This window comes from Marinomonas profundimaris (assembly GCF_000508165.1).
GTDB classification, from domain to species: Bacteria; Pseudomonadota; Gammaproteobacteria; order Pseudomonadales; family Marinomonadaceae; genus Marinomonas; species Marinomonas profundimaris.
Map to the genome: position 1 here is coordinate 57,672 of NZ_AYOZ01000002.1, position 57,334 is coordinate 115,005.

Here is a 57,334-nt window from a genome sequence, read left to right on the forward strand (position 1 = left end):
GAGCGTCCGCCAGAGCTTGATGTTCAAGTGCGCGTTACGGCGCCACCGGCGTTTCCTCTTCCGGAAATATCGCCCGTCAAACCCGTAGACAGCTTGTCGAATGTTTCAAAAAACACCGAAGAAACCTCTGTGGGCGACATTAGTCTCATTCCCGTACCTCAGTCTGCCAATGATATTGATCAAACGCCAAATACAGAAGTAAAAGCGTCCTCACCAGAAGTCACAGCACCGGCTAAAAAAATCACACCAGAAAAAATTGCGGATCGTTGGGTGCTACAAATTGCGACGTTTAAAAGTAAAGACAACGCGACTCGATTAGTCCAAAAGCTCAAAGATGCCGATTATGATGCGTACAGCTTGACGACAAATTCACTGTATAAAGTCTATGTCGGTCCAGTGTTTAAAAGAGAAACCTCTGAAAAAAAACGTGAAGAAATTAAGAAAAAATTTAGCTTAAACGGAATCGTTGTTAAATATTCAGTGAATTAGTGTGAGGTTTGTTGCCTCAGTATTTGGAAAATGACAGGCATCTGTTAAACTCCGCAGCGATTTTTAAGAGGTATTCATGGAACAAGTAGATTCAATGTCGACGGTGGATTGGTTGATTATCGCCGTGGTGGTTCTTTCCACCCTCTTGAGTTTGAAAAGAGGTTTTGTCAAAGAAGTGTTATCTCTTCTAACTTGGGTTGTTGCCTTTGTTGTGTCGGTGAAATTCTCAGATCAAATGCAAGCGCTGTTACTTGATCAAGTTCAAAATGATCAAATTCGCTATATTGTTTCTTTTGTTTCTCTGTTTATCGCAACCTTGGTGGTTGGGGCGCTCGTCAGCTATTTGCTGGGCACCTTGATCCAAGTGACCGGTTTATCGAGTACTGACAGGGTGTTAGGCACACTTTTTGGTTTTGCTCGAGGCGGCTTAATTGTGGTCGCTTTTGTCTCTTTATTGAGTTTAAGCCCTGCAATTGAGAAAACAGAATTTTGGAAAACCTCCCAATTGATTCCTCAACTGGGTCAACTGAATGACTGGACGCGTGACATGTTAGGCAAGAGTTCGGATCTTATGGATTCGACTCTCATTGATCGCGCCCTTGGTAATTAGTCACTAAACATAGTGGCGAAATAGACAAAGTACTTTGCGGCATTGGTCGCAATTCCCCAACACGAGGATCTAGAACATGTGTGGTATCGTTGGTGTCGTTGGCACGTCCGTGGTTAATCAGGCTATTTTTGATGCATTAACCGTTCTTCAGCATCGTGGGCAAGATGCTGCTGGTATGGTAACTAGCCATAATGGACGATTGTGCTTACGTAAAGACAATGGTCCGGTGAGTGAAGTGTTTCGCACTCGTCATATGAAAAAACTCCAAGGCAATATAGGAATCGGGCATGTTCGCTACCCTACGGCTGGCACTTCCAGTTCCGCAGAAGCGCAACCTTTCTATGTTAACTCTCCATATGGTATTTCTCTTGCGCACAATGGCAATCTAACCAATACCGCAAAACTAAAGCGGGAAGTATTTGAATCTGATTTGCGTCATATTAACACGACGTCTGATTCTGAAGTGTTAGTCAATGTTTTGGCCCATGAACTTCATCAAGAAGCGAAATTGGTACCAACACCAGAAGATATTTTTAACGCCCTTGAGCGTGTTTATAAACGTATCGAAGGTGGGTATGCCGTCGTTACTTTGATTACTGGTTATGGCATTTTGGCGTTCCGTGACCCTGATGGCATTCGTCCATTAATTTATGGTTCTAAAGAAACAGATACTGGTCTTGAATACATGGTTGCTTCTGAGAGTGTGGCGCTTGACGCGGCAGGCTTTAAAGTAGAACGTGATATTCAACCTGGTGAAGCGATCTTTTTTGATGTAAATCATAAAGTGCATGTACGTCAATGTACGCCTAAAAAAGTAGCTCGTCCTTGCTTGTTTGAGTACGTTTATTTTGCTCGCCCAGATACCGTTATTGACAGTATCTCGGTATACAAAGCACGTATGAACATGGGTGATCGTTTGGCGGCAAAGATCCAGCGTGAATGGAAAGATCATGATATCGACGTGGTTATCCCAATTCCTGATACAAGCCGTACTTCCGCGCTGCAAATTGCTCAGTCATTGAATATTCCATTCCGAGAAGGTTTGGTAAAAAACCGTTATATCGGTCGTACGTTTATCATGCCTGGCCAAGAAATTCGTAAGAAATCGGTTCGTCAGAAGTTAAACCCAGTACCATTTGAATTCAAAGACAAAACGGTTCTGTTGGTTGATGATTCGATTGTGCGTGGTACAACAAGTAAAGAAATTATTGAAATGGCACGTGATGCAGGTGCTAAGAAAGTTTATATCGCTTCTGCCGCGCCTGAAGTTCGTCACCCAAATGTGTATGGTATTGATATGCCAGCGGCGAAAGAGTTGATTGCACATGGTCGAAATGTCGATGAAATATGCGAACTAATAGGTGCTGACAAATTGATATTTCAAGATCTTGATGACTTGATTGAAGCCTGTATTGACGAAAAACACTCAGACGTCCGCGAGTTTGATACGTCTGTTTTCGATGGTACCTACATTACAGGAAACATCGACACTGCGTATTTAGACAGCATCGAAGGTGCTCGTAATGATATGAATAAATCTGCTGTTGAAGACATGCAGAGTAGCGATATGATGCATCCTATGTAATATTTGCAGAGTCTCGTGACGGATTACACTAAGCCAGGTCACGCCTGGCTTAGTTGTTTTTGGGAAATATTTTAAAGAATGGCTTTGGAGTAAAGTAATGTCTGATTATAAAGACGCCACGAATGCGATTCGTGCGGGTATTCGTCAAACGCAAGAGCAAGAAAACAGCGAAGCCATTTTTATGACCTCTAGTTTTGCCTACGAAAGCGCAGAAGAAGCGGCAGGAAAATTCTCAGGGGAAGATGAAGGGAATGTCTATTCACGCTTTACGAACCCAACCGTCGAGCTATTTGAAAAGCGCTTAGCTGCGCTGGAAAAAGGCGAAGCCGCTATTGCAACTAGCTCCGGTATGGCGGCATTGATGACGTTGGCTTATAGCTTGCTGAGTGCAGGCGATCGCGTTGTTTGTTCGCGCAATATTTTTGGGTCAACGGTTAAATTTTTTAACACGTATACGACAAAGTTTGGTGTTGAAGTAATCTACGTTGATGCGACGGACTACGCAGCATGGGAAGAAGCGATTAACGACAATACGCGTTTTTGTTATTTTGAAACGCCTTCTAACCCATTGTATGAAGTGGTTGATGTGGCTCGCGTGGCGGCCTTGGCGCATGCAAAAGGTGCATTGTTGTGCGTTGACACCGTATTGGCGACGCCTGCGCTGCAGAACCCGCTGACGCAAGGGGCAGACATTGTCATGCAATCGGCGACCAAATTCATCGATGGGCAAGGTCGTTGCTTGGGCGGCGCTTTGATTGCCAGCCAAGAGATCGTAAATGTCTTCACCGCGTTTATGCGCAGTGCAGGGCCTTGTATGAGTCCATTTAATGCATGGGTGTTATTGAACGGTTTAGAGACCTTGTCTTTACGTATGACCGCACATTCCGCTAATGCCATGAAATTGGCGGAATACTTAGAAGCGCATCCAAAAGTACTTAAGGTGAATTACGGTGGTTTACCAAGTCATAAATACCATGAGCTTGCCAAACAACAGCAAAAGGACTTTGGCGGACTCTTGTCATTTGAAGTGGAAGGCGGACGTAAAGCGGCGTGGCGCGTTATTAATGCGACGAAGCTGATGTCTATTACCGGCAACTTAGGTGACACGAAAACGCTGGTTACGCATCCTGCTACGACGACTCATGGTCGACTCACAGATGACGAAAAAGCCAAAGCAGGCATTACTGAAGGCTTAATTCGAGTATCGGTTGGATTGGAAGATATTGACGATATTATTGCCGATGTCGATGTTGCTTTAGCTCAACTGACATAACCTATTTGTTTCGGTTTCGGTTTCGGTTTCGGTATTTGGTTGAATGTTGAGATGAAAAAAAACGGCTTTAGAATGATTTCTAAAGCCGTTTTTTACATTTATTGCTTAATGATGCGGAGTCTTGTTTTCTGCTAAACCGTCTTCATGTTCATGCTCATGCTCATGTTCATGTTCATGTTCATGTTCAGGGTTTTCTTTCTGGACGGTTTCCTTTTGGACGATTTCTTCCTGCAAGGCGTCAAGCTGTTTTTGCTCCTTCCTTCGATAACCTAATACCAACAAACATGGCGTTAGTATCAACGTCAGTGGTGTTGCAAAGGTCAGCCCACCAGCAATGGCGGTGGATAGTTGTGTCCACCATTGGGCGGATGGTGCGCCAACACTGAGTGACTGATGTATTAGGTCGATATTTAGCTGGAAGACCATAGGAACCAAGCCGAGAATCGTGGTAATCGTGGTCAGCATTACAGGTCTTAAACGCTGAACCCCTGTCCGAATGGCCGCTTCACGTACCATCATGCCTTGCTTACGTAAGCCATTAAAGGTGTCGATCAGTACGATATTGTTGTTCACCACAATTCCCGCTAATGCAATAACCCCCACACCACTCATCACCACACCAAAAGGTTGTCCTTTCAGCATCAAGCCAATAAACACGCCCATGGTAGAGAAAACAACAGCGCTCAGTATCAATAAACATTGGAAGAAGTTATTAAATTGAGTGACCAAAATGATCGCCATAATAAAGAAAGCCACGCCAAATGCCTTGATCAGAAACATCATGGATTTTTGCTGATCTTCTGTATTGCCACGGAATTCGTAGCTCACAGATTTGTCGATATTCGCTTCATCCAGTTTTATCTTAATGGCTTTAATTACTTCATCGACAACGAGGCCATCTTTGACATCGGCGTCAATTTTAATGGTTTTTTTGCTGTCTGTGCGATTGATGACACCTTGTTTCGGAGCGGCATAGCGATGGATAAAGTTGCTGGCTGGAATGCTGCCTTGATTGGTCGGTATTTGCAGTTGATCTAATTGATCTAAGCTGCGCTGATTAACAGGGTAGCGCAATACAATATCGATTTTATCATCCGCACCATCGGGCAAGAAATCGCTTAATGTAATGCCGGTTGTGACGAGTTTGATGACATTGCCTAAGCTGTTCACGTCCACACCGTAACGGCTGGCTTCTGCACGGTTAATGTCAATACGCCATTCGATACCAGGCAGCGACCTATCGTCGCTGACCGTGATGATTTCATCTCTTTCAAGCAGCTGCTTGCTGATTTCATCCGCGGCTAAATTTAAGGCGACGGAATAGTTGGAGCTAAGTTGCAGCTGAATATCTGCACCAGATTGTGGCCCGCCTTGTTCTTTTTCAGCACTGACTTCTATGCCCGGAATTTGTTTCGTCTTCTCGCGAATACGGTCCAAAATCACACTGGCAGAATCACGTTTGTACCAATCAATAAACTCCATACTGATTGAGCCAATGCTGTCTGGCGCCGCGCTGTTTCCAGGTGTGGCATAAGACGTGGTTACCACGCTTTTGAGTTCTGGCGTACCAATGACTTGCTGCTCAACTTGCTGTACGAGTGCGTCTTTTTCTTCCAGTGAAAGATCACCGCGTGCGCGAATGTCTAGATTGGCGGATTCAGGCTCGATGTTTGGAAAGAACTCCATGCCTTTGCCAAATTTACCATAGCCTGCGAACACACTGATCAAGAGTGTAATCGTGAACAGAAGCACCCAAATAGGGTGCTCAACCAATCGAGTCAACATGCGACCGTAAAAGCCGGTTGGTCCGGTTAGTTGAGTGAGGTCTCCCGTTTCAGTGATGCGCAACGCATGCATGGTTTTTTCGCTGTAAGCGCCTTTTTTACCAATGATTGAACCAATCGTCGGTAACACAATTAACGCCATCACCAAAGAGGAAGACAAGGTTGCGATAATGGTGATTGGCATGTAACGCATAAACTCACCAACAATATCAGGCCAAAATAACAAAGGCATGAATACGGCAAGCGTAGTGGCTGTGGACGCTGTAATAGGCCACGCCATTCGTTTTGCCGCTTCGCTGTAAGCTTGGCGTTTTGAGGCACCTTCGGCCAGTTTACGGTCAGCGTATTCGGTGACCACAATGGCACCATCAACCAGCATTCCGACACTGAGAATCAAGGCAAACAATACCACCATGTTGATGGTGTAACCTTGTAGATCAAGAATCAAAATACCCGATAAAAACGCACCAGGAATGGCCAAGCCAACCAATAGTGCGCTTCGAATCCCCAACGCCCAAACGATAACAATCATAACCAACAAGGTCGCGGCAAGAACGTTATTAAATAGGTCGTTGAGCGATGTTTCGATGTCGGTTGATTTGTCACCAGTCAGATTGTATTCGACGCCATCTGGCCATTGCTCACTTTCACTTTTAACAACGGCTTTTACTGCTTCAATGGTTTCTATGATGTTAACGCCAACGCGTTTGGAAACCGCCAGTGTAATGCTGCGTTTGCCTTCGACACGAGCATAGCTGCTTGGGTCTTCAAAGGTTAATTCGCCAGTGGCAATATCACCTAACAGAACCACTTGGTCGCCATCGGCTTTGATAGGAAGATTAAGAATGTCTTCTTTTGTCTTTAAGAGTCCAGGGACTTTAAGTGAAAAGCGCCCAGCGCCCGTATCCAAATTGCCTGCGGCCACTAAACGGTTATTGCCAGAAACGAAATTTGCCACATCCGCCAAAGATAAATTGTAAGACTCGAGTTGTTCAGGGCGAATGATGATCTGCGCTTGCTGATCTCGATCGCCGCTGATGTCGGCTTCTAATACACCATCGATGGCTTCAATAGAATCTTGTAGGTTTTTCGCGGTACGGCTCAGTACAGCAAAGCTGACATTACCAGACAAGTTGACTCGCAATACGGGAAAAGTAGACAAATTTATTTCTGTGACGGTGGGTTCGTCCGCATCGTCTGGCAGTTCGCTTTTGGCTCGATCTACCTTGTCTTTTGCATCGCTGATGGCTTGGTCAATATCTACGCCAGACTCAAATTCAAGAATAATAGAGGCATGGCCTTCAGAGGCGGTTGATTTTAGTTCTTTTAAACCTTCTAACCCTTTGAGTTCTTTTTCTAAGGGGTGAACCAATAAACTGTCCGCGTCTTCTGGCGAAATGCCTTCCAAAGAAACCGACACGTAAGCCATTGGAATGGTGATATCAGGATCACTTTCTTTGGCAATTTCAATGTAGGAAACGGTGCCCATGACCAATATCAGGACAAAAAACATCATGACCGTTCGTGAGCGAGCTAAGGCTGCCTCAATCAATGTTTGCATGTTGAGCCTCCTCAGTTTTGATAGTGTGCTTCGACTTTATCGCCAGCCGACACAAACCCTTGTCCGACGGTAATAATGTTCACATTATCAGGTAGGCCACTAACCCAAACTTGATCGCGTTCGGATTTAACGATGTCAATTGGGGAGATAACCACTTTGTTGTCAATATCAATGGTTTTCACCGCGGTTCTGCCTGAATTATCCAGTGTTAACAGCGCTGGTGAAAAAGCGTGAGCCTTTTGTTCGTCCAAAATGAAATCCACCGAGGCGGTTAATCCAGCGGGAATGACATTGTCAGGATTCTCAACCTGCATTTCGACCGTAATGGTTCGGCTGGATTCATTCGCGGTAGCGCTAATGTAAGACACAAAACCTTCTGCTTCATAACCGGATTCAAGGCGAATGTTGCCTTGTGTGCCCAGTTTTACTTGTTGGATTTTGTTTTGAGGGATGTTGACACTGACTTTAATGGGATTCAATGACACTAGTGTGCCGATAGACGCACCAACCGACAGCACTTGTCCTTCTTGAACGTCCAGTGTGTTTAAAATACCGGAAAAGGGCGCGGTGATATTGGCGTTTTCCAAATCGACCAATAAGGCGCGTTCTGACGCTTTGGCGGAAGCGAGATCCGTTTCTGCTTGCGCTACATTCACTTTAGATGACAGGTTATTGGCCGCGAGCTTTTTCACACCGTCTAGTTCAAGTGTTCTCTGTTTCACTAATAAGCGAGCTTGTTCTATTTGCACTTGAAGTGTTCGAGTATCAATTTGAACAATTGCCTTCCCTTTCTGAACAAAACGGCCTTTTTCGATTGGCAATTTTGTCACACGACCTTGGAAGCTATTGGTAATCTGTAAGGTTTCATCCGCAAGGGTTTTTCCGCTAAGCGGTAAATGCATTTCAATGTATTTCGCAACCAGTGTTTTGGCTTGTACGGCATGAGCGAGTTTTGATTCTGCTGTTTGGGATGAGATGGTGTTTTCTTTAGGGGTGGATTCAGTCGGACTAACGGTAACGCCATTGCCACCTAAATACATCCAGCCAACGGTTGCAGCGGCAACAACAACGGCGGTGATCGGGCCTACTTTGCTTTTTAACTCCATTCAATGCTCCATGAAATAGCGTAATTATTATTTTATTAGACACAGTATATTCGCAAATAAATGCGAAGGAAGAGGTTTTGCTTATTCTTTGTAAAGATCTTAGCAAGATTAATGCATTGTTTTATGACAGAAATTGATGATTTTCTTTTCCAGCCAGAAAATCCTTCTTCTTTTTTGGCATTTGACGTCGTCTATTTGCTGAACCTTCACTTAGAAGGGTGATACTATACCGCCACAAAATTTTTACATTATATGGATAGATATGAGTCTATTGTCGTTAGAACAGATCAGTGTTGCTTTTGGGCATAATCCACTGCTGTCAAAAATCAGTTTCTCAGCAGACGCCGGTGAGCGTGTTGCTATTATCGGTCGCAATGGCGCAGGTAAATCTACGTTATTGAAAGTCATCTCTGGTGAGCAAGTGCCGGACGAAGGCATGGTGCGACTTGAAGGCGGAATGAAGATCGCTCAGTTGCCTCAGGAGTTGCCTGAAGCGAATGGCAAAACAGTTCGTGAAGTCGTCAGCGAAGGCGCGGGTGAAGCGCATGCCTTAATGACGCGCTATTTCAAGTTGCTTGAAGACTTTGAAAACGATCATTCAAATGAATTGGGCGACATACAAACCGAGTTGGACAAGATCCAAGGTTGGGATTTAGAGCAGCGTGTGAATCACATGATTCAACGTTTGGCGTTGCCTGCAGACAAGTTAATGTCTGAGTTATCGGGTGGTTGGCGTCGTCGTGTTATTTTGGCGCAAGCGCTGATCTCTAACCCAGACGTTTTATTACTTGATGAGCCGACTAACCACTTGGATGTTCCGACGATCGAATGGATGGAGCAACAGCTTCAGCAATTCCGAGGTTTGATCCTCTTTATTACCCATGACCGTCGCTTCCTAGAAAAACTCGCAAACCGCATCATCGAATTGGATCGCGGTAACCTGATTTCTTTCAGTGGTAATATTCACGCTTTTCTGACGTTCAAAGAAAAATTATTGGAAGAAGAAGACCGTGCGAATGCCTTGTTTGACAAGCGCCTCGCAGAAGAAGAAGTCTGGATTCGCCAAGGCATTAAAGCGCGTCGTACCCGCAACGAAGGCCGTGTTCGAGCGCTAGAAGCGTTGCGCGTAGAGCGTTCAGAGCGTATTGGCCGTCAAGGCAATGCCAGAATGGCGATTGAAACCAAAGAGAAATCTGGCAAGTTGGTCGCTGAGTTTGCTCAAGTCGGTCATTCTTTCGAAGACAAAGTGATCTTGCAACCGATGGATTTCATCGTGAATCGTGGCGACCGAATTGGTCTGATCGGCCCAAATGGTTGCGGTAAAAGTACCTTCTTAAAAATTCTTTTGGGTGATCTCGAGCCGAAAACCGGAACGGTTCGTCAAGGTACTAAATTGAACGTGGCGTATTTTGACCAGTTGCGTGAGCAGCTAGACCCTGAGCAAACCGTTGCAGAGAACGTGGGCGAAGGCAAAGACGTTATCGAGATCAATGGTCAGAACAAACACGTAATTGGTTACCTTGGTGACTTTCTTTTCCCACCAGAGCGTGCGCGTACCCCGATAAAAGCCTTATCAGGTGGCGAACGTAACCGCGTTCTATTGGCCAAGTTGTTCACCAAACCAGCCAATCTATTGATCATGGATGAGCCGACAAACGACTTAGATGTTGAAACGTTAGAGTTACTTGAAGAGCTGTTGATGAACTACGATGGCACCTTGTTGTTGGTCAGCCATGACCGTTCTTTCTTGGACAACGTTGTGACCAGCGTGATTGCCTTTGAAGGCGAAGGTAAGGTCAAAGAATACGTTGGTGGTTATCAAGATTGGATTCGCCAAGGCGGTAAATTCCCAACGGAATCGACGTCTCAAACCAACGACGAACCAACAAAAAAAGAAAAAGCCAAGGCAGAGGCCAAAAAAACCGCTGCACCCGTTGTTAAGCCAAAAGCAAAACTAAGCTATAAACTACAGCGTGAATTTGAAAACATGCCGGAAGCCATCGCTAAGTTGGAAAGTGAAATTGCAGCGCTTCATGCCACAACAAGCGCCGCTGATTTTTACACAAGTGATGCCGATAAAGTGCAGAAGACCTTGGCGAAAGTGACACACAAAGAACAAGAGCTTGAAGCAACCATGGAACGTTGGCTTGAACTTGAAACTATGCAGAATGGGTAAACGGTGCAAAACGGGTAAATTATGACAAAGACAATAAAAGCGGTTTCGTTTGTGCCTCGTTTTTTTGGTGCATTTGGTCAATTTTTCAAATACATGGGGAGCGGCGATTACGCCGCTCGCTGTCAACAGGTCGCTGCAGGTGATTTGCTAGCGAGTGAAGTAGAACCAAAAGTTATTACGGAAACCATTGACGTTATTCGCGAAATTGAAATCGCTGCGCCAACCTTGGACACAGTGAACGAAGATGGAGCGCATCAATTGTTGCAACTATTGCAGCAAGAAGCGCGCTTTGTCGACTTCTTACAAGAAAGCATTGGCGACTACACCGATGCGGATGTTGGCGCCGCCGCGCGCCAAATTCACGCAGGTTGCGCAAACGTTTTGAAGCAGTATTTTACCATTGATGCAGTGAATTCGGCGACCGAGAACAGCCGTGTTGAGGTTCATTCCGATTACGATGCGAAGCAGATTAAATTGGAAGGTCGTGTGGAAGGCACGGGTCCTTATACTGGTACCTTAATTCATCCCGGTTGGAAAATCACAGACACGCGCCTACCAAAAGTTACCAACACCGATAACCTAACCATTTTAGCGCCAGCTGAAGTCGAGGTATAACTATGGGTGACTATTTTATCGGTATCGATTTAGGTACCACGCATTCTGCCGTCTATTATTCCGCTTCTAATCAATCAACAGAACATGTTTTAAGTGGTATTCAACAACTCAACATTCCTCAATTCACCGCGGCGGGTCAAATTACAGAGTTACCTTTGTTGCCATCGTTTGTGTATTTTCCGCATCAAACGGAATTTCTCGACAGTGATTTGCAACTGCCTTGGGGCAAAGCTAAGGCCATAGTAGGGCAATTAGCGCGTGAGTTAGGTGCGAAATCTTCTGGCCGTTTGGTGCAAAGTGCCAAAAGCTGGTTGTGCCATTCTCGTGTTAGTGCAAAGGAAGGCGTACTTCCTGTTGATGCACTGGACGAAGTGGAAAAAATTTCACCAGCGCACGTGACCGAAACCTTATTGGCGCATCTTGTTAGCGCGTGGGGAAATGCATTCCCAGACGCGCCCATTGCCGAACAAACCGTTGTAATTACCGTACCTGCGTCATTCGACCCTGCGGCCCGTGCCATTACCGAAAGCGCCGCGGAACACGTTGGTTTGAAAGCGCGCCTAATAGAAGAGCCGCTGGCCGCGTTTTATGCATGGCTAAGTGACCAACAAAATTGGACGGATAACCTAACAGTAAACGAACACATTTTGGTGGTCGATGTGGGTGGCGGTACAACGGATTTGTCTTTGATTCAAACCGTTGAGCAAGACGGTACGTTGGGCTTAGAGCGCATTGCAGTCGGTCGCCATATTTTGCTGGGCGGCGACAACATGGATATGACGCTGACCTATCATTTGGCCGCTCAACTTGCGCAAAATGGAACACAACTTGAGCCTTGGCAAATCACAGGTTTGACCCAAGCGTGTCGTGAAGCCAAAGAACGTTTGTTGTCTAATCCAGACATTGCAGAAACCAGTGTGGTGGTGCCAAGTCGTGGGCGCAGTTTGTTTAATAACAGTGTCAAAGCGACCTTGACTCAAGCTGATGTTCAGCAATTGTTGATTGATGGTTTTTTTCCGTCAGTACAACTTGATGAGCAAGCTCATAAAGCAGCTCGAAGTGGCTTTAGTACAATCAATTTGGATTACGAAGCGGACCCTGCGATCACACGTCACATTAGTGAGTTTTTGTCTCAGCATGACGTAACGCCGAGCAAAATTTTATTAAATGGCGGTGTGTTTAACTCGACGTTAATTCGCACTACGTTAGAATCTCGTTTGCAAACCTTATTGGGCGACGCCCCGCTGACGATGTTGACGCCATCGCATTTGGATTACGCGGTGGCCAAAGGTGCTACCTATTACGCCCAAGTTCAAGCGGAAGGCGGCGTGAAGGTCAAAAGTGGGTTAGCCGCGAATTACTACATTGGTGTTGCGAGCCCTATGCCCGCTATTCCAGGTATGGCACCGCCAGTGGACGCCATTTGTGTGGCGCCATTTGGTTTGGAAGAAGGTTCAGAGGAGCAAATGCTGCCCAATGAATTCTCTCTTGTGGTGGGTGAAAGCGTGACGTTTCGTTTTTTCCAATCTAAGCAAAATGATGTCGATGCGGTTGGCAAAGTCGTTTCGGCATTCTCTTTGGGTCAGCTAAATGAATTGAACCCGTTGTCAGTTCGTTTGGACGCGGGACATTATAAAGCCGGTGACATGGTGCGTATTTACCTGACGTCACGGGTCACCGAATTGGGATTGTTACTGTTGCAAGCGCACGATACACAATCCGATTTAAGTTGGACCATCGAGTTTCAAGTTAGAGAGGCGTAAACCATGACGCAACCCGCTTTTCGTTCTTCTTACCGCGTTGGGATTGATTTAGGGACGACCAATTGTGTCGTCTCTTACGTTTCGTCAACCGGTACAAACGCGGATCTAAATTCCCCTACATTATTATCTATTCCTCAAGTGATGGCCGATGGCTCCGTTCAGGCGTTTAACCACTTACCGAGTGCAATTTACGTATTGGCAAACGATGAAGTAGATAAGGTTGTTCCTGTTTTACCGTGGCGCCATCATGAAACGAATTGTGTTGTTGGTATGGGCGCATTGGCGTTAGGCCAACGCCGTGCGGGGCAATTGGTACAGAGTGCAAAAAGTTGGTTGAGTCATCGACAAGTCGATCGTCGCTCGGCCATTCTTCCTTGGGGCAGTGACGCGGTTAAAAAACTCAGTCCATTACAAGCCAGTAAAATGCTGCTTTTGCACATTAAGCAAAGTTGGGATCATCGTTTTCCAGACGCCCCTTTGGCTGCACAATCGATCGCGCTGACATTGCCGGCGTCTTTTGACGAAGAAGCGCGAGCGCTCACGTTAGAAGCGGCAACATTGGCGGGATTGGACAATTTATATTTATTAGAAGAGCCTCAAGCGGCCTGTTATTACTACATCAGCGATGATGAAAAGCTGGCGGCCTTGGCGGACAAAAAAATGCTGTTGGTGGTCGACATCGGCGGCGGTACCAGTGATTTTAGTTTGGTTGCCATCAAACCGGCTTCAAAAACGGATCACCAAAAAAACTCGATTTCATTAAAGCGCATTGCGGTGGGCGAACACTTGTTACTTGGTGGTGATAATCTCGACCAAGCTTTGGCTTTTCAGCTTGACCCGAAACAGATCTCAGCGTTATCTGCGTCTCGACTTGCCGCGTTAGTGCAGCAAACTCGTCAAGCCAAAGAGCGCTTGTTAGGCGATAACGCACCAGAATCTCTGAGCATTACCGTTTTGGGCGGCGGCAGTCGTTTGATCGGAGGTTCTCAGAAATTCAACGTTTCAAGAGACGCACTTTTAGAGCAGGTTCACACGGGCTTCTTTCCGCTTGTCGAGTCGGGCGACTCAGTACAAAAAAACGATTACGCCATGCACACATTAGGGTTGCCGTACGAATCTGACCCTGCTTTTACCCGTCATTTAGCGGCGTTTTTGCAGCAACATAAAGCGGAAATCGAAGCCGCTACGGGATCTGCTATGCCGGATGCGGTGTTGTTTAATGGTGGATTATTTAACAGTCCAGTATTAAAAACCCGATTGCTTGAGCAATTAAATGCGTGGTCAAACGAACCGATATTAGCCTGTTCTGCCGAAGAGCCAAATGACGCGGTGGCAAAAGGCGCGACCCTGTATTTAAACGCCTTAGCAGGAGACAACGCACGCATAGAAAGTGGTGTTGCGCACAGTTTGTATTTGAAAATTGGTGACGATCAGTTTGTTGGTATCTTACCAAAGGGCACGCTGAAAGGTGATGTTGCTGTGTTGGCACAAGCGTTTTTTGTCACCTTGGGTCAGCACGTGCAATTTCCTTTGTATCGGTCCGATGATCATATTGACTGCGTTGTGGGTGAAATACGAAATGAAAAGGGCCTTCATTATATTTCGAATTTGGCAACGGAATTAGACAGCATTGAAGATTACGCTGAACGGTCTGTTTCAATGTCAGTGCAAATGACAGAAGTGGGTGTGTTACAAGTGCTTCTGAATGCCAAGAACGGCCGTGATGAATGGCGCTTGGATTTTTCAACGTCCAGTACCGAATCAATTGATCTTTCCGATTCAGACGAATTGTTGCATTCCAATATGGGCCAAGCGGAGGAGCACCTTGCGCATTGTTTTTCCGCGGCGGGTCAAAAACTCAAACCCGAGTTGGTCAAAGCGTTGAAGCAAGACCTTGATCAACTATTGGGCAGGCGCGATGATTGGAATGTGGCGACGTCTCGTCGCTTGGTTGATAAATTGTTGAGCCTTAAATCTGGCCGCATGAAAAGTGCTCAGCATGAACGTCAATGGTTGCAACTGATTGGTTATTGCTTACGCCCTGGTTTTGGCGCGGCAGACGATGTCACTCGCGTTCAACAAGTCATTAACATTACCAAGGCGGGGGCTCAGTTTGATAGCGCAGCCGTTTGGGGGCAGTATTGGACCTTATATCGTCGTATTGCAGGCGGTATGTCGGTTGAGCAGCAGCAAGTGTTGTTGAAGCAGTTTAGTCAGTATTACTCGCCAACTGGGCAGCGTTCCCGTGAAAAATCTAAGTCTTTAACCACTAAATCCAGTGACGATTTGATTCGCCTTGTGGGCGCGTTAGAAGCGGTGCCGAACGAAGACAAAATCACCGTGGTGGATTGGCTGATAAAGCGTCTACAGAAAACCTCAGAGCCCGATACGGCGTGGTGGACAGTGGGAAGAATTGCTTCCCGTCATTTGTTGTCAGGTAAACAAGAACTGCGGCTTTCTGAAGAGCGCCTTTTTCCGATTCTTGATTTTGCATTGAAAGAGGATTGGAAGAAACGTAAGCAGGCAGGCCTCGCGGCGGTTCTGATGAGTCAAGTCAGTGTGGATGAATCAGAAAAACTAAAAGTCTACCGTAAAAAAATCGCCAACAAGCTTAAAAAAGACAAATGCCCAACCCAATGGGTTGAGCGTTTAGAAAGCCAAATAGAAATTAACAGCGACGAGTTAAACGCATTGGTAGGGGAAAGCCTGCCAATAGGGCTGCGATTATCACTGGTTTAAGTCATTATTCCAGTGAAAACCCAAACAGACTGATCTGCATTTTATAAGGCACTTCGGTGGATTTTTTAGTCAACGCATTGACCAACCCAAGGTACGTTGTCATTTTATGGGCCGTAAGGTTTTGCTCGCTTGGTATAGCCGAAGTGAACTTGGTGGCTCGTAACATGCTTTTGATCCCGCTCGTAATGGAAAATTTATTGTTTCCCATCAAAATGACTTCTTCCCCTAAGTGCCAATAAATGTCCAATTCCTGAATCTGTAATGGGCTTAAGGGCGGAACCAAAGGCACGATGTCTTGAAGTGTAACGATTCTGGTTAGAGGCAACCCCGCGAACCTTTCTGCACCTGATACGTTTGTCACTTTTGGTTGTCCGAACGTCACGACATTGGTGAGAGGGTAATCGTCCATTTTCAAATACATGGCAACAATGACAGCAATCGCTCCGCCTAGGCTGTGTCCTGTTGTTTGAATCGGCTTTCCTGCCACAAGATACGGCTTCACATCCTTGTAAACCGCTTTCGCGGCATAGGCAAAACCTTGATGCAGCATAATGTCCAGTTTGGTGTCAGGAAGCAAAGACACATTCAGATTCAGCATGACGTTTTCAAGATTCGCCGTACCGCGAATCGCAATGGTCTGCACGCCATCTTTTTCGCTCAACAAATAACTCACCTGAGAATTAACAAACGTCGCTTGATGGACTAAGGTTTGACCTTGTTCTTGAAGGTGCTCGGCCATGGATTCTGCAGCAAGATAGGTGTCGTCCGATAACTTAGCTTGCGCTTTAATAACGGAAAAATCTGGATTGGCAAAGGCCAATGCGAATGGAAAAATGAAAATAAGAGACAGCAACGCACGTGTGAATTTCAGCATAGAAAAAATGTAGACAACATGAGAGTAAGAAGGTGCAGAGAGTACTAAAAAATAGTGTTCTCGGACAGGAGTTTTTGGAAGACTTGAAGCATCGAAAAGCAATATCTTACGGAGCCAGAAATTGTCTAGGAAACTCAGGGAAGTCCATTCCTGACAATGATCCTATTCCTAACTTGAAACCAGTTGAGTAAAACCTAATGAAGACATCAGATCATATATTAAATTTTGGCTCCAACTTTAATGAACGCTTAGATAAAGCATCACTGAGTTTTGCTATGGATTATGTTAATCGTGGAGAGAATTCAGTAGCTCTAGATACTTTGTTTGAATATTTATATGAAAACGAAGTATCTATTACAGCTGATGAGTTTGATGAGGCTATTTTACTGGCAAAGAAATTAAATATTAGCGAAGATGATTTAGCTTATTTGAGGGAGCTTATAGCGGAAAGCTAAATTGTCCTGTCCACACTGTCCATAGACATTTTCTGCTTTCAATCCAGCCGTTTTCAGAAAAAACTTCCCTGAAATCGGCTGTTTTTATTCATTTCCTACGATTATTTTCAGGAAAAACAATACAAAAATAATTGTTGGTTAATAATAAGGAGAGACCTTTGCACAGAGATTCAAGGGGTCAGTGTCGTTGATTTCAGAATATAACCGCTCTTGTTCTCAATGTTTGCGCCTCCCTTATAAACTTTATTAAGATATAGAGATCACTTGTTTCAAGGAAGAAACGATGGCTCGACGACCACGACTATATTTGCCCGATTGCCCATTACATATTACCCAGCGCGGAAATAATCGCGATGCGTGTTTTCGTGATGATTCTGATTATAAGACATATCTGTATCTTATGCGTGAAGCGGTTGCACTCTATGTTGTGTTGATTTACGCGGCTATCAGCATGCCGCTAAATACGTTAAACTACGCGGCTTTAATTTACCCAAAAATGAACCTGAGTATCTAATGAGCACCGAGTTTTCCATTCTATCCGCCACCTTGTTGTTTTTATTTGTCATCGACCCGTTTGGCAATATTCCTATTTTGTTGTCTGTGATGAAGGGTGTGCCACAGAAACGCCAATACCAGATCGTGTTGCGTGATGGATTAATCGGATTGATCATTTTGGTGTGTTTTTTGTTTTTTGGGGCAGAATTTTTGGCACTGTTGCATTTGGAAACAGAGTCCATTTCCATTGCGGGTGGCGTGGTGTTGTTTGTGATTGCGTTGAAGATGATTTTTCCATCGCCTTACACGAAAGAAGCTGGCCCTGTGATGGAGCCTTTTATTGTGCCGATTTCCATTCCGATGTTGGCGGGGCCTTCGACCTTGGCGACGTTATTGGTGATGGTGAAGAGTTACCCAAATGACCAACAGGATTTACTGATTTCTGTTGGCGCGGCTTGGGGTATTTCGGTCGTCATTCTGGCGATGGCGCCATTGTTAAATCGCGTGTTGAGAGAGAAAGGTTTGGCGGCGCTAGAGCGATTAATGGGTATGTTGTTGCTGATGATGTCTGTACAGATGTTGGTTAATGGTGTGCGTAGTCTGTTCACTCATACCTTAGCGGCACTATAACGGATCCTAAGAAATTAGCCTTTCTACGGAAGGGCTAATAGCTGTTTAGATACCGCAATGCCATTTAAGTCGCAATAAATATAATCCCCTTGGCTAATCGCCATGCCAGCAAAACGCAGGGTTTTACCTAAATCTCCTAAACCACGCTTTTCCGTGGGCATTGGGTGCGCACACAATGCATGGATGCCTATGTTTAGTGTGGTTTGCGCTGCAATATCGCGTATGGCGCCGTAAATCACAAACCCTTCCCAACCATTATTTGCGGCTTTTTCCGCCAGCATGTCGCCGAGTAGCGCACGTCTTTTACTGCCGCCGCCATCCACAACCATGACTTTCCCTTTGCCATTTTCGTTGACCAGCTCGCGTACGCGACTATTGTCTTCAAAGCATGAAACGGTAACGACTTCACCATAAAAGTGACTGCGTTTCCCGTACGAGGTAAATATCGGCTCAGCAATTTGAAGTTGTTCAGGGTACAAATCGCACAAATCAGGAAGGATGTCTTTCATAGTGGTTCCTATTTAGAATCATGTTACGTTGTTTAAACTTTAAATAGAGAGGCGCTTGAATGCCAGTCATTCGCATCGATAGTTACTATCGATGCGAATGATGACGGCTCAAGGTGATTTTTTACTCTTCGACGGTAGGGATGTCGCTTGGATCAATCAGTCCGTTTTCTGCTGCGATTTGTAGTAATTGGATGATGAGCTCATCGGGCGGTAACAAATGCAGTGGTGTTGTTTGGCCTTGTTCTGCCATAGCGTCGTCAAGGTTGACATCGCGCTCTTCAAACCAAGAATGAATGCTTTGTACTTCGAAGCTTGGTTCTAATCCTTTTATGTCGTATGTCGCGTCGACTAATTGGTTGAGCAGTTCAGGTTCCAAGCCATAAATCGTGTCGGTATCAAATTCATTGATCCATTCAGCCAAAATGTCGCTGGCTTCAAAACCAAATTCGTGGAGTTGTTGCTCATCAAGGTCGTGAAGGTTTGGCTCGATTTGATGGTTTTCCAACCATTCGTCATCGGGAATGACCAATACTTCTTTGACCTGTGCTTCATGGGTAGACCAAGTGAAAAGCAAAGGGAAAGCGGGTTCGTCGGAAGAGTTGGCGACAGCCGTCATGAATATAGGTAAACTTGCCATAATTTAGAACCAATGTTTGATTGTTAAGGAAGAATAAATGACCAGCCGAATCAAGATCAGTAGTGCGTTTGATGGCGGTAACATCTCCGTTATTGAAGCCTCGGAGCCGGACAATATTAGAGTAAAGATCCCTAATGATACAAACTCTAAATTCCTCCAGTGGTTTTATTTTCGATTACAAGGCGGAATGGGTGAGCAATGTGTCATTCAATTTGAGAACGCCAGCAACGCGGCTTACCCAGATGGCTGGGTAGATTACCAAGCGGTTGCCTCTTACGATCGGGAATATTGGTTCCGTGTACCGACAGAATACGTAGACGGAAAATTGGTGATTACGCATCAGCCAGAACAAGACAGTGTGTATTATGCCTACTTTGCCCCTTACAGCTACGAGCGTCATTTAGACATGATTTCTTGGGCTGCCAGCCACGAAGATTGCATTACTGACCATTTGGGTGAAACGGCGGAAGGCCGTGATATTACCTTGTTGGAAGTGAGCAAAACCCAAGGTTTGGCAAAAAACATCTGGATCATTGCTCGTCAGCATCCAGGTGAAACCATGGCGGAATGGTTTGTCGAAGGCTTGCTTGAGCGCTTGTTTGATGAATCACACCCCATTGCCCGTTCACTTTTGAACCAGTGTCGTTTTTACGTTGTGCCGAACATGAACCCAGACGGCGCGGTGCATGGTAATTTACGCGTGAATTCAAAAGGCGTTAACTTAAACCGTGAGTGGAAAAATCCCACGCAAGAATTCAGCCCTGAAGTACTCGCGGTACAGAAAAAAATGGCCGAAACCGGCGTAGATATGTTTTTGGATATTCATGGTGATGAAGCCTTGCCGGTAAATTTTGTAGACGGTTGCCAAGGTGTTCCTTCTTTTGATGCGCGTATGGAAGCCATGGAGACTTTGTTTAAAGATATGTTTGTTGCCGTCAGCCCAGACTTTCAAACTGAAGTCGGTTACACGCCTGATCAATTTGGCGAAGCGAACTTGACTGTAGCGACTAAGTGGGTTGGCGAAACTTACAACTGTTTGTCGTTTACTTTGGAAATGCCATTTAAGGACAATAAAAACTTACCGGATGAGATTGTGGGTTGGTCACCAGAGCGCGCTAAAATTCTTGGTGCAGATATTTTATACCCAATTTATCAAGTCATTATGAGCCCTCATATGAAGGCGGACGACTGATCGATGACAGCTCCAGAAGCGGACGCTTTGCTCGCACTGAAGCTGGCTATGCGCCAATTTGCTGAAGAACGAGAGTGGGATCAATTTCATTCCCCAAAGAACTTATCCATGGCGTTAGCGGGCGAAGCCGGCGAGTTATTAGACTGTTTTCGTTGGCTAACGGAAAACGATTCTTATCATTTAGACGATAAGCAGGCGCAAGCGGTAAAAGAAGAGCTGGCTGATGTGCTTTTGTTCACGGTACGTTTGGCGGATAAATTGAATATTGATTTGTTCAGTGCTGCGCAGCAGAAGATGGTAAAAAATGCCGCGAATTATCCTGCAGAAAAAGTAAAAGGCAATGCGAAAAAGTACAGTGAGTACTAGTCGAAAAAAAATCTAAAAAAAGTGCATCAAATAGAACAATTTGGCTTATCAATACGCTTTTTGTTCTGGCGGTTTTTCACGAAGTCGATTAGCATCACGATCGAATTACAAACAGTATCGATTTTATAACACGTTATTTTTAGGACGAGAAAAAATGCCTAAGGCTAGTGAAATCAAAAGAAATATGGCTGTCGACTACGACGGTAAAACATACATCGTAAGAGACATCGAGCGATCTGTTCCACAAGGTCGAGCAGGCGGAAGTATTTACCGCATGCGTATGTACGATGTTGTGTCAGGGCGTAAGTTGGATGAGTCGTTCAAAGATTCAGACATGATCAATCTTGCGGATCTTATTCGTCGTCCTGCTATGTTTTCTTATTCAGATGGCGATGAATACGTGTTCATGGACAGTGAAGACTACACGCCTTACTCCTTGAACAAATCCGCGATTGAAGATGAAATTCTGTTCATCAATGAAGAAACTACGGGCATTCAAGTAGTTTTGGTAAACGACGCACCTGTTGCGGTTGAATTACCAACCAACGTTGAGCTTGAAGTGATTGAGACCGATCCTTCCATCAAAGGCGCTTCTGCGACATCTCGTAACAAACCAGCGACGCTTTCTACCGGTGCGGTGGTTCAAGTGCCAGAACATATTTCGACAGGTGACCGTATTAAGGTCAATGTGGAAGAGCGTAAGTTTGCAGGACGTGCCGAAAAATAACACGTTAGATTAACGCTTTTTTGTTTTAAATAAAAACGCAGCCAACAGGCTGCGTTTTTTGTGGCTTGAAACGTGACATTATTCTTTTTTAGCGTTTTCTTTTAATGCGTCTTTTACTTTTTTCTCGGGGTGATTATTGGCTTCGGTCAACCCAGCTTCTCTTTGCACTGCCGCTAATACGCCTCGTAAAATACCCAATTCTTGTTTCTCTGGACGGGATCGGTTGAAGAACCGATGCAGCTTATCCAGCACTTTGCCCGGATGGCTGCGAATCACAAAGTTAATGCCATAAAGCGTTTCTTCTAAATGCTCGTAGAAAAGATCCATGTCTTTCTTGCGCGGGTATTCCGATGTTTCTTTCTGCTGGAAACCTTTATTCTGATTGGCCATCCAGATTTCATAAGCAACGATCTGTACGGCTTGTGAAATATTAAGCACAGGGTATTCGTCATTGGCATCAATGTAAACTTGGCGATGGCATTGAGCGATTTCCTCGTTTAATAAGCCTGTTGTTTCTCGGCCAAAAACGATGGCGACATTATGATCCACCGCTTCTGGAATCACGCTTTCGGCGCATTCTCTGGCGTTCATGATGGGCAATTGAAACGTGCGATGACGCGCGCTGGTACCGATCACAAGGCTACAGTCTGCAATGGCGTCTTCTAACGTTGGCACAATGGTGGCGTTTTCAAGAAGGTCGACAGCACCAGCGGCTCGGCTGGTGGCTTCTTCTGAAGGATAATCATTTGGATCAACCAAATAGAGGTTGGTTAATCCCATGTTTTTCATGGCGCGGGCAATGGCGCCAACGTTACCAGGGTGGAAGGTGTTGATTAAGACGATTCGGATGTTACTTAGCATAGCGTGTGAAGTACTCAGGTTTGGTTGTCTCTTAGCCTTTTGTCAATGGTCAGATTATGGCTTCAGCGTGAGGGATTGCTCGGTGCTGGCGAAATCGACCTTGTCTAAGATGACTTTGGTTGTGTCGTTAAAGAGGAATTGATTGCAGGCGTGATGATACAGGGATCCTGTCTCTAACACCAATCGATAGCTTCCTCTTGGAATGAAGTTGGCCGCGTAGGCTTGCTTTCCATATAAGTAGACAGAAAAGGGCGCTTGTCCATCGTAGGATTCAAATGTCAGCAGGCTGTGTTCTGGTAGCTGATTTAGAATTCGAAGGCGGCTAGTGCCTTCGGCTTGGCCAATCAACTCGCCATGTTGCGGTGCAATGCCCGGTTGGCCAATGCAGCCTGTTTGGGTGGCTTTTTGGACGTTGCCAAAACCAATGTTTTTAGCTTGTACCCAACCGTTCATTCCTTGATAACGCACGGTAAGCCAATCGCCTTGTAATTTAATACTATTCAGGTCCGATTTTCCGGGGATGTTTTGTAAAATTACACTGGATAAATCCGGTTCTGCATAAAGCGTTGTATTTTCTAATGTGTGGCTTAATCCAACACGAAACTGAGGGTATAACCCACTGATATAGCGGCTTTCTTGTGCGGTAACGGTGGTTTCTTGTTCAAAGGACTGCCAATACAGCGTGCTGTAAATGCCAGCGGCAAAAACAGCAATATACGTAGCGGCGCGAAAGGCGGCTTTTGCTGCGTCCAGCCGAATCGGTTGGCTTATTGGTTCTTTATCGTATGGCGCGTGGTAGTGCGGCGGCGCATAGTCACTCTCTTCATCATCGACAAAAGACTGATAGGGCGGTATATCTGATTGGTCATACTTTGGGTTATCGCTGTAGCTGTAACCTTGAGAGGTGAAGTTTTTAGAGGCTTTATAAGCTTCTTCATACAAGGCTTTTACACGCTTTTCGTTCAATGTGTTTCGTGCCGATTTAATCGCGTCATTACGGGCTTTTTCTTGATGTGCATTGTTGCGTTTCATTTCTTCGTAAGCGCGCTGCCGCTCTTTAATAAACGCTTCTTGTTCTTTGTCGGTCGCGCTCGATGTTTGCGTATAGCGGTTGTTGGCTTGACTGCTTTGTGTGTTTTCTTTGGTAAAGCTGAAAGGCTTCCAGTCGTTTACTTGCGCACCTTGTCGTATCGCATTGGTGACGTTTTCATAAGCGGCTTGTAGGCTCTGAAAAAGCTCTGTTGTGTCGGTGTCTGGGTTTTTGTCTGGATGATAGCGCCTAGCCAAACGCCTAAAGGCGGTTTTTGCTTCCTGCTCGCTGGCATTGGTGGGTATTTCCAGCAACTGATAATCGTCTATTAGGCTCATGCGATGTTAGATGTTAACCGTATTTTACAAGGTGAATGAATGACTTAATCCATTATGCACGATTTGTCGGTGGTGACAAAGGCTGATCTTTTTCCTCTAAAAGCATGAGGTATTTCGCTGGAGACATAGGACGATGCAAGTGATAGCCCTGTCCCACTTGGCATTGCCATGCTTGCAGTAATTTTAAAACCTCTTCCGATTCAATGCCTTCTGCGACGCTGATGATGTTCAATTCTTTGCTCAGGTTAATCATGCTTCGGCATAATGTTTGGCTTTGAGAGTCTGCTATTAAATTCATAACAAAAAATTGGTCTATTTTGAGCTCATCCGTGGCGAGCGATACCAGGTTTTGCATTGAACTGTAGCCCACACCAAAATCGTCGATCGCAAGTTTGAATCCAGCGCTGTGCAATTTTTTAACATTATGATCCACAATGGCGCTGTTTTGGAAAATGCTGGTTTCTGTTATTTCTATGGTGAATTTATTGGCGGGCAAATTGTGTCGATGCAGCAGGTTTTCTACTCGTTCTGAGAAATCTTCTTGCACAAGGTCGAGCGCTGAAATGTTGATGGATAACGTTTGAGCTGTCAGTGCCGATGGGTTGGAGGATGACCACTGAAAGACTTTTTCAAGCAACATGTCGGTCAGCTTATAAATAAGTCCCGTTTGTTCCGCCAAAGGGATGAACTCAGCAGGGGACACTTGCCCTAAATGCTCATTGTGCCACCGTATCAAAATCTCGCCGCCCACAATTCGATTATCCGCTAAATGGATTTGTGGCTGGATTTCGAAATACAATTTTTCTTGTCTAATATCGTCTGTTAGCAGGGTTATTAAGCGCAGTTGGTGCGCATGGTTACTTTTTAGTTTGCTGGTAAAAGGCGCCCAATGTCCTGAGGAGTAAGTGACAGAGTTACTTGCGATAAGGACATTTTGATAAAGCTTATCGAGATTGCCACCTTGAGATGGATAAAGAGCACTGCCAATTTTGTATTGATGGCGAAACAGCACTTTGTCGACAATCGTGGGCTGATCGAGTGTTTTCTGTATGTGCTGGATTTGTTGTTTGATTAAATCAGGTGTTGTACTGATTAGGACAATGTTTTTAGCGGTGAAACGAATCAATTTTTTCTGTTTTTTATTTGGCAGCGGCAAAGGGAGAATTCCGTCCATCTTAATGGCTTCTTGATGAATGTTAAGAATGACTTCGCATAACGCTGAATCTGCTTTAGCGGGCCCAAATGCTTGGCTGATTTTGAGGTGACTGGTTAATTCAATCATGATTAACGCCAGTTTTGGGTGATTTTTCCCTATTTGATTTATCTCTTCTGGCAAACGGTCAAAGTAATATGTGCGATTTGGTAAACCGGTTGCTATGTCGGTCAGTGCTTGTAATTGACGTTTATGCTCTATGTGGTTGGCTTTGTCTGCAAAAGCGAAGGCAAAGCCAAGCAGTTGTAAGAGGCTGCTAATCGGAAAAATAGATTCGGTAAAGAGATTGATGGGCAAAATCTTCCAAAAAATGAACGTGTTAAGAATACTGCCTGCCATGAGCACAAACCAAGAGAATAAATAAAAGCGCACGGCAATAAAGCCTTTTTTATACGCCTGTATTCCCCAGTAACTGCACGTGATAAGTAAGAAGGCTTCGATGGCGGCAAAAAGGGACGCAGAGGCTTTGACCGGTATAAGTTGAGTTAATATTAAAAAGAGAATAAAAACGGCATCGCCGTATTTATAAATAAGAGAATGAGGCGAGGGAATGTTCACTTCTTTGAGAAACTGTACGCTGAACCGATAGAGAATCCATGTGCCAAGGCCAAAAATGGTAAACAGGTTTTGTATGATCCATTGGCTTATTGTTTCGGAGAATATCCATCGGCTAAATCCTGTTATTACGGATAAAGCAACCAAAACCACCACGTTGAGACAGAGGTAATACACAAAGCCGGGTTGACGCAGCAGGATAAAAACAAAAAAGTTATGCGTGAGTAAAATGAGCAAACTGCTGATGACAAACACCCAAAAAAGTAATTTGTTTTCTTTTTGATTTGCCGCTTCTTGGTTACTTAAAAGTTTGAATGGTGTCAGAAGTGGGCTGTTCCCTTGCTTGCGTATTAAGAGCGTGGTGCTTGCATCGTTTGATAATGTGATGGGGATCCATATTCCGTCGTAGTGATCAGTGTCTCCTTGCCAGTCTTGCAATGCGCCTCTTGTCCAATGTGCGTGCAATTGGTCCCCATGGAAGAGATAAAAATCTAGGTGTTCAATGACATAATAATTCATCCCAAGCACAAGGCTAGGGGCGCTGGATGGTGAGATTGCTTTTGGAAAGACCAATTTATGCCAATAAGCAGGTGTGGCAAAATCTTGTGATTCACGATAGAGGCTTTGTTTAAATTCTGCGTTTAAAAGAATGTCATGTGGAGACGTGGAAGCGGTTTCTTTAAACGTGGGTAATTCACCAAGTGTCGTCTCTGCGACCACCAGAGAGAATGCACTTTGTGAGTACACCAATAATGTGAGTAATACAAAAAACACACGCCTAAACATCATTCAAGACAACCCTTGTAGGTAAGTCGATTAAAACGGCCAAAACACCAACCAACAAGAATATTTCTAAGGCTATTCAAACGGCTTGGCTTGCAATCGTGTAAACTTTCTTAAAATATAGGCGACATTTTTAGTATATGTATAATGATTGAGAATTATATGAGCGATAAGCTGACCCATTTAGACCATCAAGGCCATGCGCATATGGTGGATGTCTCAAATAAAGAGATTACGAAACGAACCGCGACTGCGCGAGCGGTGTTGTTAATGCAAGCATCCACATTAACTAAAATAATCGAAGGCGGTTTGCCAAAAGGAGATGTGTTGGCAACAGCGCGCATTGCTGGCATTCAAGCGGCGAAAAAAACATCCGATTTGATACCCTTGTGCCACCCGCTGATGTTGACCAAAGTCACCGTCGATATTAATACCATCAGCGAGCGAGAAATCGAAGTACTGTGTACTTGTTCTTTGGCGGGTAAAACCGGTGTGGAAATGGAAGCGCTGACTGGTGCTAGTATTGCCGCTCTGACCCTGTATGACATGTGCAAAGCCGTGGACAAAGGCATAGTGATTCAAAATGTGGCGCTGCTTGAGAAAAAAGGCGGAAAAAGTGGCGATTGGAGCAGTGACCATGTCTAAGGTAAATGTGGTGTTTTTTGCTTCTTTAAAAGAGTCGATTGGGCAAAGTACTTTTCAAATGACACTGAATTTTCCGTTGACCATTGGAGAATTAAAACAGCAGTTGGCAGAAGAGTTGAAGGATGGAAAGAAGCTCTTAGAAAGCGGAATTCAATCGTCCATTGATTTTGAATTTAGCCGTGACACAGACACAATTCCCGAAACGGTGAAAGAGGTAGCATTTTTTCCACCGGTGACAGGAGGCTAGATGATACGCGTTCAGCACGAAGATTTTAGTGTCGATGATTTGTATAAAGGTTTATTGAAAGCAAATCAAACAGGCGCCGTTGCGATGTTTGTCGGATTGGTTAGGCAGTTCTCGGATATACCAAACGAATCATGCAGTTTTGAGCTTGAGCATTACCCAGGAATGACTGAACGTAATTTGCAAGCCATCGTAGACGAGGCGAACACACGTTGGCCTTTACTGGATGTGTGTGTCGTTCATCGGGTTGGGCGTTTGTCCGTTGATGATCAAATTGTCTTTGTTGGCGTCAGTGCGTCACATCGCGCTGAAGCGTTTCAAGCATGCGACTTTATTATGGATTATTTAAAAAGCCGGGCTGCTTTTTGGAAAAAAGAATCCCAAGGCTCAGAAAGCCATTGGGTTGAAGCGAAAGACGATGATGAAGAGAGCCTTGTGCGCTGGTCGAAATAAATCGATTGGAGCACGGCTCGTATTTGCGCCTTAATGTGGTCGTAGGGTTTTCTTTCGACCACTGGCGTGACGTTCTCGGTATTCCGTATCTATGTACTTATCGGTTGTTGCCATGCTGGCATGACCTGCATCTTCTCTAACGTGTTCTTTCGGTCTGGTTTTCACGTCTTCCGATATACCCGTGTGGCGTAACCAGTGAACGGTTGCAACGCGTAAATCGTCTGCATCGGCCCGCATACCATCTTCGCACATGCGTTCGTACGCTTTATCAAAACATAGTTGTACGATATTTCTCACTTGGCGCGAGCTGGTCATGGCGCCTTGACCTCGATTTTTGGGTACCAAGGGCGTACTTTCTGCAATGGTTGGTAGCACGGGGAGGTCACGAAAACGACGATATCGAGTCAACGCATTGAGCATGTCATCGGAGACCGCCACCAATCGCTCTTTATTGCCTTTCGAGAGGACTTTAAACCACCAGTGGCCATCAGAATCTTTGATAAAATCGCCCATGACAGGCGCTGATCTTTCATCCGCGACCAATTCCGAAATTCGTAAATACATACCAAGTAACGCATTCATAATAAATAAGGTACGTTCATGATGCGCAGGCTCTTCTTCCGCCAACATTTCAGCGGTTTCGATCACGTAATCCCACTGCAAGTTAGAAATTCGTCTTACTTGTTTCCGAGTTACCTCTTTTTTAACGAACTTACTTTTTTGTCGAATTAATGCCACTGGGTTTTGTTGCACGGCGTCTTCTTGCATCAGAAAACCATAATAAGACGACAGTATAGAAAAGGTGGCCCGAATGGCCGCTTGAGATAATGAATGCTGTTTTGTTTTGGGGACGTCGCCATTTTTAAACTCAAGTTTACTGACGTGTGCGACAAAAGGTCGCCATTCTTTGTTCGCGACTCTCTCGCCCATGTGTAATTTAAAACGAGCTACATTTTTGGTGCCTATCCATTGCTCTGGCGGAGCGACACAAAAATGAATAAATTCTTCAATTTGATCACGGCGTAACTGGGTTGAAGGACAATTTGCTACATTCCAGGACCATAGCAACAGTCGCTCAACTTCTCGACGGTAGGAGTTAAAGGTAGCTTGAGAGCCGTTGTAACTATAAATGAAGCATAAAGCCAGTTGAAGATCGCGTCGGTACTCTGGGTCCTTTAGCTGAGGGGTGTTTTTGGCTAAATGTGAAGCGATTCCGTCGAACTGAGTAAACGGATTGGGTAGATGATCTAAATTATCTATCAAGGCAAGAGGCGTCATAATATGTCATATCCAAACAGAGAGCGTAGATTAGCAAATTTTTCTCTGTATCCCTACCGCTTTTAAAGTACGTACTTTCTTGATTTGGTCACTTTTGCTTCTTATGTCCTTATTTATTTAGTTTTCTACTCTTTCTGTGTGATTTTCATTCAAAGTGATGCCAATTACATCGTATTTGGAAAGAAGGTGGAAGCATCGCTTGTCGTCTTTTTTATTTTCAATAAAAGACTATTATAACTAAACCAAAGCGAAACATCTTATTAAGACGTTAAGCGTCGCGACTTATTAAAACTTAAATCTCTGAAGGAGATACTCATGAAAAATTTTACTAAAACGGCTCTAACACTATTAACTGTATCCGTAATGACAACCGCTGCTTTTGCTGAAACCGGAACTGAACGTGTTCAGAGTGCAAAAGGCGGTGTAGAAGCATTAGGTATAACACTTGAAAATATGGGCGCAACCGTTGACACAAGCGTTAATTTAAATGGTGCATATACATTCGATCAAAAAGAAGCGGTTTATTCTGCAAAGCACGCTGAGCTACAAAGCCAGTTTGATGCTTTCCACGCTCAATCAGCTGAGTAAAGCCCTTTAAGCCGTACTGTAAAATTTTAAAATTAAGGATTCAATAATGAATAAATTTAACAAAACTATTTTAGCACTATTGGCAGCATCTGTAATGACAACAAGTGCGTTCGCGTCATCTGATGAAAGCTCAACAGACCGCATTCAAAGTGCTAAGGGCAGTGTAGAAGCACTTGCTGTCACGCTTGAAAACATGGGCGCAAACGTTGACACTAGCGTAAACTTGAAAGGCGCTTACACTGCTGATCAGAAAGTTTCTCGTTACAATGCTAAGCACGCAGAGCTTCAAACTCAATTTGATGCATTGCACGCACAAACAGCAGAATAATGCGGATAGCATGTCTATAAAAAAGCCAAACGCCTTGTTTGGCTTTTTTGTTTTTACCCTTCCTTGAAAACCCTTCTTAATCCCCCCCGCCTTTTTTCTTCAAATTATTTTAAAGAGTATTTTTTATATTTTGTTTTCTATTGAGTGTTATTTTATTGATGGAAATGAGTTATTAAGAATAAGTTGTGATGAATGCTATCTGTTAATCAATAGGGTTGATCGTTATTATCAGAAATTAAGTTGTGTTTTTAGTTTTTGTCTTGATTTATGTGATTTTTATTATAAATGTTGTTTGTCTGGCCATATTTGGAAAGAAGGTGAAAGCCGTGGTTGAAGCCTTTTTTATTTTAAATAAAAGGCTATTATAACTAAACCAAAGCGAAACAGCTTCTTCAGACGTTACGAATAGCGATTTATTACAACTTAAATCTCTGAAGGAGACCCTCATGAAAACTTTTATTAAAACGGCTCTAACGCTATTAACCGCATCCGGAATGACAACCGCTGCTTTTGCTGAAACCGGAACTGAACGTGTTCAGAGCGCAAAAGGTGGTGTAGAAGCATTAGGTGTAACGCTTGAAAATATGGGCGCGTCAGTTGATACCAGCGTTAACTTAAACGGTGCGTATACCTTTGATCAAAAGGAAGCGGTTTATTCTGCTAAGCACGCTGAGCTACAAAGCCAGTTTGATGCTTTACACGCTCACTCAGCTGAATAAAACCCTTTAAACCGTCCTGTAAAATTTTAAAATTACGGATTCAATCATGAATAAATTTAACAAAACTATTTTAGCGCTATTGGCAGCATCTGTGATGACAACAAGTGCGTTTGCCGCTTCTGGTGAAAGTTCGACTGACCGCATTCAAAGTGCCAAAGGTAGTGTTGAAGCGTTGGCTGTGACCCTTGAAAACATGGGGGCCGATGTTGATTCCAGTGTGAATTTGAACGGTGTTTATACGGCAGACCAGAAAGTATCTGTATACAATGCTAAGCATGCTGAACTGCAGAATCAGTTTGATACCTTGCACGCACAATCAGCGGAATAATGCTGATTGCATGTCAATAAAAAGCCAAACGATAAGTTTGGCTTTTTATTGCCTATTTTTTTATTGCCTATTTTTTAATTCCCTTTTTCTTCGTCCAAATCCTCTTGTTTTTCCGCCTCTTTAATAACCTTAAACCACGACGCTGTGTTCTTAATCGCGGCTTTGTCATTATCAGCGGCTTCACTTTCCGCTCTTTTAATTAAATACTGTGCGGTTTTGTCTTTTCCTTGGCTAAAATCCAGCAGTGCTCGATAGTTCAATGCCATAGGCAAGTTACTTCTGGATTGAAAATATTGGATGTTTGCACGCCAAATTAAACGTTGCTCATAAAGATAATTCGACGAAATGTTAATGGGCTTTGATTGGGTGAGCTGTGCATGCAGCGTGGAAAACAAAATGCTTCTAGGGGCAATGTCGAGTTGATTATTAATAATACTGATCCCTTCATCTGTTTGACCCAATGCGGTATAGCTTAATGCTTGTAGGTAATCTGTAAATTGATTGCGTGACTCTAATTTACCTAAAAAGGAAAGCGAGCGCTCTGGAGACTGAACAAGATAGGAAAACAAGGCTTTTGCAAAGTTCTTTGCGTCGTTGTTTTGTATTTTTTGATCCAGATAAGTATAAGGTCTGTCTTCTAATCCCGCTCGATAGGCAAGTAAGGTTGCCCTAAAATAATCAAAGTTACTTTCTGTCAGGTTATTCAAGATAGTTTCTTTTGCGTCCGTACTAAAAGAATCCGATAAGCGTGAGTTCGGGAGCGGGTGAGTGGATAAAAACTCCAGTTTTGGTCTGCCTAATGCTTGCTTGAAGAAAGCTTGAAACAGTTTTGTCATGCCTTCTGGCGCAATGCCAGCGTTGCTCAAATATTCTCGTCCACGGCGATCTGCTTCTAATTCCTGATTTCGGCTGTAGGTTAGCGTATTTTCTGCTTGATTTGCTATCCCGCCCAACCAAAGTGCGGTCGTCGCATCGGAACCTGCACCGGCTAATGCCGCAGCGATGCCGGCTCCGAGCATGACCAGGGTTTTTTGGAGTTCTTCGCCCGAATGTTTTGTTTGTCGTTCATAATGTCGAAGGTCTAAATGGGCAACTTCATGAGAAAGTAAACCGAATAGCATGTCTTCACTGGTGATCATCTCCATGATATCGGAATAGATAAAAAGGTGGTTGCCAGGAATGACAAAGGCATTGCTCTGAGAACTGTTCAATAGCGTCATTTCAACGGTTGTATTATAGAGGTCCGTTTGAGGAAGAATGTAAGATAGCGCTTCTTTTAGGTAATCGTACGCCGGTGGAAAATCGATCAATGCTCGGCTTCCATTCAGCTTCCTAAACCAATATTGTCCAAGTATGTAGGATGGATTAGAAAGTGCTCTTTCGTCTTTATTCGCTTCAAGATCGGGAATGCTAGCATGAGCTAAGTTCGTGAAAGTGCTTGTAAAAACAACAGCTAAGATGCTTAAGCTGGTTGTAACGTTTAAAAATAGTCTCATAATATGGCAAATATTCATTTGTTAAAAAAGCATCGGGTAAATTATAAAATGACGATCAATAAAGGCGATCAGTATGACGTAATCTTGGATGCAAGAGAAGATCGCTGCCCAATGCCTTTGCTTAAGACCAAAATGGCGTTAAGTAAAATGGCAGTAGGCGAGTGTTTATGTGTTACAACATGTGACGCAGGCTCGTTAAAAGATATTCCTCAATACGTTGCTTTGGTTGGGCTTTCTTTGCTGTTAAAGCGCGAAGATGGCGATGTTTATACCTTTGTAATTCAAAAAAGTTAACACGGACTCGATATGTTTAAAATTGTTGATACGCTGATTAAACGCTATTTTTCAAATGAAGAAGTGGTTGTCTTTCTTCTCTTTTTGATTGCGACCCTTTGTGTTCTGGTCTTTTGGGGGGGAATCTTAGCGCCTATATTGATTGCGATTGTCTTGGCTTTTCTTTTACAAGGTCTTGTGGATCGATTACAACGGCTCGGACTTGGGCATGTATTGTCTGTGTTTCTCGTCTTTTTTACGTTCTTGAGCGCATGCGGTGTGTTCATTGGTGTGATGGTGCCCATTATTTGGCGTCAAGCGGTTCGCTTTGTGCAAGATGTCCCGCGAATGTTTACTGTCATTCGAGACGAGGTGCAGCAGTTCGCAGATGGGCACAGTGAATTGGTGAGTCAATCGGCTATAAATGAACTAACAAATTCATTAGCAAATGAGTCTGCTAATCTTGGACAATGGTTAGTGTCATTTTCTTTATCGAGTATTCCTTCTTTGTTTTCATTGGTTATTTATTTGGTGTTAGTGCCTCTAGTTATGTTTTTTTTGCTAAAAGACCAAGAACGAATTCTAAGCTATTTGACCTCTTGGCTCCCAAAAGAAAGAAGGATGATGCGAAATATTGCTCATGAAATGAATGATCAAATCGCAAACTATATACGTGGGAAGTTTATTGAAATGCTGGTTGTGGGTGCAGTAACCTACATTGTTTTTATCGCTTTTGGGTTGAAGTATGCAGAATTGTTAGCCTTGTTAGTGGGGCTTTCAGTGTTGATACCTTATATTGGTGCCGCTGCCGTCACCATTCCTGTGGTGTTGGTGGCATTCTATCAGTATGGAACTCAGAGTGAATTTATCTATGTTGTTGTCGCGTACTTAATTGTTCAAGCATTAGATGGCAATGTATTAGTGCCGCTGCTGTTTTCAGAAGCCGTGAACTTGCATCCACTGGCAATTATTGTTGCTGTGTTATTTTTTGGTGGAATATGGGGCTTTTGGGGGATCTTTTTTGCGATTCCTTTAGCGACCTTAGTGAAAGCCATTATTAATGCGTGGCCTAATCAAGAGCAGCTGGCGCAATAGAGTCAAGGTGTTGTGGTTGAGCGTTACAGCCTTTCACGATAAATAAAATAAGATAATGATCAAAATGCCCGCTTTTACATGGTTAAAAGCGGGCATTTTTATTTAGCAAGAAACCGTGGCGAGTAAAATACTGTATGAGGGAAGGACGACGGTATTACCGTCTACATAGCCGCTTTGAATGGCTTCTGGCAAGGTTAATGCGAGCAACGATAACTCCACGGGAAATATTTTATCTTGGTTTGCCGTGTTGATTGCGACATAAAGACATTTGCCCTTAAAACGACGTAAAAAGGTGAGCGTTGTTTCATCGTTGTATAAGAACTCGATTTCGCCATGTCGCAGTTCAGGATGATTGCGTCTAACATGTAAGAAATCTCTATAAGCATGTAAAACGGAGTGGCGATTCCATTCTTGTTCACTGACTGCAAGGGCGCGCTGTTCTTCTGCAATGGGTAGCCAAGGTTGGGCGGATTCCGTAAAACCACCTAATGCCTCATTCGTCCATGGAAGGGGGGTTCGACAACCATCCCTGCCTTTAAACTCTGGCCAAAAAGCAATACCGAAAGGGTCTACTAATTGGTCAAATGATAGTTCCGCTTCAATAAGCCCTAATTCTTCTCCTTGGTATAAACACACGCTGCCACGCAATGTTAATAGCATGGCCATGTATATTTTGCTTTTGGCGGCCGTGTCATGGTTTTTTCCCCAACGCGTTGCTACTCGTTCAACATCATGATTCCCAATTGACCAACATGGCCAGCCATCACCTAATCCTGCTTCAATGGTTTCCATTGTTTCACGGATATGATTCATCGAGGAATCGTGTGTTAGTAAATCGAACGAATAACACATGTGAAGCTTGTCGTTCCCTTGAGTGTAAGCGGCCATGGTTTCTAGTGAAAAATCACATCCGACTTCACCGACGGTGGTGGTATTTCGATATTCATCGAGCAAGCGCCTTAAGCGCTGCAAAAACGGAATGTTCTCAGGACGGGATTTATCGTATATGTGGAATTGATAAGCATAAGGATTGTCTAGGCGAACCCCAATACTGCCTTCTACGACGTCTTTTTTCGGAGGATTATCCCGTAATTCGGTATCGTGATAATAATAATTTGCGGTGTCTAACCTAAAGCCATCGACACCTCGCGTTAACCAAAATTCGACGGTATTTAGTAATGCATCAACGACGTCTGGATTATGAAAATTCAAATCGGGCTGACTGTCCAAAAAATTATGCAAATAATACTGTCTTCGCCGACTGTCCCAGCGCCATGCTGGACCACCAAATACCGACAGCCAGTTATTGGGAACGGTGCCATCGGGTTTAGCGTCAGCCCAAATGTACCAATCTGCTTTGTCGTTATCATGATTTTGACGAGACTCTACAAACCATGGGTGTTGATCGGAACTGTGGTTAAGTACTTGGTCAATCATGACTTTTAGGCCATGTTTGTGTGCAGATTCAATGAGCTGATCGAAATCGTTTAGTGTGCCAAAAATAGGATCGACATCGCAGTAATCTGAGACATCGTAGCCAAAATCCTTCATGGGCGAGGTGAAAAAAGGCGACAACCAAATGGCATCAACTCCTAATGAGGCAATGTAATCCATTTTCGCTGTCACACCGGGCAAATCACCAATGCCATCGTTGTTTGAATCGAAAAAACTGCGAGGATAAACTTGATAAATTACCGCACCGCGCCACCATTCTAGTTCGTCAGTCATGTATGCCTCGCTATATAAGAAGTATTTAGTTTGAACTCCTAAATTCAGATAATAAGTTGCTGTTGTTGAACTAGTCAAATGATTGCGTTTTTAACTCATAAACTTAGCCAAAAAGAAACACTCTCTCTTAGAAAAAAGTGACGTTTTACACTTCTATCATTCGAATGCTTTCAATAAAAATATGTTATGATTTAACAACTTAGTAAATTTTAGGATTTTTACTAAACTTTACTAGGTAATTTGAATTGTTTAAATCATACTGTACGAATATACAGTTAGAGTGTTTTTATATGCGCGTTTCGTACCTTGGCTCTTCAGAGTCTTCTGCTTTTATTGCGGCAAACAGTGTTCTAATTCCTCTTAATTCAGAGTTAACTGAACCTACCCCTTTAAGTAATAAGTCATCCAAAGACAAAGCATTGGATCTAAATACTTTATGTGTTCAAAACCCCACATCGACTTTTTTTATGCGTGCTCAAGGTGAGCCAATAGAGTCTGTTGATATTCAATCTGGGGATGTGTTGGTGGCAGACCGTTCTTTAACGGCACGTCATGGTGACATAGTGATTGCTTACGAGCATGGGAAAATGTCGGTCATGATTTTGACGTTAAAGCCAGATGTGTTGCTTCGCCCGAAAAACAAAGCGTATTCCGCAAAGGCGGCTCCGGTTGTCGAGTCAGAAGCGTCTAGTTTGGAAGTGTTTGGTGTAGTCACCAGTGTGGTTCGTCAGTTGGACCGTGGAGAATAGCGTTTTACACCGCAAAAAAACGCCTTTCATTACTAAATAATGAAAGGCGTGTTGGGCCATCAGGCCTCGTATTTTACCGTCACTTTAGAGTCCTCTAAACGTGACGATCAAATTACCCGTCGCTCGGTTGTTCTCCCGGCGGGATTTGAGTGTTTCCTTTTACTTCATTCTCAATGTCTTTGTTACCAGCCAATGGACGAATGTGTCCGTTATCACGATGAAAACCAATGTCTTTTAAATAATGATCGTCAAGCTGACGAAATATTTGGTTGGTTCGACGGTTTTCGAAATATTCTTTAGCGGCATTGAATAGGGCAATGATACTCATAAGTGTTCTCCAAATTAATGTTTTTTGGCGGAACTTACGAGGTTTTAACAGAGGTGACCGCGTAAATTCCGCGGTCAATGGTGTATTACACAGGCATTGAACGCGTGGACAAAGTTGAGCGTACTCGTGAATAACAAGTCGTCAACGAAGAAGCAATATGATTCATAATGGATGTGTTCATGTGGCTTCTCCTTAATCTTTGTTTGGAATTCAATTGTGTAATTTTTGCTCGTTGAGCCACTTGATTCTTCCTTTATTAGTTGGCTATGTCAATTAATTATATGAAAAGAACCAATTGTTTTATGGCTGACTGGATTTTTTTATGGCGCTGAGAAAAAACAGGGGTACGTGATGATATTGTGCGCGTATTTTACTGTACAATTCGTCGCGAATTTATTTGTCCTTTTCTTGTATTTAATAAGTGTAGTAAGTGACCCATGGCGACAAAAGCAACAGTGTATAAAGCATCGGTTCAAGTGTCCGATATGGACCGAAATCATTACCAAGGTTATGACTTGACCTTGGCGTTACACCCTTCTGAAACCGAAGAGCGCATGATGGTTCGCTTAGCGGCTTTTGCTTTATTGGCAGACGAAAAAGAAGGCGGCGAACAATTGAGTTTTACCAAAGGCATTAGCACCGAAGATGAGCCAGATTTATGGCAAAAAAATTATTCTGATGAAGTGTTACTTTGGGTGGAATTAGGTCAGCCAGATGAAAAACGCCTGCGCAAAGCATGCGGTCGAGCTCAACAAGTCGTTGTCGTAAATTACAATGACAAATCCGACATTTGGTGGGAACAGAACAAAGGCAAGAACAGCCGTTTTAACAACATGCGCGTATTGCAATTTCCTGAATCTCAAGTGCAAGCCTTGGCGAAAATCTGTACGCGTTCTATGCAATTGAACGTGACGATTCAAGACAACGAAATGTGGATTTCTGGTGAGCTAGGCGAGTGCCAATTAACACCCATGTGGCGAGGCGAGCAATAAGCACACATCGCACAGGGTATTGGGCCAATAACATTAAGCTTTATGAAGTGTTCGCTGAAAAAAGGCCACGGCTTTGTTGTAGCATTCTAGGGCGAGGGCTGGGTCGTAACGATCGCCTTCGTCACGCATGAAGGCGTGTTGGCCGTTAAATTCATGCCATGTAAATAAGCGATCCGTGTCGATTAATTGTTGGTAAATTTTCTGACGACCTTCGGTAGAAACATGCGGATCTTGCTTGCCCCATACCATCACCAATTCCCCTTGAATGTCCTCGGTTCGAGTGAAGGAGTCATTGCCTTCTTCGCAAGGAATTGTGTTGGAATGAATGTCGGTTGCATAAAGGCAGAAGGTTGATTGAATGCAAGGATTCAATGCCGCTCGATACGCCAAATGGCCGCCTAAGCAAACACCCATCGCACCAAATTGCCCTGTGCAGTATTCTTCCTGATCGAAATAACCGATCATCGCGACAGTGTCGCTGTCATGCGCTTCCAATGTTTTCGTAAATTTGTCCGCGTTGCCTTTGTCTTTGCCTGCGTCATCGTAACCTAACACCGTGCCAATAGGGTTAAGCTCATGGAAGACTTCTGGCACAATCACCACAAAACCGTGACCCGCCATAATGGCCGCAGAGCGCGCTATGGGTGCTGTTTGTTGGAAAATTTCAGAATAAAAGAAGATACAAGGAAAGCGACCTTCCGCTTCAGGACGGTAAACAGTGCAGCGCATGACGCCAGTTGGCGTGTTAATATCTTGATCGTGTCGTTGGATGATCATGGTTTTCCTTAAAGCAATTTGTAATTTTCCTACATGATATTCGACCCAAGTCCGATGAGCCAGTCGCAAATGTTAAATAGACACAAACACCAATACTAAACAGACGAGAAAAAAAAATCCGTGCGAATTTTATTGATCAGCGCTTACGAAGCAAGCAGCCATAAAGCTTGGGCGAACACGTTAATGAATGGCCTAAGTGAACACCGCTGGTCTTATTTGTCACTGCCTGCTCGGCATTTTGCGTGGCGCATTCGTGGTAACGCCATGAGTTTTGCGTTCGACCCTAAGTTTAAATCAATATTAGAGCAGCCCTATGACTTGGTGATTGCCACGTCTATGACGGATTGCGTCGGTTTAAAAGCCTTCTGTCCCGACTTACAAAATATCCCGTGGTTGCTGTATTTCCATGAGAATCAATTCGCGTATCCCGCCAGCGATAAGCAGCAAGGTTTGATCGAAATGCAAATGGTAACCTTGTACAGTGCGTTAGCAGCCAACGTGTGTGTGTTTAACAGTCAGTTCAATAAAGACTCTTTTTTCGATGGTGCGCGCGCGTTACTGAAAAAACTCCCAGACTACGTTTCGCCAGATTGGTTAATCGATACCGAAGAAAAAGCGCGTGTCTTGCCGGTTCCGTTGGACATTCCGTTGTTAGCCATAAAAGAAAAAGCGAGCCCAGTAAACGCCAGCGAAAAAACACGCCCCATTAAGCTGGTTTGGTCTGCACGTTGGGAATTCGACAAAGGACCGGATCGATTATTGGCCATTTTAGAAGAATTAGAGCGCCGTGAACTGACTTATGAAATCGACATTCTTGGTGAGCAGTTCCGATCCACACCAAAAGAGTTTGAGCAAATACAATCCCGTTTTTCACACCGCATTACGCAATTTGGCTTCGCGGAAAGTCGTACCGATTACTTGGCTTTTTTGGCGAATGCCGACTTTGTACTGTCTACTGCATTGCATGAATTTCAGGGGATTGCGGTGTTGGAAGCCGTTGCCATGGGGTGCGTGCCCGTCTTGCCAAATCGACAAGTTTATCCAGACCTTTTTGGTGACCATTATTTGTACACAAGTGACCTTAAAAATAGATCTTCCGAAGCCGCTTCCGCCGTTGATCTCATTGTTACATTGCTGGCAAATGACGCAAACGCCCCGACGGTCCAGTCTTATTTATCGGACACGCTGTTGCCGCGGTATGATGCTTTGATTAAAACACAGCTCAGCTAAATATTATGTATAGACAAGTTGTGTTTCTATGCAACATCTAAAGATGTGACTTCCTCGGCTACATTGCCTTTCTTATTATGTTTGGTTTGTGTCGAATTAGCGCACAAGGCTTTATTTTGCGCTTTTTATGTGCGATTCTCGCGGTGTCGACGTTAAAAAATAAAAATAAACACGTATTAATCACAACGGAAAAACGGCTTTCATATGATCGACATATATGTATATACATGTTGGCATGTGTGTTGCTTTTAAGATGGTGATTAATAATTTCTTCAAAGGAAGTCGCAATATGAATGCTATAAACTCAAAAAGCGTTTCACCACTCGCGTTACTCAAACTCATCGTGTACAGCTGTATCGGTATTTTCTTCTTTTTTATTCCAATTGATATTGGTGGTAAAGAGACGATTCCGCTGGATCATATTGTTTCATGGCTAAGAAAAGATTTTGCCCAAGCGGCAGAAATCTACGCTGTTTTGGCTGTGCTTGCCGGTGGCGCGTATCCCTTCATGACGGGGAAGTGGCGGATAAGTAAAACGCAGACCGTTTTATCTCTATTTAAAGTATTGGGCGTTGTTACGGCTGTGATGGCGTTTCTATCCGTCGGACCGGCTTTCTTATTCGAAAAAGACATGTTGCCTTTCTTGTTCAGTAAATTGGTTGTTCCTGTTGGTTTGATTGTTCCTATTGGTGCTGTGTTTTTAGCCTTCCTGATTGGTTATGGTTTGCTAGAATTTGCCGGCGTGCTTTTACAGCCTATTATGAAGCCTTTGTTTAAAACACCGGGCAAGTCAGCTATTGACGCAGTTGCTTCGTTTGTAGGCAGTTATTCAATTGGTTTGTTGATTACCAACCGAGTGTATAAATCGGGTCAGTATTCCGCGAAAGAAGCGGCGATTATCGCAACGGGATTTTCGACGGTGTCGGCGACATTCATGGTGATTGTGGCGAAAACGCTTGGTTTGATGGAGGTTTGGAACGTATTTTTCTGGGCCACGTTATTGATTACCTTCGTGGTGACGGCCATCACGGTACGTTTATTTCCATTGAGTAAAATGGACGACACGGCCGAGTATCGTGAAACGGAAGTGTTCGAGCATTCTCGTTTTCAGCAAGCCATGTTAGAAGGATTGGATGTTGCCAGTCATGCCGAGCCCATTACTCGAAACATTGTTAAAAACATCAAAGAAGGCATGTTGATGGCGATGAGCATCTTGCCTTCTATCATGTCGGTTGGTTTGTGTGGTTTGTTATTAGCGAAATACACGCCAATTTTTGAATGGATAGGGTATTTGTTTTACCCATTCGCGTGGTTAGCTCAATTGCCAGACCCAATGATGGTCGCCACAGCATCGGCAACGGGCTTGGCGGAGATGTTCTTACCAGCCCTTATCGCGGCCAAAAGTGTGTTTGTGGTGAAGTTTGTTGTTGGTGTGGTGTCTATTTCCTCGATTCTATTCTTTTCAGCATCGATTCCTTGCATCCTATCAACAGAGATCCCGTTGAACATTAAACAAATGCTAATCGTTTGGTACCAACGTGTGGCTTTGACTATTTTAATCGCCTCGCCTGTTGCGTTTTGGGCCGAGCAATTCGTTCAATAACTAGAGTGTTAGATTAGCTTGAGAATTCAGAAGTAAAACACGGTATATTGGTGTTTTACTTCTGATCCAGACTGTTCGTTACACTCTACCTTTTAGTGCCTTCATGATGTCAACGCTTCAACATAAATCCATTTATCTTCCTGTTCTCCTGACACTTTGGCTTGGGTTGTTTCTTGATAGCGAAGCATTGTCTGAGCGAATTCAATACGGCCAATGGTTGACCAATGGCTTGGTGTTGCTGTGTTTTGCTTGGGTGTATTTCCGTGTCACACGCAAAATCAAAAAGCTCATGTTGTATGGCGTCGGTTTAGCGTATTTGGGGGAGGTGGTGTTTTCGATTGTGTTGGGTATGTACGAATACCGTTTAGAAAACGTGCCTTTCTATGTTCCTTTTGGTCACAGTTTGGTTTACGCAGCAGTGTTTTATATCCAAAAGGAGAAATTGATACAGCGGAATAAATCACACCTTGTCTTTGTTTTGTATTGGGGAATGATTGCCTATTCGAGTCTGTGGTTGTTGTTTGACCAAGATGTATTGGGCTTGGTTTGTACTTTGGTTATCGTACTTTTACTTAAGAAAAAAACGGGCAACGAATTGTTCTTTCTCATCATGTATTTCATGGTGGTGTATTTAGAATTGCTCGGTACTTATTACCAATGCTGGGAGTGGCCTGATACGTGGTTTTCGATTGTTTCTTTCATTAGCAGTAGTAATCCGCCGAGCGGCATCGGTGTTTTTTACTTCGGTTTCGATATTGGTTGTCTGTGGATTTATAAAAAACTGAATAGTAAAAAATGGCGACGAATGAAATCGCTTAGGCAGTTTAAACGCTTATAAATCGAAAAAGAGTAACTATTAGAATAGTTACTCTTTTTTTAAAAGCTTATAGATCGGCCTTAATGGCAGACACAAGCGCTTCGTTTTCAGGTGCTACATCAGGCGAAAAGCGCTCGACCTTGCCTTCTTTTGTGATTAAAAACTTTTCAAAGTTCCAAACGACTTCTGGCGCCTTGGTCGCTTCGATTTTATGGCCAGCCAGCATAGTTACCATGGCTTCCCTGTTTGGTGTTACTGGTGCCGCTGCAATCAAGCCTTTGTATAAAGGATGCTTGTCTTCACCAGTCACAACAATTTTGCTGAACATTGGAAAAGTAACATCGTACGTTAGGCTACAAAATTGCTGAATATCTTCATTGCTGCCAGGTTCTTGTCCTGCGAAATCGTTCGCGGGGAAGCCAAGAATTTCTAAACCTTGCTCGTTGTATTTTTTGTACAACCCTTCCAAACCTTCGTATTGTGGTGTTAAGCCGCATTTAGAGGCGACATTCACAATCAGCGTCGTTTTACCTTGGTAAGCAGACAGATCAACACTGTCGCCTTGAATGTTGTTAACGGTCATGTTCAGTGGGTGACTCATAAAAACGCTCCTTATTGATTTGTGTAATCTTGTGATCTTAGTACTTTGCCTTGCTATTAAATGTGGAACAATTGCACAACAGGGCGGCTTACTTAGACCGAGTTTTTCAAAGGACCACCTTGATCCAAAAGCAGCTGACGTAGCGCGCAAAAAACTTCAGACGATTGACGAACGCCATCGTGCTCATAACGGTTGGTAATCCAGACTTGAGTATTGCCAACTTGCTCCGCGGTTTTCAACGAAAACTCGCGCGGTACATACATGTCATTGTGATACACCGCCGCGACAACCGGTACTGTGTTGTTAGCGAGTTTGGTCATGTCATAAAGTGGCGCGTAGTCTTGGTAATCTGCAAGCGCATGAGCTGCACCAGCAAAAGGGCGTAACGACGCAATTTGCCCGAACATCCACGGATACATCATTTCGCCCGTAAGCATAATAGGAGAATGAGAGGCATCAAACTCATTAAACTGTTCACGAATATCGTGTGCCGCCCAGCTTGTGCTCTGGTTCGGTAGGCCATAAATGCTCTCATGAATGGCCGCAAAAAGAGGGCCTTCGTGGTAGCTGGTGATTTGCATGACTTGCTCTAAAAAAGTGTCGCTGAGTTGGCTTTTATCGCTGCCGGCAAACGCTTCATCAATGAGCCAGTGGACTTGATCGATACCCGGCCCCATACCTAACAAAATGCCAATGCTTTGGAATCGCTCTAGCGTCAGTGGGTCCCCGTCTGGTAAAAACACGTTGCTGGTGGTCAGGCAGTCGGCGATTTTCGCCATGGTCTTAGCGTCATCAGGGTAACGAGCATAATAGTTTTGATTCTTTTCTATCACGCTCTGATACGTTAGCTGATAAACATCGTGTGCCGATGCTCCTAAACCAACAAGCCCTCCTGTGATATAACAAGCAGCAAGACCTTCTGGCGCTTGGGATAAATACGCGAGGGTAATAAAACCACCATAACTTTGACCCAATGTTTCAAATAAACGACCTGCATAAACCGTTTTACGAAGGTGCTCGCAATCCGCCACAATACTGTCGGCACGGAATTTAAGCAGATAATCTCGGCCTTCTTCAGCAGACAGTTTACTAATCAGATGTTTATCAACACGACTGCTGCGGCCTGTACCACGTTGATCGATCAAAATAACACGGTGTGTTTTTAGTGCTTCGACCATCCAAGGCAAAGAATCGGGCATAGGGCGAGGGGATTTCCCACCAGGGCCGCCTTGTAAAAACAACAGTAAGGGCAAGTCGTCATCGACACGATCCAAACTCACGACTTCACGCGCAAAAAGTGTGATGGTTTTGCCATTGCTAGGTGATTGCCAATCTAATGGCACCGCCAACTCATAATCATTAATGAGCAAGCCTTTCATTTTGTATTCTTGATTTGTCGCTTTCATTCTGTTCCCAATGCTAACGTGTCACGCGTGGATATTGCCTAGCACTTTAGCATATTTACAGAATGTTCTAGGTGGTTTTTGGGCTTACGAATAAACAAGCTTGAATCGTTCTTACGCCTGAGAGCATGGCTTTTGTTCCAATAGAAAGCGTGTGGTTAGGTTTTTTTTGCGTCCAGTCTCGCAGTGACTTTGTCGATGACTTCTTCTGGTGGGATCGTTCCAGTTTTACTGATTACGCAACCACGTGAGGTTCCTTCTGCAACCACTTTATCGTCGACAAAAAACGTATGGATCATGTGGAAATATTTTTCATCCCAGCCGGTTATTTCCATCGTTACTTCGTATTTCTGGAATGGTTTTAATGAACGCTTGTACTTCATTGTATGTTCGGCAACGACGGGCATCCAGCCTTCTTTTTGCATGGTTCTAGCTAAACCTGTACGAATAAACATGTCGACTCGAGACAGATCGCAAATAGTTAAATAGCGGCCATTGTTCATGTGCAAATTAATGTCTAAATCATTGGGAAGAACACGTAAACTAAGCGAGTTTTTGGGGTGTTTGATGGGCAAAGATGGTTTGAATTTAGACGCGATCAGCAGCAGGATCATGCGGAAAATTAAGCTCATTATGTGTTCCTTTATTCTATTTATTTGTCATGGAGTGTACGCGTGAATTGATCGTCTGACGGCGCAGCGTTGATGCTAATTTTCTTTGTTTTTCAAAACCAGTACAAAAAAAGCCAACAACGCTAACAATTTAGGTATCAAGTTCTAACCATAACGTGGAAAGGGGGCGAATTGCGCGAGATTAACGTGGCGGGATGGGGCGCGATCTAGCACTGATGACATTATCGTTTTGCGACAATCCGCATTTCTACCAATGCGTTGTCGGGGATAAACTCCAATACGCCAATGGCTGACCATGCGGGATAGTGCTTTTTGATGTAGGAGTCTTTGACCTTTGAAAAGACGTCGATGTGCTTTTTCAGGTTAATGTGAAACGTCGTCATTTCTAAAATATCATCGTAGGTTAATCCTGCTGCATTTAAATAAACACCGAGTTTATAAAACGCATCGTGGAATTGCTCTTCTGGATCAAGGCTAATAGGCTTGTCTTTTCTGGCTGCGGTAACACCAGACAGAAATACCGTACCATCTGACTCAACAGCGGGTGAAAAATGCCAATCATCAAAATAGTGTTTGAATTCGTCGGGAACGATTGATTTTTTCATACTTCATGCCTTTGGTTATTTGATGGAATCTATTTTTGATGGGCTAAAATGAGTTTAGGCCATTGCTCTAACCACTGTTTTGATTTCACTCTGTGCTCGAATGTTTCTTTTGTACGTTTTGGGTTATGACTTAGCATCAAATCAAATAGTGAATCGAAGCCAAAGGCAGATATGCACTCAATGTCTTGATTTTTGAGCTTACGTATAGCAACAGCGGTTTCTTTTTCTGGCCAATAACTCATAGCATCTACAGTGTTGAAATAGTGCTCGTCACCATTTGTTACATGCATCTTTGCTTGGTTTCGCACTTGCCAATTTAGCTCCGGCATCATAGTAAATAAACGAGCTTCAAACTCTAAATACTCATTCTCGTTACTTTCATTAGCATCATAATAAATTACGTCAACGTCGTTTAATGGTGTAGGTGTTTGCTTACCGTGTAACGAATCCCATACTAAGTTTCTGATAAAGCCAGCCGCTACGTAGCATTGTGGTAAGTTAAGAGACGCAGCACATTCAAGCGCTTTCATACGAAGTTTGTCTTTTTCAATTAATCGAATAATTCTAATCATTTTTATATCGTGCCAAAGGCTCTACCTAACCGAGGATTCATTGACATACCAGATGCCGTTTTTGCGGTGAATGCCAATGACGATCATGGCTTCGCGTTTCTCATAAAGCCCTTTCCATACAAATCGATAACAACTGTCATGAACACCATCAAGGTAGCCTTTTAATGCGCCGAGGTAGTCGTAACCGAGGTTCATGCCGTTTCGGACTTGCATGTGTTTAATGTCATTTTTAAAGCGTTCTATTGAAAAACCGACCAGATCTTTTGCTTCGTAGTGCTTTACAAATAAGTCATAGTTGCCGGTATCATCGGCCACAAGCATTTCCTTGAGGAACGCTTCCGCGATGGCTTTTTCATCCTTTAAATCTGACATGATATGCATCCTTACAGGTTTGTTTTATCAAAGTGATAGATGTCTATTTTACTAAACCTCTTACTTGATATTAATGCGCTTTCTGATGGTTTGCCAATGTAATGACGGCCGTTATTTCTGGCTCCCAAATATGACAGCATTTTGTTTTAAAATTTTACAATACTCAGCTCCAAACATTCCCCTTCCATTGCTTTGGCATCGTCAGAATCATGGGTAACGAGCAGCGCAGGGATGTTCGCTTGGCGTATCTCAGCAAGGACAAACGCGCGGACGTCACGGCGTAGCGCTGGGTCGAGCTTGCTAAATGGCTCATCGAGCAGTAAATAATCCGGTTGCGATAACAATGTGCGAAGCAGGGCGACGCGAGCTTGTTGGCCGCCGGAAAGGTCTTTCGGTAGCGCGTTGGCTTTGTCGGTCATGCCGAGTCGTTTGAGTGCATCGTGGGCTAATGGAAGTCTGTCTGGCTTGCGGGTTTTATCTGGCAGCGCAAACAGCAAATTTTCAATGATGCTCATGTGTGGAAATAACAATGGCATTTGCTGCAATAGACCGACTTTTCGAGTTTCTGTCGGTTGCGTGTGAAGCGCGATGTCGTTGAGAAATGCTTCGCCCGACACCGTAAGGGAAGGGGATAACGTGCCGCTTAAAAAATTCAACAAGCTGGATTTGCCAATGCCGCTTGGCCCCATAATAGATAAGACATGGCCGTCGGCGATGCTGAAACTTAGATTTTGAATCAGGGTTTTGTCATTTGATGACAGTGAAAATGCGTTTACGCGGAGCACGTTTTATCCTTTTTTGTGAAAGCTTTTATAATCCGTTTTTTAGTGGCGAGTCGCCATGTTGTCCAACGGCTTGGAATGATTTGTGCCAACCAAAATACCATCACTGGAAAAAGCGCCTGCAACATCGCCATGCTGCCGACTTGTTTTCGGTCGCCAGACGCGGCTTGCGCAACAGCTTCCGTGGTTAGTGTGCTGTAGCGGCCTTCGCCAGCGATCAAAGTGGGCAAATACTGAGCAATACTGACCGAAAATCCCATGGCAAAGGCGGTAAATAGCGCAGGTTTCAGCATGGCGAGCTTGACGCTGATATAGTGGCGCCAAGGCCTATGGTTTAAGCGATTGGCTTGCAATAAATAGTCTTCGTTGTAGGCCAAATAGGGGCCTTTCAGTGTGAGATACACATACGGCAATACGTACATTAAATGCAGTGCGATGATGGCGCATAAGTCGCCGTTGAGATTGAGATAAATCAGTAGCACATGCAGACCAAACAAAAAGCCAATTTGTGGCAACAGAATCGGCACATAAATCAGCCAATCAAAGGCATGCTGTTGTTCGTGATTGGTCGAGCTCTTTTGCTGGTGGCGTTTGGTTTCCAGCATCAGCAAGCTAATGCCGCAAGCAATCACTGTGGCAAACAACGCAATGATTAAGGTATTGGCGCTGAGTTCCATCAGCAAGGGTGCGGCGCGCTCTATATTGACCCATGTCCATTGCGAAGGCAGTGTGTCTGGAAAGCGCCAGCGTTTGGCGAGTGACCAAAACGGCAGCAAGATAAGTGCGGTAAAGGCACTTACTAAGGTGATTAATCCGATAATAACGCCTGCACCAAGTAACGTATCGGATGCGCCGCGGCGCTTGCCATTACTGCGTTCACAACGTGTTGCTGCACTGAAAGCACGGTGGGCCAATTCCCAGCCCCCTAGTACCATCGCAATGGTGATCATCAGTGCAATCGCGCCTGCGCTGGCGGTGTAACGCATGGTTAAATCTGGGTCATTAAACCAACGAAATAAAGTCACCGCCAAAGTCGATGGCGTGTTCGGCCCAATAACCAATGCCAGATCTACCACGGTTAAGCTAAAGGCGACGACAATAAAAATAGGCAATCTAATAATTGGATATAACTGAGGAATCAGCACTTTCCGCCACAAGGTAAAGCGGCTGTAACCCAGTGCTTGGCATGCGTGTATGCTTTCTCGTGCTTGAATGCTTTTCATCGCGGCCAGCATCACAAACAATAAATAGGGCATTTCTTTAATGATTAAAGCAAAGATCAGCGAAGCGCCGTAAGGGTCTTGCACCGTAATCCAATTTGGTGGACGCTCAAACCCCGTCAGCCAAGGGCTAAACAACCGAACCAGCCAGCCAGAAGGGCTTAATAAAAACAGCAAGCCAATGGCAATCGCGGCATGAGGAATGGCCAGAATCGGCGAAAGCAGTGCTTCTATTTTCTTGAAAAATGGCCGCTGATAACCCCAAGCCAATAACGACAGCGCCAGCCAAAGTGCCAAAATAGGTGCGCCAATGCCAGTGATTAACGTGAGTTTTAAGCCGGCGTAAAATTCCCCCTGTGAAAACACATTGATCCAAGGCGACACGGAAAAGCCGTATTCCCCAAGAGGCGGAAAATAATGAAAGGCAGGAAGTAAGGTACCGACCAAGCCAATGGCAATCGGAAGGATCAGTAACGCAGTGATAAAGCCTGTGATCCATTTAATATGTTTTAACGGCATCTTACTTCTTCGTTTTCATGGTTTTAATTACGCGGTTTACTTTGTGTGACCTAATGTATGTGGCGCAAAAATTATTGAGCGTAACGCTTACGCCACTCTGTTTCCAATGCGCCAACCCAACTTGCATGAGGTTCTGGTAGTGTTTTACCCAGTTCCTCAATGTTTAGCGTGGCGATGCCACGCGGCAAAGCGTCGAATTTTGCTTGCAGGTCCTTCGATAATTTTGCGTAGGATAAAACACTCAAATCCCCCCAGACGGTGGGTGTTTGCTTTTTGATTTGCGCTTCTGGTGACAGTAAGAAGTTGGCAACTACTTGCGCGCCGGCTTTCACGCCGCTGTTGTAAGGAATGGCCAAAAAGTGTGTGTTCCCAATGGTGCCGCCACTAAACACATAAGAGCGAACCGTGTCTGGCAGATTGCCTTTGTCGATCTGTACTGACGCCGCAGAAATATCAAAACTCAACGCAACGTCGATTTCTTGATCGTCGAGTAAACGCATCATTTCTTCAGAGCTTGAAGGGAAGCTCTGTCCGCTGCGCCATGCAACAGGGTGAAGTTGGTCAAGATACGTCCACAAAGGCGCCGTGATTTTATCAAAATCCACGGTATTGACGGCCTGAGAGAGCGCTTTGCGATGCGGTGACAATTCGTATAGGGCTTGTTTCAAAAAGGTAGAGCCAAGAAACTGTGGTGGCTCAGGGTACGTGATTCGCCCTGGATGCGCTTTCGCGTAGGTCAGCAGTTCAGGGATGGATTTAGGCGGATTACTCAAGGTCGCTGTGTCGTGCATGAAGATGACTTGCGCCATGCCCCAAGGGGATTCCATGCCATCGACAGGCGTGCCGAAATCTTGCGTTAAACTTTGGCGTGCGTTTTCGTCCACGTATTGTGTGTAACTGGGTAAAGCTTGACTGAAAGGGCCGAACAATAGGTGATTGTCTTTCATGGCGCGGAAGTTTTCGCCGTTAAGCCAAATTAAATCGATGGAACCGTTGCTGTCTTTACCCGCGGCTTTTTCGGCCAAAACACGGTTCACCGCGTCGGAGGTGTCTGTCAATTTTACTTGTTTTAAGGTGACATCGTATTCGTCTTTAATACGGTCTGCGGCCCATTGAATGTAGTCGTTTATGTTGTCTGCACCACCCCATGCATTGAAATACACCGTTTGGCCTTTGGCTTCTAGTAAGGTGTTTTTCCACGTGTCTTGCGAGACACTATTTTGTGTTTGGCTGGCAAGTACGGCTTGGCTAGACAGAGCCAAAGCGGCTGCGATGGAAGCAGCGATAAACGACTTTTTCATTCCTTTCTCCTAATTATTGTTGGCTTTCGAGTATAAGACGTTATTGAAGTTCAATTTCTTACAGTTTTGGGAATTGTTTTTTATTAAAAATCGGTTTTAGCGTACCATGTTGCAGGCTCAAATTGGCGAATCTCACACTGTGACATTACTTCTATTGTAATTCGAACACAGCAAAGTACGAGGTGTTATGTCTTATCAAATTTATTCTCATGTATTGCCGAGTGCGACACCCGGCACTCAACGTATTTTAAAAGCGCATCACTTTGGTGAAACGGGCGCTCGGCCAAAAGTATACTTTCAAGCGGGTCTTCATGCCGACGAATGGCCGGGGTTTTTGGTGCTGAATCGACTGATTAAACTGCTGAAACAAGCCGATAAAGCGGGTTTGATCCAGGGCGAGATTGTGATTGTACCGGTGGCGAATCCCATTGGTTTAGCGCAGAACTTTCATGGGTATATTCCGGGGCGCTTTGCCTTTTCGGATGGCGGCGGCAATTTTAATCGCAATTGGCCGCAGCTTGGCGCGAAAGTACACAAACGCATTAAAGACGAAGTGACCGGCGATGCCGAAGACAATATCACCTTGATCCGTCAAGCCATTCGTGACGAACTGGCGCTATTGCCAGAAACCACGGAACTGCAAGGCATGAAAAAAATGCTGCTGGCGTTGTCGATGGATGCGGATGAAATTATTGACCTGCATTGTTCTGGCGAAGCCTGCATGCACGCGTATGTTGCTCAAGAATTTGAAAGTCACTTCAAACCGCTGTTGGCGTTATTGGGTGCCAAGGTTGGTTTGTCAGAATTAGAAACGGGCGCAGCGTCGTTTGACGAAACCAATGTCAGTGTGTGGCGAGATTTGAAAGCCCATTATGCGCATTTAGTGCCGTGGGGAAGTCGTTCTCTGACGGTTGAATTACGCGGTGAAAATGACATTTCGGATGAGTTTGCTCAGCAAGATGCCAAGGCCTTATTTGATTACCTAGTCTTGCGCGGTGTGGTGTCGGGCGATTCGCCAGAGATTAACGACAGCGAGGTGGAGTATTACCCGTTAGACGCGATGGACCTTGTGAAAGCGCCTTGCGCTGGCATCGTGTGTTACCACAAAGCCATCGGCGAAGAAGTCGAAGCGGGCGAAGAAATTGGTGAAGTAGTGAACCTGATGGAAGACGATGTTGATGTGTCGAGCTACCCTTTGATAGCTCGAACCAATGGTGTGTTTTTCGCTCGAGTGCAACGACGTTTGGTGGTGTGCGGTGAGTCCATTGCAAAAATTGCAGGCAGAGAGCATCTGGCGTTTCGAGAAATTGGTCACCTTTTCGAAGACTAATACAGGTCAGTGAACTCGATGCTCATGGCAAAGTTTGAAGATTAGTACGTTTACACACTAGGCAAGATTATTTTGATACAAGCGCAACCCAAAACAGAAGTGCATAGCTCGTTAACCGATGAACAACAGCGTGTTGTTTTGCATGATATGACAACTCCCGCGAAGGTGATCGCCGTGGCGGGCGCAGGCAAAACCACCACCCTAATTTCTCGTATCGAGCATTTGTTGGCGCAAGGCGTGGATCCGTCTCACATCGGCGTATTTATGTTCAATAAAAGCGCGCAGGAAGAGTTCTCCGAGCGCTTAAGCAAACGCTTGATGTCCGTTGGGCATTTGCGTTCCCCCAGCGTGATGACGTTTCATGCCTTTGGGATGAAGTTCTGCCGACGCTTAGAGCAACAAGGCTGGTTGCCGTCTGCCAAGTTGGTAACCGATGATTTTAGCTTGGTGAAAATGTTGCGAGAATCCTTGCAACGTTTGATGCGAAGCGGTGAGAAAATCGCCATGCTGGACGAAAAAGACTGGCTAGAAGACGTCTTGTTGTTTATCGATCAAGTAAAAGCTTCGGATTTGCCCGCCAGTATCGTCTTCGACGCCTTGGGTTGGTCGAAAGAGCGTCAGTTTTTTCCTGCGTTATACGATGAATTAGAACGACTTCGCAAACGCAATAATATGCGTTTCTTTGCGGACTTGCTCAGCGACCCTTACGAATTACTCAGTGAGCTCGGCGAGCCAGAACGCGTTAGAATACGTGGCTTAGTGCCCGATTTTCGCTATCTGCTGATCGACGAATTTCAAGACATAAACCCATGCCAATACGAGCTGTTGAAGCTTCTTTATCCCGCGCCTTGCCAATGGATGATTGTCGGCGACGTGCAGCAATGTATTTACGAATGGCGCGGCGCAAGCCCTGACATCATGGCGACGCAGTTCGATAAAGATTTCAGCAAGGTGATTACTTATCCGCTAAGCACCAGTTTTCGCTTTGGTCATGCGGTTGGCTTAATGGCGTCGAGCGTGATCAGTGAAAATGACCCAGACGCCTTGGTGATTGGTGCAGGAGAGCGCACTCGAGTGTCGTTTGCGCGCGCGCCTAAAACGGGGAAAGCCCTGTTGGGCGAACTGAAAGCCTGGGTCGATGAAGGCAAAGCACTCAGCGATACAGCGGTGTTGGTGCGTTTATACAGCGACATGGTGCCAGTGCAATTGGCCTTGATGCACAAAGGCGTACCGTATCAATTGCACGGTGATTCGCCTTTGTTGGAAAATCGACAAATTCGCATGTTAATGGCGTATTTGGCGGTGATTGCCGGCGGACTTGAAGGCTCTGGAGCCTTCTTTCGACCAGATGACATTGAATATCTATTGACGGTGCCAAGTCTTGGCGCGTCTGTTGCACAACGTAAAACCTTAATTCAGCAAGCCAAACAATCGCCGCATTTATTGCCGCAGATTATTGAGTCTGTTGCAGACGCCACCGACGGTTGGCGTGCTAAGAAGCTTTATGAACGTGCGGATTGGTTGCGCAGTTTGACCATGTATCGCACCGATCCGGCGCAAGGTTTGGCGCACACCTTGGAAAAGCTGGGCGTTTACCGTTACTTTGAAAGCACCAGCAGCAAAGACATTCAGACTCAAGAAAAAATCGCCACGTGCGATGCTTTTATGGCGTATGTGCGCGGTGTGGGTGGCGATGCAAAATCGATTTTAGAGCAGCTCGCGACGTTAAATGAAAGGCACACTGACGACAGTCACGGCGTGCATTTGATGACGATTCATAAGTCCAAAGGCTTGGAGTTTGATCAAGTGCTGTTGTCGGGTTTACAAGAAGGGCGTTTTCCTTATTACGACGAAGACCTTAGCGCTATCGACAAGCAAGCAGCCACGGATTTGGCGTCTGAAAGACGTTTGTTTTATGTGGCGATTACCCGCGCCAAACAAAAATTGGTCTTATTGGAAACGCCAAGTTCAGACGAACATAAGCGCATGAAGTTGGGCGATATTCCCCGTGCGGCATTGAAGAGCTTGTCCTTGTCGAGATTTGTGTTTGAAGCTCAGCCTTATGCCGTGAGTCGCATTTGCGAGGCTTGGTATCTGGATGCCAATGGCGAGCCGATTGATACCGAAAAAGGCGCTCTTTTTCAGCGTTATCTGAACGCGGTTACGCCATCGCCCGCGTTGACCTTTCGTCATCGTGTCGAAGGCAAAAGCCATTTAAAACCGGGCGACAAAGTACGCCACGATCAATTTGGACAAGGCGTAGTCGTGCGGCAAGAACAAGGCGAAAAACAAATGATTTTTGTGGATTTTGGCGAAATCGGTTTAAAACGTTTTAATCCAAAACACACCCAATTGGTTAAATTGTCTTCACGAACGTAGCATTGAAGTAGGAACGAATTATGTCTATCCCGTTAATCGACTTATCCAAACTCACTCATAGCAGTGATGTCATTCGTCAACAGGAAATCCGTGCTTTAGACAAGGCGTGCCGAGAAATTGGTTTTTTCTATTTAACCAACACGGGCATTCCAAAAGAATTGATGACAGCACTGATGCGAGAAGCTAAGCGATTCTTTGATCAACCTCAAGACGCAAAAAACGCCATCGATATTACGAATTGCAAAAATCATCGCGGCTACGGCAATATTGGTGAAGAACAGTTGGATGAAGTGGGCCATGCCGATTGGAAAGAAACCTTCGACATGGCGTTGGATTTTCCTGCCGATCACCCTTTGGCGGAAAAATACCCAACCATGTATGGGCCGAACCAAAATCCGAGTAATCCTAAAACCGTTGAAGTGCTGCAAGATTATTATGTAGAAGCCTTTTTGGTGGCGCAAAAACTGCTCACCGCAATGGCGCAGGCGCTGTCTTTAGACGATCACTTTTTTACTCGTTGTTTTACCGATCACGTTACGGTGTTGCGCATGATTCATTATCCGCCTCGTCCAGCGAATGACCATGACAATGGCGCGGGCGCTCATACGGATTACGGTTGTGTGACTTTGTTGTTGCAGGATCAGATTGGTGGCTTGCAGGTAAAAAACCGTCAAGGTGAGTGGGTCGATGCGACGCCAATCGACAATGCATTGGTAGTGAATATTGGCGACTTGATGCAGCGTTGGACGAACGACGAATATGTCTCAACCGCACATAGAGTGCGAGCGTCTTTGCCAGATGTGCATCGCTATTCGTTTCCTTTCTTTGTGGAGCCCGATTACGAAACCAATGTGGTGTGCGTACCAAGCTGTGCAACGGCGAGCAAACCCGCGAAGTACGAGCCGATATTAAGTGGCGATTGGATTCAATCGCGCTTTGATGCAACGTACGCGTACCGTGAGAAAGGCGAGTGATTCCTTCGTAAACAGTGTTGTCTAATTCTTATAAAAAGCCCCTAATGATGTCAGCTTACGCAATGTGCCGAAATCATAGGGGCTTTTTGATTGAATTGTTCTGTTCTGAAAGAGACTAATACGCCAAATACCCACCATCAACAGGATAATACGATGCCGTCACGAAGGAAGACGCGTCACTCGCTAACCAAGCAACTAGATGCGCCACTTCTTCTGGCGTACCTAAGCGCTTCATGGCGTGTTTTTGTGCTATGGCGTTTAGCGTTGCGTCATCCATAACTTGGTCGACCAATGGCGTGTGAATGAAGCCTGGCCCGACAGAGTTAATACGGATGCCATCGGCCGCGTGTTCGATCGCAGCGGCTTTAGTCATGCCAACAACGCCATGCTTTGCACTGACATAGGCGGGCGCGCCTTCAAAAGCGACTTGACCAAGAATCGACGCCATATTAATGATGCTGCCAGAACCATTTGTTCGCATGGCTTTAATGGCTTCTTGCTGGCAATAAAAAACGCCGTTGAAATTGATATTGATGACGTTCAGCCAATCTTCCGCTTTGTAATCTCCTGATTTTTCAAAAGGCCCGCCAATACCTGCATTGTTGACTGCGATGTCTAAATGCCCCAGTTGTTTGATCGTGTCTGCCATGGCTTTAATAACCGATTGCTGGTCGCTGACGTCTACTTTTTGCGTGATGCATTTTACACCGTGTTTTTGAATGCGTTGCTTGGCGGCTTCTAGTGCGTCGTCATGTAAATCCCAAATAGCAATGTCGGCGCCTGAAAAAGCCAATAATTCCGCACACGCCAAACCAATTCCCGATGCACCGCCAGTGACCATGGCGACTTTGCTCTCTAATTGATAGTTGATCATTTGAGTTCCTCTCGATGGTGTTGTTGACTCAATTAGGTTAGCAGTGGAATGACGGAATGACCTGATCGAAATCAGGGGAAATAACAATAGTGCGAGATGACAATAGTGCGAGATGGCAGCGAGGACGGGTTAAGTAATAATAAATGACCGCTAAGCGGTCATTTTTAATGCTTCTGGGAGTGGTGTGATTTGATATTTGTGCTGCTTGATCCTAGCGATGTGACCCGCTGGCACCTGTGTCCAGCTTTCACTGGATAAATCGAGTGGTTCAGAGCCAATCACAATATGATGCTCAAACTCTTTGCAGTACAGGCTTGGCGCTTGTTCATCGCTTGAAAAACGCACCGCAATGATTTCTTCTCCGTCTGAAAAGACCGCGGTAAAACGAAATGGATCTGAAATTTTCTTCTGTTTCATAATGTCGATGATTTGAGCCAGTGTGACGCTAATGGCGTTTTCTGGATCGCTTTCTAATCCATTGGCAATCATCAATAAGAAAATAACCTCGGAATCGGTGGCGCCGTGGCGATGGCTGTAAAGGTGCTCTGGGATTAAACGATCCAGTTGCCAGCGCAGGGATTCGTAACCACCAATTTGTCCGTTGTGCATGAACAGCCAATTCTTATAGCTAAAAGGGTGGCAATTGGAGCGATTGGTTTCTGTGCCTGTTGAAGAGCGAACGTGGGCAAAGAATAGGCCGCTTTTGATGTGTTTGGCGAGGCTCCTTAAATTGCTGTCGCTCCACGCGGGTAAGACTTCGTGATAAAGCCCTGGTTCTTCTTGTTCATCGTACCAGCCCAGACCAAATCCGTCGGCATTGACGGTCACTTCCGATTTTCTTGCGCTCAAACTTTGATGTATTAAAGAATGCTCTTGTTTAAAGAGCAATGACTCAAGGTAAACGGCATCACCTTGATACGCCATCCAACGACACATGTTTTTCTCCTAGAATGAAAAAAGGGAAGTGATTAACTTCCCTTTTTATCTTAACTCAACACGCTAGTTTCACTAGCACTTTAAACATTGAAATAGCTGATCTTGGCGGATAATTGAGTGGCCAGTGATGCCAGCTTCTCTGCGGATTGGCTAATGGAGTGAATGGACTGCGTTGTTTTCGATGAAATCTCGGTAATGTTGGACACATTGCGGCTGACTTCTGCGGTAACAGACGCTTGTTCTTCTGCGGTGGTTGAGATTCTGTCATTCATTTCACGAATCTTAGACACAGATGTATTTATATTTTGCAGCGATTCTTCTTCGTGCTTCACCTGAGTCACCGCATCGGTAGAGCGCTGATGGCTTGATGTCATGGCTTTTACAGCAGACGTTGCGCCAGTTTGAAGAAGCGTGATCATTTTCTCGATTTGCTGAGTGGCGTCTTGAGTATTCTGAGCCAAATGACGCACTTCGTCTGCCACCACGGCAAAGCCTCGACCTTGTTCGCCCGCGCGTGCGGCTTCAATTGCCGCGTTGAGAGCGAGTAGGTTAGTTTGCTCTGCGATGCCCAAAATAACGTTCAGAATGTTACTGATCTCTTTGGTGTTGGATTGCAGTTCATTGATCGTCGTTGCTGAGCTGGCAATTTCCGAGGCCAACTCTTCAATGCTGATAATGGTTTTCGTCACGATGGCCGTGCCTTCGTTCGCCGCTGTTTCCGCATTATGAGCGGCTTGGCTTGCGTCGGTTGTCGACTCTGAAACGTGAACCGCTGTCGCTTGTATTTCCTGAATCGC

The 57,334-nt window shown here is 44.7% G+C and carries 56 protein-coding genes (2 of these 56 only partly in view); 31 read left to right on the forward strand and 25 right to left on the reverse strand.

Going from position 1 to position 57,334, the window contains the following annotated elements:
• The 4 genes from D104_RS21545 to D104_RS21560 all read left to right on the forward strand — a co-directional run.
• Window positions 1-489 carry the 3' portion of an SPOR domain-containing protein gene (locus D104_RS21545; protein ID WP_024022717.1) on the forward strand. The gene continues 90 nt to the left of window position 1, outside the view, so only the last 489 of its 579 coding nucleotides appear in the window; its start codon lies off the left edge, out of view; the stop codon is at window positions 487-489.
• A 76-nt stretch (window positions 490-565) separates the two neighbouring features.
• Window positions 566-1,099 carry a CvpA family protein gene (locus tag D104_RS21550; RefSeq protein ID WP_024022718.1) on the forward strand — a complete coding sequence of 178 codons (534 nt, stop codon included), beginning with the start codon at window positions 566-568 and terminating at the stop codon, window positions 1,097-1,099.
• A gap of 76 nt (window positions 1,100-1,175) precedes the next feature.
• Window positions 1,176-2,684: an amidophosphoribosyltransferase gene (gene purF, locus D104_RS21555; protein ID WP_024022719.1), complete on the forward strand. Its 1,509-nt coding sequence runs from the start codon at window positions 1,176-1,178 to the stop codon at window positions 2,682-2,684.
• Between the two features lie 97 nt (window positions 2,685-2,781).
• On the forward strand, window positions 2,782-3,957 hold the full coding sequence (locus D104_RS21560) for an O-succinylhomoserine sulfhydrylase (protein WP_024022720.1): 1,176 nt from the start codon (window positions 2,782-2,784) through the stop codon (window positions 3,955-3,957).
• Between the two features lie 105 nt (window positions 3,958-4,062).
• Here the strand turns inward: D104_RS21560 and D104_RS21565 are convergent, their stop codons facing one another.
• On the reverse strand, window positions 4,063-7,302 hold the full coding sequence (locus D104_RS21565) for an efflux RND transporter permease subunit (protein WP_024022721.1): 3,240 nt from the start codon (window positions 7,300-7,302) through the stop codon (window positions 4,063-4,065).
• 11 nt (window positions 7,303-7,313) lie between these two features.
• Complete coding sequence (locus D104_RS21570; protein WP_024022722.1) at window positions 7,314-8,408, reverse strand: efflux RND transporter periplasmic adaptor subunit; 1,095 nt, start codon at window positions 8,406-8,408, stop codon at window positions 7,314-7,316.
• Between the two features lie 262 nt (window positions 8,409-8,670).
• Here D104_RS21570 and D104_RS21575 point away from each other — a divergent pair, with 262 nt between their 5' ends.
• The 4 genes from D104_RS21575 to D104_RS21590 are packed head-to-tail and all read left to right on the forward strand — an operon-like array spanning window position 8,671 to window position 15,701.
• Window positions 8,671-10,584, forward strand: coding sequence for an ATP-binding cassette domain-containing protein (locus D104_RS21575; protein ID WP_024022724.1), 1,914 nt, complete (start codon window positions 8,671-8,673; stop codon window positions 10,582-10,584).
• Window positions 10,585-10,605: 21 nt separating this feature from the next.
• Window positions 10,606-11,199 (forward strand): DUF2760 domain-containing protein, encoded by a 594-nt coding sequence (locus D104_RS21580; protein ID WP_024022725.1) that lies wholly within the window; start codon window positions 10,606-10,608, stop codon window positions 11,197-11,199.
• Between the two features lie 2 nt (window positions 11,200-11,201).
• Window positions 11,202-12,962, forward strand: coding sequence for an Hsp70 family protein (locus tag D104_RS21585; RefSeq protein ID WP_024022726.1), 1,761 nt, complete (start codon window positions 11,202-11,204; stop codon window positions 12,960-12,962).
• Between the two features lie 3 nt (window positions 12,963-12,965).
• Window positions 12,966-15,701: a hsp70 family protein gene (locus D104_RS21590; protein WP_024022727.1), complete on the forward strand. Its 2,736-nt coding sequence runs from the start codon at window positions 12,966-12,968 to the stop codon at window positions 15,699-15,701.
• Between the two features lie 4 nt (window positions 15,702-15,705).
• Here the strand turns inward: D104_RS21590 and D104_RS21595 are convergent, their stop codons facing one another.
• The gene (locus D104_RS21595; protein WP_024022728.1) at window positions 15,706-16,575 is read right to left on the reverse strand and encodes a lipase family protein; all 870 of its coding nucleotides are present in this window, start codon (window positions 16,573-16,575) and stop codon (window positions 15,706-15,708) included.
• A gap of 197 nt (window positions 16,576-16,772) precedes the next feature.
• Between D104_RS21595 and D104_RS21600 the strand changes: the two genes are divergently transcribed.
• From D104_RS21600 to D104_RS21610, 3 genes are all read left to right on the forward strand, one after another.
• On the forward strand, window positions 16,773-17,030 hold the full coding sequence (locus tag D104_RS21600; protein ID WP_024022729.1) for a MafI family immunity protein: 258 nt from the start codon (window positions 16,773-16,775) through the stop codon (window positions 17,028-17,030).
• Window positions 17,031-17,313: 283 nt separating this feature from the next.
• Window positions 17,314-17,544, forward strand: coding sequence for a transposase (locus D104_RS37520; RefSeq protein ID WP_024022730.1), 231 nt, complete (start codon window positions 17,314-17,316; stop codon window positions 17,542-17,544).
• Window positions 17,544-18,155 carry a MarC family protein gene (locus tag D104_RS21610; protein ID WP_024022731.1) on the forward strand — a complete coding sequence of 204 codons (612 nt, stop codon included), beginning with the start codon at window positions 17,544-17,546 and terminating at the stop codon, window positions 18,153-18,155. The genes D104_RS37520 and D104_RS21610 overlap by 1 nt, the downstream gene beginning before the upstream one ends.
• A gap of 23 nt (window positions 18,156-18,178) precedes the next feature.
• Here D104_RS21610 and D104_RS21615 read toward each other — a convergent pair whose 3' ends face one another.
• Window positions 18,179-18,664 carry a putative 4-hydroxy-4-methyl-2-oxoglutarate aldolase gene (locus tag D104_RS21615; RefSeq protein WP_024022732.1) on the reverse strand — a complete coding sequence of 162 codons (486 nt, stop codon included), beginning with the start codon at window positions 18,662-18,664 and terminating at the stop codon, window positions 18,179-18,181.
• A gap of 121 nt (window positions 18,665-18,785) precedes the next feature.
• On the reverse strand, window positions 18,786-19,301 hold the full coding sequence (locus D104_RS21620; RefSeq protein ID WP_024022733.1) for a hypothetical protein: 516 nt from the start codon (window positions 19,299-19,301) through the stop codon (window positions 18,786-18,788).
• 37 nt (window positions 19,302-19,338) lie between these two features.
• Between D104_RS21620 and D104_RS21625 the strand changes: the two genes are divergently transcribed.
• From D104_RS21625 to efpL, 3 genes are all read left to right on the forward strand, one after another.
• On the forward strand, window positions 19,339-20,493 hold the full coding sequence (locus D104_RS21625; RefSeq protein WP_024022734.1) for a M14 family metallopeptidase: 1,155 nt from the start codon (window positions 19,339-19,341) through the stop codon (window positions 20,491-20,493).
• Between the two features lie 3 nt (window positions 20,494-20,496).
• The gene (locus D104_RS21630; protein WP_024022735.1) at window positions 20,497-20,859 is read left to right on the forward strand and encodes a nucleotide pyrophosphohydrolase; all 363 of its coding nucleotides are present in this window, start codon (window positions 20,497-20,499) and stop codon (window positions 20,857-20,859) included.
• Window positions 20,860-21,013: 154 nt separating this feature from the next.
• Window positions 21,014-21,586, forward strand: coding sequence for an elongation factor P-like protein EfpL (efpL, locus tag D104_RS21635; protein WP_024022736.1), 573 nt, complete (start codon window positions 21,014-21,016; stop codon window positions 21,584-21,586).
• A gap of 78 nt (window positions 21,587-21,664) precedes the next feature.
• Here the strand turns inward: efpL and trmJ are convergent, their stop codons facing one another.
• From trmJ to D104_RS21650, 3 genes are read right to left on the reverse strand one after another with little or no spacing between them, the layout of a single operon-like run.
• The gene (gene trmJ / locus D104_RS21640) at window positions 21,665-22,447 is read right to left on the reverse strand and encodes a tRNA (cytosine(32)/uridine(32)-2'-O)-methyltransferase TrmJ (protein ID WP_024022737.1); all 783 of its coding nucleotides are present in this window, start codon (window positions 22,445-22,447) and stop codon (window positions 21,665-21,667) included.
• A 54-nt stretch (window positions 22,448-22,501) separates the two neighbouring features.
• Window positions 22,502-23,815, reverse strand: a complete 1,314-nt coding sequence (locus tag D104_RS21645) for a J domain-containing protein (RefSeq protein WP_024022738.1) — start codon at window positions 23,813-23,815, stop codon at window positions 22,502-22,504.
• 52 nt (window positions 23,816-23,867) lie between these two features.
• The gene (locus D104_RS21650; protein ID WP_024022739.1) at window positions 23,868-26,372 is read right to left on the reverse strand and encodes an EAL domain-containing protein; all 2,505 of its coding nucleotides are present in this window, start codon (window positions 26,370-26,372) and stop codon (window positions 23,868-23,870) included.
• A 156-nt stretch (window positions 26,373-26,528) separates the two neighbouring features.
• On the opposite strand from D104_RS21650, the gene moaC reads away from it, so the two are divergent.
• Genes moaC through D104_RS21665 form a run of 3 tightly spaced genes read left to right on the forward strand, consistent with a single transcriptional unit; the run spans window position 26,529 to window position 27,708 of the window.
• Window positions 26,529-27,011 carry a cyclic pyranopterin monophosphate synthase MoaC gene (gene moaC, locus D104_RS21655; RefSeq protein WP_024022740.1) on the forward strand — a complete coding sequence of 161 codons (483 nt, stop codon included), beginning with the start codon at window positions 26,529-26,531 and terminating at the stop codon, window positions 27,009-27,011.
• Window positions 27,004-27,258 (forward strand): MoaD/ThiS family protein, encoded by a 255-nt coding sequence (locus tag D104_RS21660; protein WP_024022741.1) that lies wholly within the window; start codon window positions 27,004-27,006, stop codon window positions 27,256-27,258. Before moaC ends, D104_RS21660 begins: the two co-directional genes overlap by 8 nt.
• Window positions 27,259-27,708: a molybdenum cofactor biosynthesis protein MoaE gene (locus D104_RS21665; protein ID WP_024022742.1), complete on the forward strand. Its 450-nt coding sequence runs from the start codon at window positions 27,259-27,261 to the stop codon at window positions 27,706-27,708.
• Window positions 27,709-27,738: 30 nt separating this feature from the next.
• Here D104_RS21665 and D104_RS21670 read toward each other — a convergent pair whose 3' ends face one another.
• A complete protein-coding gene (locus tag D104_RS21670) occupies window positions 27,739-28,986 on the reverse strand; it encodes a tyrosine-type recombinase/integrase (RefSeq protein WP_024022743.1) in 1,248 nt (415 codons plus the stop codon).
• Between the two features lie 315 nt (window positions 28,987-29,301).
• On the opposite strand from D104_RS21670, the gene D104_RS21675 reads away from it, so the two are divergent.
• From D104_RS21675 to D104_RS21690, 4 genes are all read left to right on the forward strand, one after another.
• Entirely contained in the window at window positions 29,302-29,574 is a 273-nt protein-coding gene (locus D104_RS21675; RefSeq protein WP_024022744.1) for a hypothetical protein, read from the forward strand.
• Between the two features lie 46 nt (window positions 29,575-29,620).
• Entirely contained in the window at window positions 29,621-29,902 is a 282-nt protein-coding gene (locus D104_RS21680) for a hypothetical protein (protein ID WP_024022745.1), read from the forward strand.
• Between the two features lie 446 nt (window positions 29,903-30,348).
• Complete coding sequence (locus tag D104_RS21685) at window positions 30,349-30,621, forward strand: hypothetical protein (RefSeq protein WP_024022746.1); 273 nt, start codon at window positions 30,349-30,351, stop codon at window positions 30,619-30,621.
• A 46-nt stretch (window positions 30,622-30,667) separates the two neighbouring features.
• Window positions 30,668-30,949, forward strand: coding sequence for a hypothetical protein (locus tag D104_RS21690; RefSeq protein ID WP_024022747.1), 282 nt, complete (start codon window positions 30,668-30,670; stop codon window positions 30,947-30,949).
• A 74-nt stretch (window positions 30,950-31,023) separates the two neighbouring features.
• Here the strand turns inward: D104_RS21690 and D104_RS21695 are convergent, their stop codons facing one another.
• Entirely contained in the window at window positions 31,024-32,445 is a 1,422-nt protein-coding gene (locus D104_RS21695) for a M48 family metallopeptidase (RefSeq protein WP_024022748.1), read from the reverse strand.
• Between the two features lie 48 nt (window positions 32,446-32,493).
• On the opposite strand from D104_RS21695, the gene D104_RS21700 reads away from it, so the two are divergent.
• Together D104_RS21700 and D104_RS21705 are read left to right on the forward strand one after the other, a co-directional pair.
• A complete protein-coding gene (locus tag D104_RS21700; RefSeq protein WP_031214443.1) occupies window positions 32,494-32,739 on the forward strand; it encodes a sulfurtransferase TusA family protein in 246 nt (81 codons plus the stop codon).
• A 12-nt stretch (window positions 32,740-32,751) separates the two neighbouring features.
• On the forward strand, window positions 32,752-33,813 hold the full coding sequence (locus D104_RS21705) for an AI-2E family transporter (RefSeq protein ID WP_024022750.1): 1,062 nt from the start codon (window positions 32,752-32,754) through the stop codon (window positions 33,811-33,813).
• 102 nt (window positions 33,814-33,915) lie between these two features.
• Here D104_RS21705 and D104_RS21710 read toward each other — a convergent pair whose 3' ends face one another.
• Window positions 33,916-35,541, reverse strand: coding sequence for an alpha-amylase family glycosyl hydrolase (locus D104_RS21710; RefSeq protein WP_024022751.1), 1,626 nt, complete (start codon window positions 35,539-35,541; stop codon window positions 33,916-33,918).
• A 290-nt stretch (window positions 35,542-35,831) separates the two neighbouring features.
• Between D104_RS21710 and D104_RS21715 the strand changes: the two genes are divergently transcribed.
• Entirely contained in the window at window positions 35,832-36,290 is a 459-nt protein-coding gene (locus D104_RS21715; RefSeq protein ID WP_024022752.1) for a S24 family peptidase, read from the forward strand.
• A 112-nt stretch (window positions 36,291-36,402) separates the two neighbouring features.
• Here the strand turns inward: D104_RS21715 and D104_RS21720 are convergent, their stop codons facing one another.
• Window positions 36,403-36,618: a DUF1127 domain-containing protein gene (locus tag D104_RS21720; RefSeq protein ID WP_024022753.1), complete on the reverse strand. Its 216-nt coding sequence runs from the start codon at window positions 36,616-36,618 to the stop codon at window positions 36,403-36,405.
• Between the two features lie 437 nt (window positions 36,619-37,055).
• Between D104_RS21720 and D104_RS21725 the strand changes: the two genes are divergently transcribed.
• Entirely contained in the window at window positions 37,056-37,610 is a 555-nt protein-coding gene (locus D104_RS21725) for a YaeQ family protein (RefSeq protein WP_024022754.1), read from the forward strand.
• A gap of 33 nt (window positions 37,611-37,643) precedes the next feature.
• Here D104_RS21725 and D104_RS21730 read toward each other — a convergent pair whose 3' ends face one another.
• Window positions 37,644-38,387, reverse strand: a complete 744-nt coding sequence (locus D104_RS21730) for a dienelactone hydrolase family protein (RefSeq protein WP_024022755.1) — start codon at window positions 38,385-38,387, stop codon at window positions 37,644-37,646.
• Between the two features lie 120 nt (window positions 38,388-38,507).
• Between D104_RS21730 and D104_RS21735 the strand changes: the two genes are divergently transcribed.
• From D104_RS21735 to D104_RS21745, 3 genes are all read left to right on the forward strand, one after another.
• Window positions 38,508-39,617, forward strand: a complete 1,110-nt coding sequence (locus D104_RS21735) for a tRNA-queuosine alpha-mannosyltransferase domain-containing protein (RefSeq protein ID WP_024022756.1) — start codon at window positions 38,508-38,510, stop codon at window positions 39,615-39,617.
• Between the two features lie 289 nt (window positions 39,618-39,906).
• Window positions 39,907-41,220 carry a YjiH family protein gene (locus D104_RS21740; protein ID WP_031214444.1) on the forward strand — a complete coding sequence of 438 codons (1,314 nt, stop codon included), beginning with the start codon at window positions 39,907-39,909 and terminating at the stop codon, window positions 41,218-41,220.
• A gap of 103 nt (window positions 41,221-41,323) precedes the next feature.
• On the forward strand, window positions 41,324-42,058 hold the full coding sequence (locus D104_RS21745) for a hypothetical protein (RefSeq protein ID WP_024022758.1): 735 nt from the start codon (window positions 41,324-41,326) through the stop codon (window positions 42,056-42,058).
• Between the two features lie 46 nt (window positions 42,059-42,104).
• Here the strand turns inward: D104_RS21745 and D104_RS21750 are convergent, their stop codons facing one another.
• From D104_RS21750 to D104_RS21790, 9 genes are all read right to left on the reverse strand, one after another.
• Entirely contained in the window at window positions 42,105-42,638 is a 534-nt protein-coding gene (locus D104_RS21750; RefSeq protein ID WP_024022759.1) for a glutathione peroxidase, read from the reverse strand.
• Window positions 42,639-42,730: 92 nt separating this feature from the next.
• Window positions 42,731-44,044 carry an alpha/beta fold hydrolase gene (locus D104_RS21755; protein ID WP_024022760.1) on the reverse strand — a complete coding sequence of 438 codons (1,314 nt, stop codon included), beginning with the start codon at window positions 44,042-44,044 and terminating at the stop codon, window positions 42,731-42,733.
• A 155-nt stretch (window positions 44,045-44,199) separates the two neighbouring features.
• Window positions 44,200-44,673 (reverse strand): acyl-CoA thioesterase, encoded by a 474-nt coding sequence (locus tag D104_RS21760; RefSeq protein WP_024022761.1) that lies wholly within the window; start codon window positions 44,671-44,673, stop codon window positions 44,200-44,202.
• A 221-nt stretch (window positions 44,674-44,894) separates the two neighbouring features.
• A complete protein-coding gene (locus D104_RS21765) occupies window positions 44,895-45,278 on the reverse strand; it encodes a Rid family hydrolase (protein ID WP_024022762.1) in 384 nt (127 codons plus the stop codon).
• A gap of 29 nt (window positions 45,279-45,307) precedes the next feature.
• Entirely contained in the window at window positions 45,308-45,850 is a 543-nt protein-coding gene (locus D104_RS21770; RefSeq protein WP_024022763.1) for a nucleotidyltransferase family protein, read from the reverse strand.
• 21 nt (window positions 45,851-45,871) lie between these two features.
• Window positions 45,872-46,222: a hypothetical protein gene (locus D104_RS21775; RefSeq protein ID WP_024022764.1), complete on the reverse strand. Its 351-nt coding sequence runs from the start codon at window positions 46,220-46,222 to the stop codon at window positions 45,872-45,874.
• A gap of 146 nt (window positions 46,223-46,368) precedes the next feature.
• Window positions 46,369-47,007 carry an ATP-binding cassette domain-containing protein gene (locus tag D104_RS21780; protein ID WP_024022765.1) on the reverse strand — a complete coding sequence of 213 codons (639 nt, stop codon included), beginning with the start codon at window positions 47,005-47,007 and terminating at the stop codon, window positions 46,369-46,371.
• Entirely contained in the window at window positions 46,995-48,743 is a 1,749-nt protein-coding gene (locus D104_RS21785) for an ABC transporter permease (protein ID WP_024022766.1), read from the reverse strand. Before D104_RS21785 ends, D104_RS21780 begins: the two co-directional genes overlap by 13 nt.
• Window positions 48,744-48,814: 71 nt before the next feature.
• On the reverse strand, window positions 48,815-50,044 hold the full coding sequence (locus D104_RS21790) for an ABC transporter substrate-binding protein (protein ID WP_024022767.1): 1,230 nt from the start codon (window positions 50,042-50,044) through the stop codon (window positions 48,815-48,817).
• A 187-nt stretch (window positions 50,045-50,231) separates the two neighbouring features.
• Between D104_RS21790 and D104_RS21795 the strand changes: the two genes are divergently transcribed.
• From D104_RS21795 to D104_RS21805, 3 genes are all read left to right on the forward strand, one after another.
• On the forward strand, window positions 50,232-51,374 hold the full coding sequence (locus tag D104_RS21795) for a succinylglutamate desuccinylase/aspartoacylase family protein (protein ID WP_024022768.1): 1,143 nt from the start codon (window positions 50,232-50,234) through the stop codon (window positions 51,372-51,374).
• Window positions 51,375-51,446: 72 nt separating this feature from the next.
• On the forward strand, window positions 51,447-53,753 hold the full coding sequence (locus tag D104_RS21800) for an ATP-dependent helicase (protein WP_024022769.1): 2,307 nt from the start codon (window positions 51,447-51,449) through the stop codon (window positions 53,751-53,753).
• A gap of 20 nt (window positions 53,754-53,773) precedes the next feature.
• Complete coding sequence (locus tag D104_RS21805) at window positions 53,774-54,727, forward strand: isopenicillin N synthase family dioxygenase (protein WP_024022770.1); 954 nt, start codon at window positions 53,774-53,776, stop codon at window positions 54,725-54,727.
• A gap of 115 nt (window positions 54,728-54,842) precedes the next feature.
• Here the strand turns inward: D104_RS21805 and D104_RS21810 are convergent, their stop codons facing one another.
• The 3 genes from D104_RS21810 to D104_RS21820 all read right to left on the reverse strand — a co-directional run.
• Window positions 54,843-55,601 (reverse strand): SDR family NAD(P)-dependent oxidoreductase, encoded by a 759-nt coding sequence (locus tag D104_RS21810; protein ID WP_024022771.1) that lies wholly within the window; start codon window positions 55,599-55,601, stop codon window positions 54,843-54,845.
• A 150-nt stretch (window positions 55,602-55,751) separates the two neighbouring features.
• Entirely contained in the window at window positions 55,752-56,537 is a 786-nt protein-coding gene (locus D104_RS21815) for a class II glutamine amidotransferase (protein ID WP_024022772.1), read from the reverse strand.
• An 80-nt stretch (window positions 56,538-56,617) separates the two neighbouring features.
• Window positions 56,618-57,334: the 3' portion of a methyl-accepting chemotaxis protein gene (locus D104_RS21820; protein ID WP_024022773.1), read on the reverse strand. The gene runs 951 nt beyond the window's last position; 717 of the gene's 1,668 nt are visible here — the last part of the coding sequence; the start codon falls outside the window, past its right edge — the gene reads right to left on this strand; the stop codon is at window positions 56,618-56,620.

What these genes read in the sequence shown, in the direction of transcription:
- D104_RS21760 (WP_024022761.1), bottom strand. Translation starts at nt 44,673, where the DNA reads ATGAGCTTAATTTTCCGCATGATCCTGCTGCTGATCGCGTCTAAATTC.
- D104_RS21570 (WP_024022722.1), bottom strand. Translation starts at nt 8,408, where the DNA reads ATGGAGTTAAAAAGCAAAGTAGGCCCGATCACCGCCGTTGTTGTTGCC.
- D104_RS21680 (WP_024022745.1), top strand. Translation starts at nt 29,621, where the DNA reads ATGAATAAATTTAACAAAACTATTTTAGCACTATTGGCAGCATCTGTA.
- D104_RS21775 (WP_024022764.1), bottom strand. Translation starts at nt 46,222, where the DNA reads ATGTCAGATTTAAAGGATGAAAAAGCCATCGCGGAAGCGTTCCTCAAG.
- D104_RS21730 (WP_024022755.1), bottom strand. Translation starts at nt 38,387, where the DNA reads ATGATCATCCAACGACACGATCAAGATATTAACACGCCAACTGGCGTC.
- D104_RS21725 (WP_024022754.1), top strand. Translation starts at nt 37,056, where the DNA reads ATGGCGACAAAAGCAACAGTGTATAAAGCATCGGTTCAAGTGTCCGAT.
- D104_RS21550 (WP_024022718.1), top strand. Translation starts at nt 566, where the DNA reads ATGGAACAAGTAGATTCAATGTCGACGGTGGATTGGTTGATTATCGCC.
- efpL (WP_024022736.1), top strand. Translation starts at nt 21,014, where the DNA reads ATGCCTAAGGCTAGTGAAATCAAAAGAAATATGGCTGTCGACTACGAC.
- D104_RS21600 (WP_024022729.1), top strand. Translation starts at nt 16,773, where the DNA reads ATGAAGACATCAGATCATATATTAAATTTTGGCTCCAACTTTAATGAA.
- moaC (WP_024022740.1), top strand. Translation starts at nt 26,529, where the DNA reads ATGAGCGATAAGCTGACCCATTTAGACCATCAAGGCCATGCGCATATG.
- D104_RS21810 (WP_024022771.1), bottom strand. Translation starts at nt 55,601, where the DNA reads ATGATCAACTATCAATTAGAGAGCAAAGTCGCCATGGTCACTGGCGGT.
- D104_RS21785 (WP_024022766.1), bottom strand. Translation starts at nt 48,743, where the DNA reads ATGCCGTTAAAACATATTAAATGGATCACAGGCTTTATCACTGCGTTA.
- D104_RS21595 (WP_024022728.1), bottom strand. Translation starts at nt 16,575, where the DNA reads ATGCTGAAATTCACACGTGCGTTGCTGTCTCTTATTTTCATTTTTCCA.
- D104_RS21615 (WP_024022732.1), bottom strand. Translation starts at nt 18,664, where the DNA reads ATGAAAGACATCCTTCCTGATTTGTGCGATTTGTACCCTGAACAACTT.
- D104_RS21565 (WP_024022721.1), bottom strand. Translation starts at nt 7,302, where the DNA reads ATGCAAACATTGATTGAGGCAGCCTTAGCTCGCTCACGAACGGTCATG.
- D104_RS21790 (WP_024022767.1), bottom strand. Translation starts at nt 50,044, where the DNA reads ATGAAAAAGTCGTTTATCGCTGCTTCCATCGCAGCCGCTTTGGCTCTG.
- D104_RS21720 (WP_024022753.1), bottom strand. Translation starts at nt 36,618, where the DNA reads ATGAGTATCATTGCCCTATTCAATGCCGCTAAAGAATATTTCGAAAAC.
- D104_RS21745 (WP_024022758.1), top strand. Translation starts at nt 41,324, where the DNA reads ATGATGTCAACGCTTCAACATAAATCCATTTATCTTCCTGTTCTCCTG.
- D104_RS21765 (WP_024022762.1), bottom strand. Translation starts at nt 45,278, where the DNA reads ATGAAAAAATCAATCGTTCCCGACGAATTCAAACACTATTTTGATGAT.
- D104_RS21670 (WP_024022743.1), bottom strand. Translation starts at nt 28,986, where the DNA reads ATGACGCCTCTTGCCTTGATAGATAATTTAGATCATCTACCCAATCCG.
- D104_RS37520 (WP_024022730.1), top strand. Translation starts at nt 17,314, where the DNA reads ATGGCTCGACGACCACGACTATATTTGCCCGATTGCCCATTACATATT.
- D104_RS21650 (WP_024022739.1), bottom strand. Translation starts at nt 26,372, where the DNA reads ATGATGTTTAGGCGTGTGTTTTTTGTATTACTCACATTATTGGTGTAC.
- purF (WP_024022719.1), top strand. Translation starts at nt 1,176, where the DNA reads ATGTGTGGTATCGTTGGTGTCGTTGGCACGTCCGTGGTTAATCAGGCT.
- D104_RS21710 (WP_024022751.1), bottom strand. Translation starts at nt 35,541, where the DNA reads ATGACTGACGAACTAGAATGGTGGCGCGGTGCGGTAATTTATCAAGTT.
- D104_RS21805 (WP_024022770.1), top strand. Translation starts at nt 53,774, where the DNA reads ATGTCTATCCCGTTAATCGACTTATCCAAACTCACTCATAGCAGTGAT.
- D104_RS21695 (WP_024022748.1), bottom strand. Translation starts at nt 32,445, where the DNA reads ATGAGACTATTTTTAAACGTTACAACCAGCTTAAGCATCTTAGCTGTT.
- D104_RS21625 (WP_024022734.1), top strand. Translation starts at nt 19,339, where the DNA reads ATGACCAGCCGAATCAAGATCAGTAGTGCGTTTGATGGCGGTAACATC.
- D104_RS21590 (WP_024022727.1), top strand. Translation starts at nt 12,966, where the DNA reads ATGACGCAACCCGCTTTTCGTTCTTCTTACCGCGTTGGGATTGATTTA.
- D104_RS21740 (WP_031214444.1), top strand. Translation starts at nt 39,907, where the DNA reads ATGAATGCTATAAACTCAAAAAGCGTTTCACCACTCGCGTTACTCAAA.
- D104_RS21585 (WP_024022726.1), top strand. Translation starts at nt 11,202, where the DNA reads ATGGGTGACTATTTTATCGGTATCGATTTAGGTACCACGCATTCTGCC.
- D104_RS21750 (WP_024022759.1), bottom strand. Translation starts at nt 42,638, where the DNA reads ATGAGTCACCCACTGAACATGACCGTTAACAACATTCAAGGCGACAGT.
- D104_RS21560 (WP_024022720.1), top strand. Translation starts at nt 2,782, where the DNA reads ATGTCTGATTATAAAGACGCCACGAATGCGATTCGTGCGGGTATTCGT.
- D104_RS21700 (WP_031214443.1), top strand. Translation starts at nt 32,494, where the DNA reads ATGACGATCAATAAAGGCGATCAGTATGACGTAATCTTGGATGCAAGA.
- D104_RS21755 (WP_024022760.1), bottom strand. Translation starts at nt 44,044, where the DNA reads ATGAAAGCGACAAATCAAGAATACAAAATGAAAGGCTTGCTCATTAAT.
- D104_RS21575 (WP_024022724.1), top strand. Translation starts at nt 8,671, where the DNA reads ATGAGTCTATTGTCGTTAGAACAGATCAGTGTTGCTTTTGGGCATAAT.
- D104_RS21660 (WP_024022741.1), top strand. Translation starts at nt 27,004, where the DNA reads ATGTCTAAGGTAAATGTGGTGTTTTTTGCTTCTTTAAAAGAGTCGATT.
- D104_RS21815 (WP_024022772.1), bottom strand. Translation starts at nt 56,537, where the DNA reads ATGTGTCGTTGGATGGCGTATCAAGGTGATGCCGTTTACCTTGAGTCA.
- trmJ (WP_024022737.1), bottom strand. Translation starts at nt 22,447, where the DNA reads ATGCTAAGTAACATCCGAATCGTCTTAATCAACACCTTCCACCCTGGT.
- D104_RS21620 (WP_024022733.1), bottom strand. Translation starts at nt 19,301, where the DNA reads ATGGCAAGTTTACCTATATTCATGACGGCTGTCGCCAACTCTTCCGAC.
- D104_RS21690 (WP_024022747.1), top strand. Translation starts at nt 30,668, where the DNA reads ATGAATAAATTTAACAAAACTATTTTAGCGCTATTGGCAGCATCTGTG.
- D104_RS21645 (WP_024022738.1), bottom strand. Translation starts at nt 23,815, where the DNA reads ATGAGCCTAATAGACGATTATCAGTTGCTGGAAATACCCACCAATGCC.
- D104_RS21715 (WP_024022752.1), top strand. Translation starts at nt 35,832, where the DNA reads ATGCGCGTTTCGTACCTTGGCTCTTCAGAGTCTTCTGCTTTTATTGCG.
- D104_RS21630 (WP_024022735.1), top strand. Translation starts at nt 20,497, where the DNA reads ATGACAGCTCCAGAAGCGGACGCTTTGCTCGCACTGAAGCTGGCTATG.
- D104_RS21795 (WP_024022768.1), top strand. Translation starts at nt 50,232, where the DNA reads ATGTCTTATCAAATTTATTCTCATGTATTGCCGAGTGCGACACCCGGC.
- D104_RS21705 (WP_024022750.1), top strand. Translation starts at nt 32,752, where the DNA reads ATGTTTAAAATTGTTGATACGCTGATTAAACGCTATTTTTCAAATGAA.
- D104_RS21675 (WP_024022744.1), top strand. Translation starts at nt 29,302, where the DNA reads ATGAAAAATTTTACTAAAACGGCTCTAACACTATTAACTGTATCCGTA.
- D104_RS21610 (WP_024022731.1), top strand. Translation starts at nt 17,544, where the DNA reads ATGAGCACCGAGTTTTCCATTCTATCCGCCACCTTGTTGTTTTTATTT.
- D104_RS21685 (WP_024022746.1), top strand. Translation starts at nt 30,349, where the DNA reads ATGAAAACTTTTATTAAAACGGCTCTAACGCTATTAACCGCATCCGGA.
- D104_RS21665 (WP_024022742.1), top strand. Translation starts at nt 27,259, where the DNA reads ATGATACGCGTTCAGCACGAAGATTTTAGTGTCGATGATTTGTATAAA.
- D104_RS21580 (WP_024022725.1), top strand. Translation starts at nt 10,606, where the DNA reads ATGACAAAGACAATAAAAGCGGTTTCGTTTGTGCCTCGTTTTTTTGGT.
- D104_RS21770 (WP_024022763.1), bottom strand. Translation starts at nt 45,850, where the DNA reads ATGATTAGAATTATTCGATTAATTGAAAAAGACAAACTTCGTATGAAA.